Origin of the sequence: Pseudomonas sp. M30-35 (assembly GCF_002163625.1) — a bacterium.
Taxonomy (GTDB): domain Bacteria; phylum Pseudomonadota; class Gammaproteobacteria; order Pseudomonadales; family Pseudomonadaceae; genus Aquipseudomonas.
In genome coordinates, this window is sequence record NZ_CP020892.1 from 1 (window position 1) to 57,671 (window position 57,671).

Annotated in this window: 46 protein-coding genes (1 of these 46 running past the window's edge); 19 read left to right on the forward strand and 27 right to left on the reverse strand. The window is 54.4% G+C overall.

Going from position 1 to position 57,671, the window contains the following annotated elements:
- Positions 1-891, forward strand: a complete 891-nt coding sequence (locus tag B9K09_RS00005; protein WP_087514851.1) for a LysR family transcriptional regulator — start codon at positions 1-3, stop codon at positions 889-891.
- 20 nt (positions 892-911) lie between these two features.
- On the opposite strand, the gene mnmE is transcribed toward B9K09_RS00005, so the two are convergent.
- The 5 genes from mnmE to rpmH form a co-directional block, all read right to left on the reverse strand.
- Entirely contained in the window at positions 912-2,279 is a 1,368-nt protein-coding gene (mnmE, locus tag B9K09_RS00010) for a tRNA uridine-5-carboxymethylaminomethyl(34) synthesis GTPase MnmE (RefSeq protein ID WP_087514853.1), read from the reverse strand.
- Between the two features lie 89 nt (positions 2,280-2,368).
- On the reverse strand, positions 2,369-4,117 hold the full coding sequence (gene yidC, locus B9K09_RS00015; RefSeq protein ID WP_087514854.1) for a membrane protein insertase YidC: 1,749 nt from the start codon (positions 4,115-4,117) through the stop codon (positions 2,369-2,371).
- A 2-nt stretch (positions 4,118-4,119) separates the two neighbouring features.
- Positions 4,120-4,365 carry a membrane protein insertion efficiency factor YidD gene (gene yidD, locus B9K09_RS00020; RefSeq protein WP_087514855.1) on the reverse strand — a complete coding sequence of 82 codons (246 nt, stop codon included), beginning with the start codon at positions 4,363-4,365 and terminating at the stop codon, positions 4,120-4,122.
- Positions 4,358-4,759 carry a ribonuclease P protein component gene (rnpA, locus tag B9K09_RS00025; RefSeq protein WP_087518908.1) on the reverse strand — a complete coding sequence of 134 codons (402 nt, stop codon included), beginning with the start codon at positions 4,757-4,759 and terminating at the stop codon, positions 4,358-4,360. The genes yidD and rnpA overlap by 8 nt, the downstream gene beginning before the upstream one ends.
- 15 nt (positions 4,760-4,774) lie before the next feature.
- Positions 4,775-4,909 carry a 50S ribosomal protein L34 gene (gene rpmH, locus B9K09_RS00030; RefSeq protein WP_003213577.1) on the reverse strand — a complete coding sequence of 45 codons (135 nt, stop codon included), beginning with the start codon at positions 4,907-4,909 and terminating at the stop codon, positions 4,775-4,777.
- Positions 4,910-5,445: 536 nt separating this feature from the next.
- Here rpmH and dnaA point away from each other — a divergent pair.
- The 4 genes from dnaA to gyrB are packed head-to-tail and all read left to right on the forward strand — an operon-like array spanning position 5,446 to position 11,589.
- Positions 5,446-6,918 (forward strand): chromosomal replication initiator protein DnaA, encoded by a 1,473-nt coding sequence (dnaA, locus tag B9K09_RS00035; protein ID WP_087518909.1) that lies wholly within the window; start codon positions 5,446-5,448, stop codon positions 6,916-6,918.
- A gap of 31 nt (positions 6,919-6,949) precedes the next feature.
- Complete coding sequence (gene dnaN, locus B9K09_RS00040) at positions 6,950-8,053, forward strand: DNA polymerase III subunit beta (RefSeq protein ID WP_087514856.1); 1,104 nt, start codon at positions 6,950-6,952, stop codon at positions 8,051-8,053.
- Positions 8,054-8,060: 7 nt separating this feature from the next.
- Positions 8,061-9,164, forward strand: a complete 1,104-nt coding sequence (gene recF / locus B9K09_RS00045) for a DNA replication/repair protein RecF (protein WP_087514857.1) — start codon at positions 8,061-8,063, stop codon at positions 9,162-9,164.
- A gap of 7 nt (positions 9,165-9,171) precedes the next feature.
- Positions 9,172-11,589 carry a DNA topoisomerase (ATP-hydrolyzing) subunit B gene (gene gyrB / locus B9K09_RS00050; RefSeq protein WP_087514858.1) on the forward strand — a complete coding sequence of 806 codons (2,418 nt, stop codon included), beginning with the start codon at positions 9,172-9,174 and terminating at the stop codon, positions 11,587-11,589.
- A gap of 89 nt (positions 11,590-11,678) precedes the next feature.
- Here the strand turns inward: gyrB and B9K09_RS00055 are convergent, their stop codons facing one another.
- The 10 genes from B9K09_RS00055 to glyQ all read right to left on the reverse strand — a co-directional run bounded on the left by B9K09_RS00055 (position 11,679) and on the right by glyQ (position 29,997).
- On the reverse strand, positions 11,679-13,901 hold the full coding sequence (locus B9K09_RS00055; protein WP_177408614.1) for an RND family transporter: 2,223 nt from the start codon (positions 13,899-13,901) through the stop codon (positions 11,679-11,681).
- 202 nt (positions 13,902-14,103) lie between these two features.
- Positions 14,104-15,300 carry a hypothetical protein gene (locus tag B9K09_RS00060; protein WP_087514860.1) on the reverse strand — a complete coding sequence of 399 codons (1,197 nt, stop codon included), beginning with the start codon at positions 15,298-15,300 and terminating at the stop codon, positions 14,104-14,106.
- The gene (locus B9K09_RS00065) at positions 15,300-16,118 is read right to left on the reverse strand and encodes an outer membrane lipoprotein-sorting protein (protein WP_087514861.1); all 819 of its coding nucleotides are present in this window, start codon (positions 16,116-16,118) and stop codon (positions 15,300-15,302) included. The genes B9K09_RS00060 and B9K09_RS00065 overlap by 1 nt, the downstream gene beginning before the upstream one ends.
- 26 nt (positions 16,119-16,144) lie before the next feature.
- Positions 16,145-17,461 carry an aminotransferase class I/II-fold pyridoxal phosphate-dependent enzyme gene (locus tag B9K09_RS00070; protein ID WP_087514862.1) on the reverse strand — a complete coding sequence of 439 codons (1,317 nt, stop codon included), beginning with the start codon at positions 17,459-17,461 and terminating at the stop codon, positions 16,145-16,147.
- Between the two features lie 26 nt (positions 17,462-17,487).
- Positions 17,488-23,577 (reverse strand): type I polyketide synthase, encoded by a 6,090-nt coding sequence (locus tag B9K09_RS00075; RefSeq protein ID WP_087514863.1) that lies wholly within the window; start codon positions 23,575-23,577, stop codon positions 17,488-17,490.
- A 1,159-nt stretch (positions 23,578-24,736) separates the two neighbouring features.
- Complete coding sequence (locus B9K09_RS00085; protein ID WP_087514865.1) at positions 24,737-25,120, reverse strand: hypothetical protein; 384 nt, start codon at positions 25,118-25,120, stop codon at positions 24,737-24,739.
- A gap of 461 nt (positions 25,121-25,581) precedes the next feature.
- Positions 25,582-26,355 (reverse strand): 1-acyl-sn-glycerol-3-phosphate acyltransferase, encoded by a 774-nt coding sequence (locus tag B9K09_RS00090; protein ID WP_087514866.1) that lies wholly within the window; start codon positions 26,353-26,355, stop codon positions 25,582-25,584.
- A 32-nt stretch (positions 26,356-26,387) separates the two neighbouring features.
- Complete coding sequence (gene gmhB, locus B9K09_RS00095; protein WP_087514867.1) at positions 26,388-26,921, reverse strand: D-glycero-beta-D-manno-heptose 1,7-bisphosphate 7-phosphatase; 534 nt, start codon at positions 26,919-26,921, stop codon at positions 26,388-26,390.
- Between the two features lie 77 nt (positions 26,922-26,998).
- A complete protein-coding gene (gene glyS / locus B9K09_RS00100) occupies positions 26,999-29,053 on the reverse strand; it encodes a glycine--tRNA ligase subunit beta (protein WP_087514868.1) in 2,055 nt (684 codons plus the stop codon).
- Complete coding sequence (gene glyQ, locus B9K09_RS00105; RefSeq protein ID WP_087514869.1) at positions 29,050-29,997, reverse strand: glycine--tRNA ligase subunit alpha; 948 nt, start codon at positions 29,995-29,997, stop codon at positions 29,050-29,052. The genes glyS and glyQ overlap by 4 nt, the downstream gene beginning before the upstream one ends.
- Positions 29,998-30,081: 84 nt before the next feature.
- Between glyQ and B9K09_RS00110 the strand changes: the two genes are divergently transcribed.
- The 4 genes from B9K09_RS00110 (at position 30,082) to B9K09_RS00125 (ending at position 32,706) form a co-directional block, all read left to right on the forward strand.
- Entirely contained in the window at positions 30,082-30,636 is a 555-nt protein-coding gene (locus B9K09_RS00110) for a DNA-3-methyladenine glycosylase I (RefSeq protein ID WP_087514870.1), read from the forward strand.
- A 67-nt stretch (positions 30,637-30,703) separates the two neighbouring features.
- Positions 30,704-31,591 carry a lysophospholipid acyltransferase gene (locus B9K09_RS00115; RefSeq protein WP_087514871.1) on the forward strand — a complete coding sequence of 296 codons (888 nt, stop codon included), beginning with the start codon at positions 30,704-30,706 and terminating at the stop codon, positions 31,589-31,591.
- 71 nt (positions 31,592-31,662) lie between these two features.
- Positions 31,663-31,926 (forward strand): PilZ domain-containing protein, encoded by a 264-nt coding sequence (locus B9K09_RS00120; protein WP_087514872.1) that lies wholly within the window; start codon positions 31,663-31,665, stop codon positions 31,924-31,926.
- A gap of 126 nt (positions 31,927-32,052) precedes the next feature.
- Positions 32,053-32,706 carry a 7-cyano-7-deazaguanine/7-aminomethyl-7-deazaguanine transporter gene (locus B9K09_RS00125; protein WP_087514873.1) on the forward strand — a complete coding sequence of 218 codons (654 nt, stop codon included), beginning with the start codon at positions 32,053-32,055 and terminating at the stop codon, positions 32,704-32,706.
- 65 nt (positions 32,707-32,771) lie between these two features.
- Here the strand turns inward: B9K09_RS00125 and B9K09_RS00130 are convergent, their stop codons facing one another.
- From B9K09_RS00130 to def, 5 genes are all read right to left on the reverse strand, one after another.
- Positions 32,772-33,092, reverse strand: a complete 321-nt coding sequence (locus B9K09_RS00130) for a tetratricopeptide repeat protein (protein ID WP_087514874.1) — start codon at positions 33,090-33,092, stop codon at positions 32,772-32,774.
- Between the two features lie 20 nt (positions 33,093-33,112).
- Positions 33,113-34,486, reverse strand: coding sequence for a Trk system potassium transporter TrkA (trkA, locus tag B9K09_RS00135; RefSeq protein ID WP_087514875.1), 1,374 nt, complete (start codon positions 34,484-34,486; stop codon positions 33,113-33,115).
- Between the two features lie 12 nt (positions 34,487-34,498).
- Positions 34,499-35,812, reverse strand: coding sequence for a 16S rRNA (cytosine(967)-C(5))-methyltransferase RsmB (gene rsmB / locus B9K09_RS00140; protein WP_087514876.1), 1,314 nt, complete (start codon positions 35,810-35,812; stop codon positions 34,499-34,501).
- Positions 35,812-36,753, reverse strand: a complete 942-nt coding sequence (gene fmt, locus B9K09_RS00145) for a methionyl-tRNA formyltransferase (RefSeq protein ID WP_087514877.1) — start codon at positions 36,751-36,753, stop codon at positions 35,812-35,814. Before fmt ends, rsmB begins: the two co-directional genes overlap by 1 nt.
- A 91-nt stretch (positions 36,754-36,844) precedes the next feature.
- The gene (gene def / locus B9K09_RS00150; RefSeq protein WP_087518910.1) at positions 36,845-37,351 is read right to left on the reverse strand and encodes a peptide deformylase; all 507 of its coding nucleotides are present in this window, start codon (positions 37,349-37,351) and stop codon (positions 36,845-36,847) included.
- A gap of 153 nt (positions 37,352-37,504) precedes the next feature.
- On the opposite strand from def, the gene B9K09_RS00155 reads away from it, so the two are divergent.
- From B9K09_RS00155 to B9K09_RS00165, 3 genes are all read left to right on the forward strand, one after another.
- Positions 37,505-38,530 carry a LysM peptidoglycan-binding domain-containing protein gene (locus B9K09_RS00155; protein WP_087514878.1) on the forward strand — a complete coding sequence of 342 codons (1,026 nt, stop codon included), beginning with the start codon at positions 37,505-37,507 and terminating at the stop codon, positions 38,528-38,530.
- Positions 38,531-38,619: 89 nt separating this feature from the next.
- Positions 38,620-39,723: a DNA-processing protein DprA gene (dprA, locus tag B9K09_RS00160; RefSeq protein WP_087514879.1), complete on the forward strand. Its 1,104-nt coding sequence runs from the start codon at positions 38,620-38,622 to the stop codon at positions 39,721-39,723.
- A 57-nt stretch (positions 39,724-39,780) separates the two neighbouring features.
- Positions 39,781-40,338 (forward strand): L-threonylcarbamoyladenylate synthase, encoded by a 558-nt coding sequence (locus B9K09_RS00165; protein ID WP_087514880.1) that lies wholly within the window; start codon positions 39,781-39,783, stop codon positions 40,336-40,338.
- Between the two features lie 60 nt (positions 40,339-40,398).
- On the opposite strand, the gene B9K09_RS00170 is transcribed toward B9K09_RS00165, so the two are convergent.
- A complete protein-coding gene (locus tag B9K09_RS00170; protein ID WP_087514881.1) occupies positions 40,399-41,376 on the reverse strand; it encodes an NADPH:quinone reductase in 978 nt (325 codons plus the stop codon).
- 194 nt (positions 41,377-41,570) lie between these two features.
- Here B9K09_RS00170 and hemF point away from each other — a divergent pair, with 194 nt between their 5' ends.
- The 3 genes from hemF to aroE are packed head-to-tail and all read left to right on the forward strand — an operon-like array spanning position 41,571 to position 43,967.
- Positions 41,571-42,485, forward strand: a complete 915-nt coding sequence (hemF, locus tag B9K09_RS00175; protein ID WP_087514882.1) for an oxygen-dependent coproporphyrinogen oxidase — start codon at positions 41,571-41,573, stop codon at positions 42,483-42,485.
- The gene (locus tag B9K09_RS00180) at positions 42,482-43,093 is read left to right on the forward strand and encodes a hypothetical protein (RefSeq protein WP_087514883.1); all 612 of its coding nucleotides are present in this window, start codon (positions 42,482-42,484) and stop codon (positions 43,091-43,093) included. Before hemF ends, B9K09_RS00180 begins: the two co-directional genes overlap by 4 nt.
- 52 nt (positions 43,094-43,145) lie before the next feature.
- Positions 43,146-43,967, forward strand: coding sequence for a shikimate dehydrogenase (gene aroE / locus B9K09_RS00185; protein ID WP_087514884.1), 822 nt, complete (start codon positions 43,146-43,148; stop codon positions 43,965-43,967).
- Between the two features lie 8 nt (positions 43,968-43,975).
- On the opposite strand, the gene B9K09_RS00190 is transcribed toward aroE, so the two are convergent.
- The 3 genes from B9K09_RS00190 to betC all read right to left on the reverse strand — a co-directional run bounded on the left by B9K09_RS00190 (position 43,976) and on the right by betC (position 48,282).
- Complete coding sequence (locus tag B9K09_RS00190) at positions 43,976-45,544, reverse strand: SulP family inorganic anion transporter (protein ID WP_087514885.1); 1,569 nt, start codon at positions 45,542-45,544, stop codon at positions 43,976-43,978.
- A gap of 207 nt (positions 45,545-45,751) precedes the next feature.
- Positions 45,752-46,675: a choline ABC transporter substrate-binding protein gene (choX, locus tag B9K09_RS00195; protein WP_177408615.1), complete on the reverse strand. Its 924-nt coding sequence runs from the start codon at positions 46,673-46,675 to the stop codon at positions 45,752-45,754.
- Positions 46,676-46,767: 92 nt separating this feature from the next.
- Positions 46,768-48,282 carry a choline-sulfatase gene (gene betC, locus B9K09_RS00200; protein ID WP_087514886.1) on the reverse strand — a complete coding sequence of 505 codons (1,515 nt, stop codon included), beginning with the start codon at positions 48,280-48,282 and terminating at the stop codon, positions 46,768-46,770.
- Positions 48,283-48,395: 113 nt separating this feature from the next.
- On the opposite strand from betC, the gene B9K09_RS00205 reads away from it, so the two are divergent.
- The 3 genes from B9K09_RS00205 (at position 48,396) to B9K09_RS00215 (ending at position 51,817) form a co-directional block, all read left to right on the forward strand.
- Positions 48,396-49,319, forward strand: a complete 924-nt coding sequence (locus B9K09_RS00205) for a LysR family transcriptional regulator (protein ID WP_087514887.1) — start codon at positions 48,396-48,398, stop codon at positions 49,317-49,319.
- Between the two features lie 129 nt (positions 49,320-49,448).
- Positions 49,449-50,360: a D-alanyl-D-alanine endopeptidase gene (gene pbpG / locus B9K09_RS00210; RefSeq protein WP_087518912.1), complete on the forward strand. Its 912-nt coding sequence runs from the start codon at positions 49,449-49,451 to the stop codon at positions 50,358-50,360.
- A gap of 401 nt (positions 50,361-50,761) precedes the next feature.
- The gene (locus B9K09_RS00215) at positions 50,762-51,817 is read left to right on the forward strand and encodes a hypothetical protein (protein ID WP_087514888.1); all 1,056 of its coding nucleotides are present in this window, start codon (positions 50,762-50,764) and stop codon (positions 51,815-51,817) included.
- 73 nt (positions 51,818-51,890) lie between these two features.
- Here B9K09_RS00215 and B9K09_RS00220 read toward each other — a convergent pair whose 3' ends face one another.
- Entirely contained in the window at positions 51,891-54,461 is a 2,571-nt protein-coding gene (locus B9K09_RS00220; RefSeq protein WP_087514889.1) for a TRAP transporter permease, read from the reverse strand.
- A 146-nt stretch (positions 54,462-54,607) separates the two neighbouring features.
- Entirely contained in the window at positions 54,608-55,579 is a 972-nt protein-coding gene (locus B9K09_RS00225; RefSeq protein ID WP_087514890.1) for a TAXI family TRAP transporter solute-binding subunit, read from the reverse strand.
- Positions 55,580-55,796: 217 nt separating this feature from the next.
- Here B9K09_RS00225 and B9K09_RS00230 point away from each other — a divergent pair, with 217 nt between their 5' ends.
- A complete protein-coding gene (locus tag B9K09_RS00230; RefSeq protein ID WP_087518913.1) occupies positions 55,797-56,831 on the forward strand; it encodes an AraC family transcriptional regulator in 1,035 nt (344 codons plus the stop codon).
- Here B9K09_RS00230 and B9K09_RS00235 read toward each other — a convergent pair.
- On the reverse strand, positions 56,828-57,671 hold the 3' portion of the coding sequence (locus B9K09_RS00235; RefSeq protein ID WP_087514891.1) for an NAD-dependent epimerase/dehydratase family protein. Its footprint extends 122 nt past the window's final position; only the last 844 of its 966 coding nucleotides appear in the window; its start codon lies off the right edge, out of view — the gene reads right to left on this strand; its stop codon occupies positions 56,828-56,830. The two genes, B9K09_RS00230 and B9K09_RS00235, sit on opposite strands and share 4 nt — an antisense overlap.

Below are 57,671 nucleotides of genomic sequence, written 5' to 3' on the forward strand. Positions count from 1 at the left end.
ATGACCATAAGTTTAAGGCAACTAAAGATCTTTGAAGCCACTGCGCGTCTTGGCCGCCTGACAGCGGCTGCGGATGATCAAGCCATAAGTCAGTCGGCCGCGAGCCAAGCCCTGCGCGAGCTTGAGTCAGGGCTTGGTTACCCACTGTTTCATCGAGTTGGGCGTGATTTACAGATAACCGATGCGGGCCGTGCCGCCTTACCTAAGGTTGGGCTGATATTGCAGACCCTGGATAATCTTATCCACAACCCTGCCGACGCAATCAGCGGCACCTTGCGGGTAGCTGCCAGCCTGACCATCGCCAGTTATATACTGCCCAAGCTGCTCAGCAGCTTTATCCACAAGCATGATCAGGTCGATCCTGATATCCGCATCAGCAATACTGAGGATGTGATTAGTGCTGTTGAAAAAGGCCAGGTCCACCTTGGTTTGATCGAAGGACCCGCTTTACACAGCCAGCTGTGTATAACTCCATGGTGCGAAGATCAACTTCAAGTCTTTTGCCGGCCGGATCATCCACTGGCAGCGGCTGGCAAGCTCTCGGCAGAGCAAATATGCGAGCAGCGCTGGGTACTGCGTGAACCAGGTTCAGGCACCCGTGCAGTATTTGATGCTGCGGTGCAGCAAGTCTCCGGACAGGTAAAACTGGCGCTGGCACTGAATCGTCAGGAAGCTATCAAGCAATCGGTCAAGGCAGGGCTTGGCATTGGTTGTTTGTCGGGGTTATCGATTGCCGAACAGGTTGCTGCGGGCGAATTAGTGATCCTGCAAACACCACTCGAGTTGCGGCGGCGTTTCTCTTTGGTCACCCAACCGCTGCATGAGAGCAATGCCCTCGCGCAGGCATTCGTTGTGCATTTGCAGGAAAATCCCCCTGCTGTGGATAACTAAGCTTCAGTTTGATTGGCAAATTATTTGCCGATGCAGAAGCTCGAAAATATCCGCCCCAGCAGGTCATCAGAACTAAAGGCCCCGGTAATTTCGCCCAAGGCCTGCTGAGCGTGACGCAGGTCTTCTGCGAGTAGCTCACCTGCCCCTGCAAGAGTCAGCTGTGCATAACCGTGATCAAGATGCGTCTGGGCTTGATGGAGGGCGTCCAGGTGCCTGCGCCGAGCGCTAAAGCTGCTTTCGGAGGTCTGTTGATAACCCATGCAGGCTTTCAGGTGTTCACGCAGCAAATCCAGGCCTTCTGTTGATTTGGCAGATAAGCTGATAGTGACGTGACCATCGTTACTCACCTCAATCGATACAGGTTCATTGCTTAAGTCGGCTTTGTTGCGGATCAAGGTTACTTTTGCTGGGTCCGGGCGCATGGCGAGAAATTCCGGCCACAACATAAACGGGTCCGCCGCTTCTGGCGCAGTGGCATCCACCACCAGCAATATTCGATCAGCTTCAGAAATCGCTTTCAGCGCACGCTCAACTCCGATCTTTTCCACATGATCATCGGTATCGCGCAGGCCGGCGGTATCCACCACGTGCAGTGGCATGCCGTCGATGTGGATATGTTCACGCAGAACATCACGAGTGGTGCCGGCAATCTCTGTGACGATTGCAGCCTCACGCCCGGCCAGGGCATTGAGCAAACTCGACTTTCCGGCATTGGGTCGCCCGGCAATGACCACCGTCATCCCGTCGCGCAGCAATGCGCCCTGCCCAGCCTCGCGAACTACATTGAGCAATTCAGCGCGGACCTCCTCAAGCATGCGCAACACGTGGCCATCGGCAAGAAAGTCGATCTCTTCTTCCGGGAAGTCGATCGCCGCTTCAACATAAATGCGCAGGTTGATCAGGCGCTCGGTTAAACCATGCACGCGGCGAGAGAACTCGCCCTGCAACGAGCGCAGTGCATTGCGCGCGGCTTGCTCTGAGCTGGCTTCTATCAAGTCGGCAATCGCTTCAGCCTGAGCCAGGTCGAGTTTATCGTTGAGAAATGCACGCTCGCTGAACTCACCGGGTTTGGCCAGACGCGCACCGAGTTGTACACAGCGGCGCAGCAACAGATCGAGTACCACGGGGCCCCCATGTCCTTGCAGTTCCAGCACATCTTCGCCAGTGAACGAGTTGGGCCCCGGGAAGTACAGAGCCAAACCTTCATCGAGCACGGCATCGCCTTCGCTATAGAAAGGACCGTAGTGCGCATAGCGTGGTTTCAACTCACGCTGGCAAAACGCCTGTGCCATTGCTCCAGCCAATGGTCCGGACACCCGAACGATACCGACGCCGCCGCGACCTTGTGCGGTGGCGACTGCTGCGATGGTTTCACCGGCTACTTGCATGGTTCTCTCCGAAATCTTATCCACAGGCAACATAGCAAAACGCCCCTAAAGAGGGGCGTTTTGTTTACAGCTTAGCCAGTTGCGCTTAGCTATTTGGCTTCAGCTGCTTTGGTTGCGGCTTCAATCTTGCGCGTAATGTACCACTGCTGCGCGATCGACAAGCAGTTGTTCACAACCCAGTACATAACCAGACCAGCAGGGAACCAGAGGAAGAAGAAGGTGAAGATGATTGGCATCATTTTCATCACTTTCGCTTGCATCGGATCCGGCGGTGTCGGGTTCAGCTGCTGCTGAATGAACATCGAAGCGCCCATGATGATCGGCAGAATAAAGAACGGGTCTTTAATCGACAGGTCAGTGATCCAGAACATCCATGGGGCCTGGCGCATTTCAACGCTTTCCAGAAGTACCCAGTAGAGAGCAAGGAACACCGGCATCTGGACCAGAATCGGCAAGCAACCACCCAAGGGGTTGATCTTCTCTTTCTTGTACAGCTCCATCATGCCCTGAGACATTTTTTGACGATCATCGCCAAACTGTTCTTTCAGTGCAGCCATTTTTGGCGCGACTGCACGCATGCGTGCCATCGACTTGTAGCTGGCAGCCGACAGAGGGAAGAAAATCAGTTTGATGATGCAGGTCAGAACAATAATCGACCAACCCCAGTTACCCAGAATGCTGTGGATATGTTGCAGCAACCAGAAGATTGGTTGCGCGAGGAACCACAGAATGCCGTAGTCGACGGTCAGTTCCAGACCTGGCGAGAGGCTACCCAGGTACTTCTGGATTTTTGGACCGGCATACAGAGAGGCACCGATTTCACCTGTGCTACCCGCCGCAACGTTAAGGGCTGGGCTGGTGTAACCGACAATGTAATTACCCTGACTGTCCTTGCGCGTCTGAATAACGTTGTTTTCGCTCTGATCCGGCACCCAGGCAGTGACGAAGTAGTGCTGCAGCCAAGCAATCCAGCCACCGCTGACGGTTTCTTTGACTGGCTTTTTGTCGATGTCTTTCATCGACACTTTTTGATAAGTCGAATCAGGTGTCGACATTGCCGCGCCCAGATAGGTCGCAGTGCTGGTCGCTGTCGTCTTCGACGGATCATCGCTGTCGTCGCGCTTGAGCTGAGCAAACATGTTGCCGCTCCACGCCGCACCGCTCTGGTTGTCGATCAGGTATTTAACATCAACCTTATACGACGACGGATCGATACAACCTGGTTTCTTGAGCATTTGCTCTTTAGCCGAGCACTCAGGGTTCAAGCCACGCTTGAAGGTATAGCGCTTGATGTAATTGACGCCGCCCTCGCTGAGAGTCAGGTCAACCACCAACTGGTCCTGGCCATCGGCCAGTTCGTAGCTCTTCTGCGCACTGCTCCACAATGCACGACCACTGGATTTATCTGGAGCGTTGCTGCCAATCAGGCCACTTTGCGCCAAATAAATACGCTCGTTGCCGTTATCGAACAACTGGAAAGGTACGTCTGGACGATCTTGGCGACGTGGATACTGAGGCAACGTCAGTTGCACAACATCACCGCCACGTGGGTCGATCGCCAAGTTCAGCACATCAGTCTTCACCCGAATCAGATCATTGCCTTTGGCAATCTGAGTGGTGTCAGGCTTGAGTTGCTCGGTATTGGCGACAGCTGGGATATCACCAGCGCTGGTATTTTCAGCGACAGGCGTATCTGGCAGATCGGCGGAGGTGTTGGAAGTTACTGTCGTATTCTGAGTCGGGTAGTCAGCTTGACCGTAGTCCTGGTTCCACTGAAGAACCATCATATAGGACACGACTGCCAGGGCGACGATCAGGATCGAGCGTTTGATATCCATGATTATTCGGCCATCGAAGAGGTACGGGATTTATTCGCAAGGGGAACCGGATCGTAGCCGCCGGGATTCCATGGGTGGCAGCGACCTAACCGACGCAGGGTCAGCCAGCCGCCACGTATGACGCCATGTTGTTCAATGGCGTCATACGCGTAGCAAGAGCAGCTTGGATAAAAGCGACAATGACTCGCCATCAGTGGGCTGATGGCGTAACGGTAAAACTGGATTGGAGCTAGAGCCAGCTTACGCATTCGGTTTGTCACTCACCCCAGAAGGGACGGCTACTTCAGGGCTGGGTTTGCTGCGAGCAAGGCGTTTCCAGAGCTTGTTGAATTGCTGAGCAAGTTCAACATTCTCTAAATCGCCCAGGCCTTTACGCGCCACAATCACGATATCCCAACCGGTCAGGTTGTCCTGACTCTGGCGGAATGTTTCGCGAATCTGGCGTTTAAGGCGATTGCGCTCAACTGAGAGCTTTACGCTCTTTTTACCGATCACCAAGCCCAAACGGGGATGATCTAGGTCGTTGTTGCGCGCAAGCAGCAGGACATTTCTACCCGGAACTTTACCGCTAGGGGAGTCGAAGACTGCCTTGAATTGCCGGGGGGTTAGCAAACGCTTGTCCCGGCTGAAGCCTCGACTCACCACAAGACAGAAAAATTAAACGGCGAGACGAGCACGGCCCTTGGCGCGGCGACGCGACAGGACAGCACGGCCGTTCTTGGTAGCCATGCGAGCACGGAAGCCATGGGTGCGAGCGCGTTTGATGGTGCTTGGTTGGAAAGTGCGTTTCATGGTGTGTTACCTGGTTGATCGACAACGGGCCGGAATGGCCCCCGTTTTAAGAGACCGGCGATTGTAGAGAAACCCGAGGGATAGGTCAATTTCCAACCAGCATGTCTTGCATCTCTTTTTTGCTTAGATATAGATAAAGAGAAGAGATTATTTAAAGATCTTTAGATATGTATGTAATTACTATGCAAGCAAATATCTGTGCATAAGTGGCTACAGGCCTTTATGGCTGTGGATTATAGCGGATAGCAAGGCTGTCCAAAAACCGTGCTGCAACTGTGTGGATGCAGCGTATAAGCTGAGGATGAAATGCTAGTTTATCCACAGGCAGGGTTATCGATAGTTTATGCGCAGGCTTATCCCAAGAGCTGAAAGGCAGTTATCCACAGGGTTTTTGTCCTCCCGTCTGTCGGTTGAATTCTTCATTAAGATGTTGATTTTATATAGCCACTGGCATTTTTACGTGTGGATAACTCAGAGCTCGGAGGCTACAATAGCGACTGATTTTGCCTCACCGCCTTTCGATCTAGGGGATGTCAGTGTCTGTGGAACTTTGGCAGCAATGCGTAGAACTTCTACGTGATGAGCTGCCTGCTCAGCAATTCAACACTTGGATTCGTCCATTGCAGGTCGAAGCCGAAGGCGACGAACTCCGTGTGTACGCGCCTAACCGTTTTGTACTCGATTGGGTCAATGATAAGTACATCACTCGCCTGCTTGAATTGCTCACTGAGCGCTCCGAAGGGTTTGTGCCTGCGCTTTCCTTATTAATAGGAAGCAAGCGTAGCTCTAAGCCGCGTGCAGTCACTACACCGACTCCGCAACCAGTTGCAGCGCCTGCTCCAGTGCCTGCTCAGGTGAACTCTGCTCCCCAGGTAGAGCCTCAGGTGAATCCAGAGCGTTCGCGTTTCGATGGTTCAGCTAATACTGCGCCTGCTGCACAGCCACCGCGCACTGAGCGTGCTGTACAGGTTGAGGGTGCGCTTAAGCACACCAGTTATCTCAATCGCACATTTACCTTTGATAACTTCGTTGAAGGTAAATCGAACCAACTGGCGCGCGCTGCTGCCTGGCAAGTGGCAGATAACCCGAAGCACGGTTATAACCCACTGTTTTTGTATGGCGGTGTCGGTCTGGGTAAAACCCACCTTATGCACGCTGTGGGTAACCACCTGCTGCAGAAAAACCCGAATGCCAAGGTTGTGTACCTGCATTCCGAGCGGTTTGTCGCAGACATGGTTAAAGCCCTGCAGCTCAATGCAATCAACGAGTTCAAACGGTTTTACCGTTCTGTTGATGCATTACTGATTGATGATATTCAGTTTTTTGCCAAGAAAGAACGTTCTCAAGAAGAATTCTTCCATACTTTCAATGCCTTACTGGAGGGTGGCCAACAAGTCATTCTGACCAGCGACCGCTATCCGAAAGAAATTGAAGGCCTTGAAGAACGTTTAAAATCGCGTTTCGGTTGGGGGTTAACGGTTGCCGTTGAGCCGCCAGAGTTGGAAACCCGCGTTGCGATCTTGATGAAAAAGGCTGATCAAGCCAAAGTAGACTTGCCTCACGATGCCGCATTCTTCATTGCTCAGCGTATACGCTCCAACGTGCGCGAGCTTGAAGGCGCGCTCAAACGTGTCATTGCCCACTCGCACTTTATGGGGCGTGACATTACGATTGAGCTTATTCGTGAGTCGTTGAAGGATCTGCTTGCGCTGCAAGACAAGCTGGTAAGCATTGATAATATTCAGCGCACGGCAGCTGAGTACTACAAGATCAAGATTTCTGATCTGTTGTCCAAGCGTCGTTCGCGTTCCATTGCGCGCCCACGGCAGGTGGCTATGGCGCTGTCCAAGGAATTGACCAACCACAGCCTGCCTGAAATTGGTGATGCCTTTGGCGGTCGTGATCACACCACGGTGTTGCATGCATGCCGTAAGATTGCTGAACTTAGGGAATCCGACGCGGATATCCGCGAGGACTACAAAAACTTGTTGCGCACACTGACAACTTAATACGCAACTCCACAAGGCAAGGGACTAGACCATGCATTTCACAATTCAACGCGAAGCCCTGTTGAAACCTCTGCAACTGGTCGCAGGCGTCGTGGAACGCCGCCAGACCTTGCCGGTTCTCTCGAACGTGCTGTTAGTAGTTGAAGGCCAGCAGCTATCGCTGACCGGTACAGATCTCGAGGTAGAACTGGTTGGCCGAGTAACTTTGGAAGATGCTGCTGAGCCAGGTGAAATCACCGTACCGGCACGTAAGCTGATGGATATTTGCAAAAGCTTACCGAGCGATGCCTTGATCGACATTCGTGTCGATGAACAAAAGCTTCTGGTTAAAGCCGGGCGTAGCCGCTTTAGCCTCTCAACCCTTCCAGCCAACGACTTCCCAACAGTTGAAGAAGGACCAGGCTCACTGACTTTCGACCTGGTGCAGAGCAAGTTACGCCGTTTGATCGAGCGCACTAGCTTTGCCATGGCCCAACAGGATGTTCGTTACTACCTAAACGGTATGCTGCTTGAGGTGCAAACCGGCATCTTGCGCGCTGTTGCGACTGACGGCCACCGCTTGGCCATGTGCTCGATGCAGGCTGAAATCGACAACGTTGAGCGTCACCAAGTGATTGTTCCGCGTAAAGGTATCCTTGAGCTAGCGCGTCTACTGACTGAACAGGACGGCATTGTCAGCATCGTTCTGGGTCAACACCACATCCGTGCGACCACAGGTGAGTTCACCTTCACCTCGAAATTGGTTGACGGTAAGTTCCCAGACTACGAGCGTGTACTGCCGCGTGGCGGTGATAAGATCGTTATCGCTGATCGTCAGGGGCTGCGTGAAGCATTCAGCCGTACCGCGATTCTGTCGAACGAAAAGTACCGCGGTATTCGACTGCAACTGGAATCGGGTTTGCTGAAAATTCAAGCAAACAACCCCGAGCAGGAAGAAGCTGAAGAAGAAACCGCAGTTGAATACAACGGCAGCGCTTTGGAAATTGGCTTTAACGTTAGCTACCTGCTAGATGTATTGGGCGTGATGACAACGGATCAGGTTCGTTTGATCTTGTCTGACTCCAACAGCAGCGCACTGGTCCAAGAAGCTGACAACGACGACTCTGCTTACGTCGTTATGCCGATGCGTTTGTAACTCGTTAATGTCCCTAAGCCGCGTCAATGTCACCGCGGTGCGTAATCTGCACCCGGTGACAATCTCTCCCTCCCCGCGTATCAATATTCTCCACGGCGCAAATGGCAGCGGCAAAACTAGCCTGCTTGAAGCCATCCATTTGCTTGGCCTTGCTCGATCTTTTCGCAGCACACGCTTACTTCCGGTTATTCAATACGATCAACCCGCATGTACTGTTTTCGGACAAGTTCAGTTGGCTGACGGTCGACAAGCCAGCTTAGGTGTTTCGCGGCAACGGCAAGGCGATTTCAAAATTCGTATTGATGGTGAGAATGCACGCAGTGCCACGCAACTTGCTGAAACCTTGCCCCTGCAATTAATCAATCCAGACAGCTTCCGCTTGCTTGAAGGTGCTCCCAAAATCCGTAGGCAGTTTCTGGATTGGGGAGTGTTCCACGTGGAACCTCGTTTTTTACCGGCCTGGCAGCGCCTACAGAAGGCGTTAAGGCAGCGGAACTCATGGCTGCGACATGGTACACTTGATGCCGCGTCACAAGCGGCCTGGGACCGAGAGCTGTGTCTGGCGAGCGATGAGATTGATAGCTACAGACGAGCCTATATACAGGCCCTTAAGCCGGTGTTCGAACAGACCTTAAGCGAGCTGGTCGAACTAGAAGGCTTAAGCCTCAGTTATTACCGAGGCTGGGATAAGGATCGCCCACTTATAGAAGTTTTGGCCTCTACGCTGGCCCGTGACCAACAGATTGGGCACACCCAAGCTGGCCCGCAACGCGCTGATTTGCGTTTGCGTCTAAGCGGTCATAATGCGGCTGACATTCTTTCACGGGGTCAGCAGAAATTAGTTGTTTGTGCGCTGCGCATTGCGCAGGGCCATTTGGTTGATCAGGCAAAGCGAGGTCAGTGCATATATCTGGTGGATGACTTGCCGTCAGAACTGGATGAGCATCACCGACGTGCGCTTTGTAAGTTATTAGATGATTTGAACTGCCAAGTGTTCATCACTTGTGTAGACCATGAATTGTTGCGGGAAGGCTGGCGCACGGACACGCCAGTTGCCATGTTCCACGTGGAACATGGCAGTATCACCCAGACCCACGACCACCAGGAGTGATGAAGGCATGAGCGAAAATCAAACGTACGACTCCAATAACATTAAGGTCTTGAAAGGCCTGGATGCCGTGCGCAAAAGACCTGGTATGTACATCGGTGATACCGACGATGGCAGCGGCCTGCACCATATGGTGTTCGAGGTGGTTGATAACTCGATCGACGAAGCATTGGCCGGCCATTGCAGCGAAATCACCATCATTATTCACCCTGATGAATCGATCACCGTACGTGATAACGGCCGTGGTATTCCGGTCGATATTCACAAGGAAGAAGGTGTATCGGCTGCAGAGGTCATCATGACCGTATTGCACGCTGGCGGTAAGTTCGATGACAACAGCTACAAGGTTTCCGGTGGTTTGCACGGTGTGGGTGTTTCGGTTGTAAACGCACTGTCTAAAGAATTGGTGATGACCATTCGCCGTGCTGGCAAAGTCTGGGAACAGACCTATGTGCATGGCGTGCCACAGGCTCCGATTGCACCTGTAGGTGATACCGATACCAGCGGTACTCAGATCCACTTCAAACCGTCTGAAGATACCTTTGCCAATATCCATTTCAGCTGGGATATCTTGGCCAAGCGTTTGCGTGAGTTGTCCTTCCTTAACTCCGGTGTGGGTATCGTGCTCAAGGATGAACGCACCGCCAAGGAAGAGCTATTCAAGTACGAAGGTGGCTTGCGTGCCTTCGTTGAATACCTCAACCACAACAAGACAGCAGTCAATCAGGTCTTCCACTTCACCGTACAACGCGATGATGGTGTCGGTGTTGAAGTTGCCTTGCAGTGGAACGATAGCTTCAACGAGAACCTGTTGTGCTTCACCAACAACATTCCGCAGCGCGATGGTGGTACCCACCTTGCGGGCTTCCGCTCTGCCCTGACCCGTAACCTCAATGCTTACATTGAGCAGGAAGGTCTGGCCAAGAAGCACAAGATTTCAACCACGGGTGATGATGCCCGTGAAGGCTTGACTGCGATTATTTCGGTCAAGGTACCTGATCCAAAATTCAGTTCGCAGACCAAAGACAAACTGGTTTCATCTGAGGTTAAAACTGCAGTCGAGCAAGAGATGGGTAAATACTTCTCTGACTTCCTGCTGGAAAACCCAAATGAAGCTAAAGCTGTTGTCGGCAAAATGATCGATGCTGCCCGTGCTCGTGAAGCTGCACGAAAAGCCCGTGAAATGACTCGCCGCAAAGGTGCTTTGGATATCGCAGGTTTGCCGGGCAAACTGGCTGACTGCCAAGAGAAAGACCCAGCGCTTTCCGAACTGTACATAGTGGAAGGGGACTCCGCGGGCGGTTCTGCAAAGCAGGGCCGTAACCGCAAGACTCAGGCGATCCTGCCGCTTAAAGGTAAGATTCTTAACGTCGAAAAAGCACGTTTCGACAAGATGATTTCTTCCCAGGAAGTAGGCACGCTGATCACCGCTCTCGGCTGTGGTATTGGCCGCGATGAATACAACATCGACAAGCTGCGTTATCACAACATCATCATCATGACCGATGCTGACGTCGACGGTTCGCACATCCGTACCCTACTCCTGACGTTCTTCTTCCGTCAGTTGCCGGAGCTGGTCGAACGCGGTTACATCTACATTGCCCAGCCGCCGCTGTACAAGGTCAAGAAAGGTAAGCAAGAGCAGTACATCAAAGACGATGAGGCCATGGAAGAATACATGACCCAATCGGCCCTTGAAGATGCCAGCCTGCACGTTAACGAGAACGCACCAGGCCTCTCAGGAGCCTCGCTGGAGCGTTTGGTTAACGATTACCGATTGGTGATGAAGACCCTTAAGCGTTTGTCGCGCCTGTACCCTCAGGAGCTGACTGAGCACTTCGTGTATCTGCCAGGCGTGAGCCTTGAGCAGCTAGCAAACAAAGCCATGATGGAAAGCTGGTTGGCACAGTTTGAGACACGTTTGAAGACCACTGAAAAATCCGGTCTGGTTTACAAAACGCGTCTGCACGAAGACACCGAGCGTCATTTGTGGGTGCCTGAAGTTGAGCTGATCTCGCACGGTAACTCGAGCTATATCATCTTCAACCGCGACTTCTTCGGCAGTAACGATTACAAGACCGTTACCAGCTTGGGCGATCAGCTCAACAGCTTGTTGGAAGAAGGTGCCTACGTACAGCGTGGTGAGCGTAAGAAGCCTGTGGCGACCTTCAAGGAAGCGCTCAACTGGCTGATGACTGAAAGCACCAAGCGTCACAGCGTTCAGCGCTACAAAGGTCTCGGTGAAATGAACCCAGACCAACTCTGGGAAACCACCATGGACCCAGACGTGCGCCGTATGTTGAAAGTGCGTATCGAAGATGCCATCGCCGCAGATCAGATCTTCAACACCTTGATGGGTGACGAAGTAGAACCGCGCCGTGACTTCATCGAAACCAACGCCTTGGCAGTGTCAAACCTCGACGTGTAATTTGCCGACGGTTTAAAGCCAAACCAATAAAAACCCCAGCGTTGATGCTGGGGTTTTTTTATGCCTGCACGAAGTAAGGCCGCAGAGATTTACAGCGTTAGCTGAGCGGGCTGGTCTGGGCGAGGTTTGGGCGCAAAGACCAATAGAATTGCCGGGATAAAGAGCAGGTCGAAGAGCAAGGCAACGACGATGGTGATTGAAGCCATGAGCCCCATCCAGGCGTTAATCTGGAAGCCGGAAAATGCTAAGCAGGCAAAGCCCGCAGCCAGTGAAAAAGTCATGGTGATCATGCCGGTGCCAACCATATTGAAACTAAGCTCAACTGCTTCGTAGGTCGACTGCCCTGCCCTGCGTAAGCGTGAATAAGTGGTGAGCATATGAATGGTATCGTCGACCACGACGCCGAAGGTCACAGATGCCACAGTGGCGACAGCCATGCCGACCTCACCGTTTACCAATGCCCAAATCCCCAAGGTCACCAGTGCGGGGATGAGGTTTGCCACACTGCCGATCAGGCTCAAACCCAACGAGCGGAAGGCAACGATAAAGACTAACCACACCGCAAAAACCCCGATAAGCATGCCCTTGAGCATTTCGTGGATATTGCGGTTACCAATGTGGGCAAACAGCAATGAGGTTCCAGTTGCCCTCGCCGAGTCGGCAATGAGCGGTGTGTTCTGCTTTGCCCAGGTTTGCGCCTGAGCTTGCAGCTCAGCCATTCTGGCTGTTGAAACATCTGCCAGGCTTACCGTTAGACGAGCGCTACGTTTATCGGCGGTTAGTTGGTTTTTAAGATCGGTCCCAAAGGGTAATGACATCTCATACAGGGCGAGAAGTTGGCTGGATAGCGCCGCTGAAGTCGGTAGCCTGTACTGTTTGCCTGCACCCCCATTCATGGCTCGGTTCAGGGTTTTAACGATATCTGGCAAACCATTAACATGAGTGACGCCGGGTTGCTGGCGTAACCATTGGGCAAATTGCTCGGTTTGATTGAGGTAAGCGGGATTACTGATGCCGCCCTCTTCGCCTGAATCAAGTGAATACTCCATGGTGTAGAAACCACCGAGTTGTTGATTGAGTGAATCTGTTGCTTGGCGAAACTCAAAGCGTTGATCAAAGTAGCGTACGTAGCGATCATCAAGTGTATTAGTAAAGGCAAACCCACTCAGTACCAGCGATATTAAACTGACGCTCAGCAATATCTTTCGCGGGTGCTTTATCACGACGCCAGCAACAATCGAGCTCAAGCTCTGCGCGGGAATGACGTTCGCCGCCTTCCATGGCAGTACACAGAGTAATGCAGGCAGGAAGGTTAGGCTCAGTAGCCAGGCCATCAGTGAACCAAGCGCGACAATGATGCCCAAGTGGGCAAATGGCGGCACGGCACTAAACAACAACGATAGAAAACCAATTGCCGTGGTGATACTGGTTAATGTCACTGCCCACCAGCACTCTACCAACACTTCTTTGACTGATTCGGTCCGGCTCAGGCCTGTGCGCCTTAAGCGCATCATGCCCGAGCAGATATGAATACAGTCACAGCACGCTATGGTCAGAATAATATTGGGAGCAACTACGCTGGGTGACGACAAAGGCACGCCCAGTAACGCAGCAATACCCAGTGCACTTGTGGTGCCAAGGGCTATGACGGCGAAGGTTACGAAAGCGCAGGCAGCTGAACGTAACACTAGAAAAATAACTGCAAGCAGTACCAGAACCATGCTTGGCAGTAATACCGTGCTGTCGGAAATACTCGCCTCAACAAAGGCATTATCGAGCGCAATTGAACCGGATAAACCAAGGTTCAATTCTGGGTTACTTTGCTTGAAGTTTTCAGCCAGTTTCTGCGCCGCGTGCATGGATTTCGCGGTTTGCTGAGAGGCTGTGTTTGGCGCAAAACGGAAGTTAACGGCGACTAAAGCTAACCGACCGTCTTGCGAAACCAGGCGACCAATCAGCAGCGGTTCATGCTTCGATGCTTGCTTCAATTTGTGCGCATCCGCAGCGGATAATGGGTCTCCGGTGCGCAGTAGTTGATCGATATTAATATCATCACCAACGGCTTGAACACGTTGGAAATTGGTCAGTGAATCAACCCGCTTTACATTGGGTAGGTTCCACGCCTGATCGGTCAATCTACTGATCGCGTCTAACGTGGCAGGATTGAATAAGTCGCCTTGTTGCGCCGAGATGACGAACAGCAAAGTGTCGTCACGACCATAGACTTGCTCGAATTTATCCAGCGCGATCAGGTCGGGGTTGTTACCCGCGAAGAAGACCCGGTTGTCGCCTCGAAAGGTCAGTTGCGACATAGCAGCACTAAGCGCGAGGGCAACTAACAATGATGCGGTCAACACCTTCCAAGGGTTGGCAGTCACCCAACCAGCGTAAGTATTTAACCACCTCATCATGGTTGCGTGAGGGCTGTTGCGATGTGGATTTTTGTCCACAGAGTTTCCGGTTTTCATTGCACATTGCCGTCCGTGGAATATGAAACGTTATTTGTCAGCAGTTTTAGTAGTACCAGGCGTAGCCGATCTTAAAATAGCTGTCGTTACGAAAGCCTTGCAGCGCCGGGTCCTTCTTGGCGTTTGCAGCTTTTATCAACGAAATGGAAAGTACGCCGTCGTTGAACATCCGGCGTGAAGCGCGTAGATCAATAAGGTTGGATTGCCACTCAAGGTCGTGCGTATTACGCAGTTCGAGCATGTACCCATTGAGGTCGTTAAGGCTGTAACGTGCCCCGGTAAATATGTCGCGTTGGAACGGTGTGATTGGCGCTTGGTCGGAGCGGTCGTCGTGGTAGAACTCGGCATACAGGGTCAGATCACCCATGCCCCCGAGCCACGTAGCAAAGTTGGTTTCGGCGCCGACTCCACCACCGAAAAATGAATCTTCAGCACCGTCCTGATAGATCACCTCAGACTTGAAAATGCTGTCGCCGTAGACGTATTGCGCCTCAAGCCCGGTTTGCTCGATGGTCTGGTAGTCGGCGGTAAACGCATAAACTCCGTTGCGATCGGCAAGGGCTTGGAGTACCGGTTCGCGGTTGTGCCCCTTGAACTGAGACACGGCGATATCAATGCTGTCGCCGAGGCGAAATTGATAACGTGCAGCAAAGTCAGGCGCCCAGCGGCCTCGTTCATAATGCTCATCGGTTATGGGAGCTGGAAGTATTCGTAAACGGTCCCTGCCCTCGCCAAATCGACGTTCACGTGCGTAGGTGGTGCCGTACAGGGATAGCACTGAATCATCGAGCTTAAACGCTGCCACGGCACCAGGCTGGCCGAGCTTTACCTTGCCTTGAAAGTCTTCAGCCATGTCCCTTTGGTTGATGATATCCACAGGGCTCCACGCTTCAAGCATGCCCCAAGTTTGTTTGAGTACACCAAATTTGTAGTCCGCTAAGTCAGTGCTTATCCACACTGATGCTTGGCGAATATCACCGGTAACCTTGTGCTGACGGTCAGGCGAAATTCGAGAGAATAATGAAAGGTCGTAACGATCTCCCGATTCAGACTCAGCGGCCAAACTGAGGTCTGCGTAGCCTGAACCGAGCACATCGCGGCTGCTTTGATTTTGGTACAGCGGCTCGTCAGAGTAGAGGGTCGTATCAACCCCAACAGAGCCGCGCACGCTTGCGCCGTGCGCGGGCAGCAGGGTTGAGATCGCCAACACGCCAAGCCAGGTGGTGGGTATGCGCTTGTTCATCAGCGTGACCAGAACGCCATTCGACGTTCTGACATGTCAGACTCTTTAAGACCCGTTTTGAATGTGTAATCGACCCATTTGATTTCAGACACGGAGTTGTCGCGCAGATTGGTCATGACGATCCGGCCCGGGCGCCAGTATTTGCCCTGGTATTGCTGGTAGTCGTAAAAATCGAGGCGTTTTAGTTCGCGCCCGGCTTTATCGAAATAAACAACGTTCTGCGGTTTCCAAATACGTGGGTCAATGGTTTCTACTAGTTTCGAGTAGCCAGAGTATTGGTACTTGGGAATATTGGCGATGGTATGGCAAGTGGTTTTTGGCTCGCCACAAGGCTCATCCTGCAAAAATTTATAGGTGTAGCTGTTCAGCTCCCATGTGGCGATGTCCTCGTAGGAGAATTCAGAACCGCCAAAAGAGCCGGTCTTGTCGCGTGAGGCGAGGCGCTTCACTCGATTCAGTGCCGGTAAAAAAATCCACTGATCATCCGGCGCATCGGGGTTGTTGTAGGTCAGCGAGACAAAGCCTGCGAGGTCGCGTGGGGTTTGAAATACCACCAAGCGTTTGTCGCCTGCGTCAGCCGATTCGAGGGTGTACATTTGAAAACTACGCTCGGCAGCAGCGCCACCCGCGCGCTTAGTGGTCATGTACCCAGCGGCTTTGTAGTCGACAAAACCTGAATCATTGTCATGAATCTTATTGGCAATCTCGGTACCCCGTTCAAAGGCATCAGGGCTTGCTTCAGTTTGGCCAAGCGCCTGGCTGCTGGCTGCGAGGGATAGGCTTAGGGCGAGCAGGGTTTGCAACAGTCGATTGTTCATTTGCGGCTTCCTTGTCTGTGGATAACTTAGCGATTGTTAGGCGCTGTACAGGCGTCTTCGACCAACAGGTCGAGGGTGTGGGCGAACATCGTTTCGTCGTGGTCGTGGCTGATAAAACAGCGCAGACGTGCGGCTTCGCGGGGCACCACCGGGTGCATCACCGCATGGGCGATGATTCCGTTGTTGAGCAGTTTTGACATCAGCTCCAAGGCTCGCTCGTCCTTGATCATCAGCGGCACAATAGGCACACCGGCCAGCGAGGAGCGGCAATCAAGCCCGCGTTCCTCGGCCATTTCCTTGAAGCGTTGTGCGTTGTACTGCAGGCGCTTTACGCGCTCGGGCTCAGCTCTGGCCAGGCTTACAGCAGCCAGAGCCGCCGCGGTATTAGCTGGGCTAATACCCGTGCTGTAGAGCAACAGCCCTGGACAAAAGTAATGCAGCAATTCGATAAGCTGCTTTTTACCGGCGACAAAACCACCGCAACTGGCAAAGCTTTTTGACAGCGTGCCGATGATCAGGTCGACCTCTGCGGTGTCCATTGCAAAGTGCTCGCAAACGCCGCGCCCGGTTTTACCGACAGTGCCGATCGAGTGCGCTTCATCAATCATCAACCAGGCGCCATGCTTTTTCTTGAGCGCAACAACACCGGGTAAATCAACCAGATCACCGTCCATGCTGTAGGCGCCTTCAACCAAAATCAGCGCGCGACGATAGTGCTTACGGTTTTCGCTCAACAGACGATCAAGTGCGGCCATGTCATTGTGAGCAAAGGCTATACGCCGGGCACCGGACATGACCGAGCCCATGATTGCGCTGTTGTGCATGTACTCGTCATGGATGATCAGGTCCTGTTTATCGAGCAGGTAACCAATCACCGAAACGTTGGCACTGTAGCCGCCAACGCCGACACTGACGGCTTCGAAACCGGTGAACTCTGCTAGCTCATGTTCGAGTTGGGTGTGCAGTTCAATTTCGCCGCCGACCATCCTGGCCGCGCCGGCATGACAGCCGTATTGATCAATCGCGTCATGCGCAGCGGCCTTCACTCGTGGATCATGGGAAAGGCCGAGGTAGTTGTAGTTGGAGAAAGTGACGTAGTCGCTGCCTGCAATTTGCAGGTTGCTGGACACCTCTCCACTGCGTGCCAGGAAGTAAGGGTTGCTGATTGCGTTGTTGTCGCTGTAGAGCGATTTAATACCCTCCACTAATGCATATTCTGGGTACTTGCTTGCATCGGGTGCGTGCACGTCTTGGTCGACGACAGGCTCGGAAGCGTTGATACGGATACCTGAGCGAACCTTCGCCAGTAGAGACTCAATGTTTGTATTTACATTGTTGTTCATAATTTAATCCATTAAATATCAGGTGTTTATGCATTTTTATGGGTGGAGACGATGTGGGTTAGTGCGCGCTCAGCAAGTTTTGCAATGGTCGCGGCACCGAGCAGTTCAATGACTGAATAGCTGACACCGAGCTTTTGTTCGAGCTGTAGCTTGATGTCGCCTGAACTCAATGAATCAACACCGAAGAAGTCAAAAGTCAGATCGGGTTTAAGGCGTGCGACGTTGGTTTTGAGGGTCGCTGCCACGACTTCGCTAATAAGCGCTTGTAAAATCTCACTCGCCTGCTGCTGCTCCATCTCAGCCAATGCGTGATGCAGTTGCTCAACCAGTGAGTTATCGCCAGCACTGGCGGCGCCGCTTGCAGCAATCAACTCGAGATAACAAGGAGAGTTATTCGCCATCGCTTCATAGGCTGCCCACTTGTCAAAGCTCAGCAGTTCGCTGATAGCAACCTGTGGCAACTCTTTAGCCAGCGCCCGTGCAATGCCCTGTAGGGCAAGCGGGGGACTGATCATGCTGATGCCGATACGTATCAGGTGTTGGCTGGTGCGCTCGTCGATATTGAGCATGCCGGTACCGGCAATGCCACCGAGATGAACGCTCAACGCTTTCAGGCCTTGGCTATGGCGTAGCTTGGCCAACCCATCGAGAAAGCCATTGGCCGCGCAATAATTGGCTTGCCGACTGTTGCCGATAAGGTTGGCGATTGATGAAAACAGGACGAATTGCTCAAGTTCGATTCCTGCCTCAGTCGTCGCTTGGTGCAGTGCCCAAGCGCCGCCAGCTTTTGGCTGCATGACGCTGTGGATAACTTGCGGCTGCATCTGCTCGATCGATTCATCGGCCAGCACGCCTGCTGCGTGGTAAATACCGCGCAGTGGCTGTTGCTGACTGTTGATTGCACTGATCAGTGCTTTAACTTTGCCTGGGTCGGCGATATCCAGCGCATGGGCGCTGACTTGTGCGCCAAGAGCCTGCAAGCTTTCCAGCAGTTGTTTGGCGCCTGGGGAGTCACCACCGCTACGTCCAGCCAATGCAATATGCCCTGCCCCATTGTGTGCGAGCCAGTGCGCTACCTTGCTGCCAAAACCGCCAAAACCGCCAGTGACCAGATAAGTGCCGTTGGATTTCAACGCTGGCTGATCAGAAACCGCCGCATCGAATGTTTGTGCGTCTGTGGCCACAGCCAAGACCGACCAGTCTGCGGGCAGGTTGTGGATATCTTTTGTCTGCAACAGATCGCTAAAAACCAGGTCGCTATCAATGTCTTTGCTGTGTTCCTCGGCAATGGCTTGGCGCAATGCCGCACGATAGCCAGTATCGGCATGTAGCGCGCCAAGGTCATTGGACATGCGTAGCAGGCGGCCGCAGTGCGCCGGTAACGCAAATGGTGAGACATCGTGGTCAAGGTCAATCAGGAGGCCACCGCTGGCTAGGCAGAAGAACCCGATCTCATGACTCCAACTGGCCAAGGGAACCGCAAGTAAGTCATACCCTTGGCCGTCACGCGGTTGCGGCAAGTTGGCGAAATCTCTCGTCACCCGTGACACCTCAACGCCGGCGTTGATTAAACGCTGACTGAGTGCATCGCCGAGCGCGCCTTCAACCACCAGAGCGGTTTGTCCTGGACATAGTTCTGCTCGTTCGATTAACGCTATGGCGCGCGCATCGATGGGTGCCAGCAGAGGATTAACGGTTATGCTCGCATCAACACCTTCAAGCACGTCGTGCTGCTCATTCACCCGCAACAGATTGGCAAGTTTGTGAGCGACTAAACCGACAACTCGGTCACCTAGGCGAAAACGCGTGGCATGAGTGCCAACTTGAGTAATGGTACCGACCACTCCGACGGGGCAAGAGGTTGCCAGTTGCACGCCAAAATATTCGACGCGTAACTGATACTCGTGCGCGCCCAACGGATGCGTGGGTAATAGTGTGGCGTGATAACTGTTTGGCGTGAGAGATAGCTCGATCGGGTCGTCGGCGCTGGCACAGGTACTAACAATTTTTGCTGTGCGCAATTGGCCACTGAGAATCAATGACGCAGCGAAACGTTTGTTGTCGCGCAGTGCGAGCTCATCAATTTGCTGCACTGCTACCGCTTCGGCAACCACGCGGTTAGCCGTGTCAGTGGCGGCATCTGTGCTGATATCGATTGAGGCAACATCGAGGTTGTTCAGCTCGTTACGTGCCGCGCGCAGGAAGCCCGCAACTGAGGTTTGATCCGGCTGCACGGCGTCACTTGGCAGCACGCAATGCGCATCACGTGTAATAACCCGTACTGGCAACCGGCGTTGTTGGCGCGCCAGTGTTTTCAGAGTGGCGAGCAGGTGACAGATATTTTCCGTGCTTAAACCAACATCGGTTTCCGGGCTATATCCGGCAACGATAATGGCGCGTGTCACCTCGCCTAGATACTCGAAATCGTGCAGTTGCTGCCAGCTGCATTGGTGCACTTGCTTGACGTTTTGTTTGGCAACTTTTGCCAATGTTTGCGGCAGCGGATCATCAGATCCGCCGATGATCAACAGCGTGCAATTCACTTCGCTTTCAGCACTTAATTCAGCTTGTTCAAGCCAGGTGCGCTGATAATCGCCCTGTGGATAACCGTCACCGCTTTCACCGCCGCTGAGTGAGCGGCACAGCAAGCCTTCTATCCGCGCTAACAAATTTCCTTCGGTATCGCACAGCTCAAAATCACAGATCACTTGCGTGACATTCTTTTCAACAATCTGGGCCCGACAAATAATGCTTTCAGGAAGTGCTGCATAGACTTCCAGCGCACGCAAAGACACCGGTAAATATGCACCGTCACTCGTACTCATCAGACTCAGCGCTATCTGCAAGCAACCATCAAGGAGTGATGGATGGAGGACGTAGGCACTGGCTTTCTCGCCAGCAGATTCTGGGCGTTGCAGAGTGGCAACGGCGATGCCTGCGTCCAGGTTGCGCTGCAATGTTTGGATCGATTGAAATGCGTGGCCGTACTGCAATTTCAAGATGGCCAGGTGCGCGTATAACTGTTGTGGGTCGAGCTGTTCCATCAGCAGGTCTTGCGCTACGTTTATCTTTGAGGCCGCGGCTGCACCGTTGTAGGGATAGAGGTTCGCTTGTGCGTGGAGCAGGCCTGTCTCGCGGCTGCCGGCTTCTTTCGAGTGAAGTCGTGCGTGATGGGTGGTCGGGTCGACTTGCGTGTGCAGATGTAAGGCGCGGCTCTGATCAATCAACAACGCCTGATGAATATGCACATCGCGGATGATCAGCCCTTTGCTTTCAGGCCAGAGCTGGCGTGCTTTCTCACACAGTGCTTCGAGATACCCGGCTGCGGGCATGATGGCAGAGCCGTCAACTACGTGGTCGAGCAAGTAGTTGAGGCTGCGCAAGTTGAGATCTGCCCCGCCTTTTTCGGCACTTAGCGGAGCCTGTTGTGGTTCAAGACGGTCATTGATTTGATGGCTGGATTCATTCCACAAAATCTGGCGCTGCCAAGGATAGACCGGCAGGTTTACCAATGATCCAGGCCCGGTGCGAGCGGCCCAATCGATATCACCACCCTGCGCGAAGACTTCGGCTATGGCGCGGCGAACAGCTGTTTGCTCAGGCTTGTTTATCCACAGGGTTGAAGCAATGCGCGGCACGAGGTTGCGCGCAGTGCATATTTCTTCAAGAGAACGGCGCAGAACGGGATGCGGTCCAACTTCAACGAACAAGGTGTAGCCGTCATCAATCATCGAGTTGATTGCATCAGCGAAATAAACCGGATTGCGCACGTTGTCGCACCAGTATTCGGCGTCAAAACCTAAGTGATGGTTTGGGTCTTGATTGATCAGGTTAGCGGTGACGGTTGAGTACAGCGGAGTGATCGATGGCTGCGGTTCAAGGCTCGCCAAGGAACTGCGCAACTCAGGTTTGAGTGGCTCCATCAAGGGGCTGTGATAAGGCACTTCAACATCGAGCATGCGGGCGAATATCCCCTCGCCTTCACACTGCGTACAGATTTGTTCGAGCGCGGTTTTGTCGCCCGCGATGGTCAGGCTTTTGGGCGAGTTGATAGCCGCTAACGAGACAAGGTTGGCATAGGGTTCAAGTAATTTGCTGGCTTGTTCTTCGGACATGCCCAAGGCGAGCATGCCGCCGGTGTCAGCGGTTGTAGCCTGAATGCGGCTGCGGTGATAACTAACCGACAGTGCTTGCTCAAGGCTCAAAGCGCCTGCTGCCCAGCCTGAGGCGACCTCGCCAACTGAGTGGCCAACCACTGCATCGGCGCTGATACCTTCCGCTTTAAGCAGGGCGGTAAGGCCAATTTGAATCATCAGGTTGGCAGGTTGGGCAAACTCGGTTCGTTTTATTTGTGAATCGTCTTCATCGCGCAGCATTTCCTGCAGAATTGAAAAGCCAGAGATACCCACGAAAACATCATCGGCAGCCTCAAGTGTCGACCTGAATAAGGCACTGCTGTGTAACAGCTCTCGGCCCATACCCCACCATTGCGGGCCCATGCCGGTGTAGACGAAAGCAATGCGTGAGCTGGCATTGAATGGGCGAATACCTTCGACGGCCTGGCTTTCGTTGTCGGCTGCAAAAGCATGCAGTGCTTCAGCGATCTCTGCATGGGTTTCGCCCCATACAGCCACCCGGTTACTCATGTGTGAGCGGCGTAAGCTGGTGCTGTACAGCAAGTCGCCTAGCGCAGGTGAGTTGGGTTGATCCATCATTTCGGCGAGCTGCTTGGCGCGCTCGCGCAGGGCTTTTGGGTCCCGCGCGGAGAGTGGCAACAGTTTGAATGATGCAGTTGTCGGTGCCGCGTTTGGTACGGACACGGTCACCGGGTTAGCGCTGACAATCACGTGAGCATTGGTGCCGCCGTAGCCAAAGGAGTTAATCGCAATGCGTTGCGGCTTGCTTCGTAGGCTCAGGGGAGTCGGCTTGCGGGGTAGCAGCACTTCATTGGGGATCTTCGGGTTTATCGTTTGCAGATCTGCGACCGGAGGCACAATGTTATGGCGCAGCATTTCGACCGATTTAATAACGCTGGCGATACCCGCAGCTGCCTCAAGGTGGCCAATGTTGGCTTTGACTGAACCCACCACGCAGCCGCCATCACGCCCGTAAACGTGAGCAATTGCGCGTGTTTCGAGCGGGTCTCCAATCGGTGTTCCGGTGCCGTGGGCTTCGATGTAATCGATATCGCTAGCTCCTAACCCGCACGATGCGAGTACGCGTTGCATCAGCGCTTGTTGGGCTGCTGGATTGGGCACCGTAATTCCGCTGGTGCGCCCATCCTGATTAACCCCAACGCCGTCGATCAGCGCCAGGATGTGGTCGCCATCACGGATCGCATCGGCATAGTTCTTCAGTACGACTACACCACCACCCTCACCTCTGCCGTAACCATCGGCGCGTGAATCAAAGCTTTTTGAGCGCCCGTCTTTGGCCAGAAAACGGCCTTTGGACATGGCTATCGAGTACTCGGGACGCAAAATAAAGTTGGCACCACCGACGAGTGCGGTATCGCACTGATGGCTTTGAATCGCGTTAACCGCTTGAGCCAATGCAACCATCGAGGATGAACACGCTGTATCAATCGACAAGCTCGGGCCGCGGAAATCAAATGCGTAGGAGATCCGGTTCGAGAGCATGGTAAGTGTTGCGCCTGCTGCGCTATTGGCGCCGATGTTTTGCCGAGAGCTTGGGCTGAACTGATTCAGCAGATGGTCAACGGTAAAGCCACCCACAAACACACCGGTCTGCGAACCAGCCATGTTTTCAATATCCAATCCGGCGTTTTCCATGGCCTCCCAACTCAACTCGAGCAATAGGCGCTGCTGTGGGTCCAGGGCTTCAACTTCACGCGGTGAGAAATTGAAAAAATCAGCATCGAATGCACGAAAGTCATAGTCCTGTAGAAAGTGCCCTGAACACACATAGGCTTTCCCTGCGACATCCTTTTCATTGAGAAATTTGTCGACTGACCAACGATCTTTTGGCACTAGGCTGACGTAGTTTTGACCGGTTAGAAGGTTGTTAAAAAATACCTCGGGGGTATTCGAACCGCCCGGAAAACGACAAGCAGAGCCGATCAAGGCAACCTGGTTTGAGCCAGTATTAGTTGACATATGTTGTGCCCCTTAAATCCATTTAAATTGACAGCGTTCATTGCAAAGCGCTAGCAAGGCATAGTGCGATTATCTTAAGTTGCAGGCTGATTGGTTGATCGGTAGAGGATTACGAGTTGATATAAATTCCAATTTATAGCAATACGTAGTCCTGCCAAATAATAGCAATGGCATATCAATATCATTTATGCATTAAGTTTCAGTAGCGGCTTAACAGTGCTCCTGTAATAGGCTCCTGTGGAACATTAAACGCCTATGCCTTCTAACGCGCATAGATAGAAACGCGATTGTATGACTGTATATTAATGTGCCTGTACTGGCTCTTTGTATAATTAATACAAACGACAGTGACAGACAGGTCTTGCGATGTTTAGGTCGTGGTTATAAGTAACTTTAGTATATTAAACTCATTCTCCATGAAAATGATATGCAGGCAATGTGCAGCTAAATGGATATCAATTTAGCTATAGGTATGGGAGTACCTGTATAAACAACGGAACTATTCTTTTTTAGACCAATCATTAGAGTGGTTGATGTTATATGGCCGTCACTAAATGCGATTGTTTAATGCTTTATGGAGGGTGTCTGCTGGGAGGGAAGTATATTCAATACAAACTTTGGAATAGTGAGCAAGTACTTAAGCAAACTCTCAATGAGCATGCCTAATAAGACTAAGACATAGATCAGAGCGGTCTGGTAACAGCTATTTGCAGCACACTATATTGTGGCAACAGGATGATTTGCGGGCACTCAAACCATACTGCCCAGTAGCCAGTCCCTTAGCTTCTGGTGGAGATGCTGGGTTAACCGACGTGCTAAACGTTCTGAAAATGCAATTGTGGCTGCGCAGGACTGCTCAGTCTCAATTGATTGCGGTTGAGATAGGTATCAGCGCCTACGGTTTGCTCTGGCGCCAGCAGGCTACCCGACAGGGGATAGGATTGACCCAGGATGCTCAGCCTCCGGCGCTTGCTGACAAACACAGCCTAACTAAACGTATTCTGACCAACATGACCTGGCCAACATGCTCTGACAAACATAGTCTGGCGGACGGATCCGGTTGGTTCGCTATGGTTATGTGGGGGGCGGCCTAATACTGCACTCAAGGCACTGGCTGAGCAGTGCCCTCGCCTCGGTAACAGCACGCTGAGTCGGTGTTTCACGGGTAATTGATAGTCACCACATACGAACCGGTTCGAATCGTCTCACCCGCAGCATCGATCAGTACGTACTCCTGGCCATGTTCAGTGTCGGGCGGCTCTTTGTTGGTGATGAGCTTGGCTTCGACGCTGGAATCATTTGCCGTTGCAACACGGGTCACTGTGGCGACGCGTTTCACCTCGAGCATGTTGCCTGCGGAGATGACTAACGGACAGCCTTGAAGCTTCAGCGTGAGATCCGCTGAAACCTTCGCGCTGCATGGAGGCTCAACAATCATTCCTCGTATATTGATACTTCCGGTCATCGGGGCAGCAGCCACCGAGTACGGCCCAACCAAAATAATGTACAGAAATTGGCAAAGCAGTAATCGCGTTCTGTTCATCTAAGCTATTCCTATGTGTATTAGGAAGTGCTTCGTCAGCGTAGACGATTACTTTAGAGAAATGAGGAAATGGTATTCCAGTTGTTGGCCACATCCAGAGGACGCATGTCTTCGAGTTAGCGGCGAGGATAAGCTTCGCCGCTAGGCTGCGTACCGTTCTGCAGCCCTTGTGCGTGGCGCTTCAGCCCTTGTTAGCGGAAACGGCTGGCAGCGCTAAGAATATGAAGAAACGGCAGATTTGAGCGGGTTTTGAGTGGCGCCGGTTATCAGCAGCGGCCATGAAGAACTAGTCTAACGATGTGGGCTTAAGTCAGGGCTATTTCTACGTTTAGCCAAAAACTCGAGTCAGCTATTACCAACGCTCAAGGGTGGTTTGAGACGGTGGTCTGAAGTCATTGGCTAAATCATTAAAGTAAAAAATGCAGTCTGACTCGCTGCATTCACCGCGTTTTTTACCCTGTCTAAAGTGGCTGATCTACCGGGTTGGCAGCTGCTTCATCGCGCAAGCAGCCAATATCACGCTGCGCCTGGCTTACCCATGCGAAGGCCCGGTCGTTCAGTTCGGCGATGGCGCGGGGGCCAGTGCCTTCTGCGTACATTGGCCCGCCAATGATTACCTGAATAGTGCCCGGCTTTTTAGCCCAACCCTCTTTGGGCCAGTACTTGCCAGCGTCGTGCGCGATTGGCAGAACCGGCAAGTTGGCATTCACCGCAAGCGATGCGCCGCCGCGTGAGAATTTGCCAATCTGTCCGGTTGGGATGCGCGTGCCTTCAGGGAATACCAGCACCCAGCAGCCGAGCTTTAGTCGTTCATGGCCCTGTTTTGCAAGCTGCTTGAGTGCGGCCTTAGGGTTACTGCGGTCAATTGCGATGGGCTTGAGCATGGCCATTGCCCAGCCGAAGAACGGCACATACAACAGCTCACGCTTGAGCACTTGGCTGAGTGGCTCAAACAAGGCCGAAAGAAAGAAGGTTTCCCAGGTGCTTTGGTGCTTGGAGAGAATCACGCAAGGCGTCTCCGGGATATTCTCGAGGCCTTTGACTTCGTATTTGATACCAACCATGGCGCCGGTTAGCCAAACTGCAAAACGGCACCAGTTCTGGTTCACGAAGCGGTAGCGTGCGCGAAATGACAGGAACGGCACGATGAAAAAACTCAGGGTGCACCAGAGAAATGAACTGGTCGCCAGCAGGATGTAGAAGAATAAAATGTTGATAGCCCGCAGTGTCGACATAAGTGCATTTACCGTCGCGGACAACCCGCGCTTTATTGATTAAGTAATTGTCTGGCAACTGCTGCCAGATCATCGAATATCAAGGTATTGGCTGGCAATCCTTTGGCCAGTGTGCGCTCGCCTTTGCCGGTTTTTACTAAAACTGGCTGACAATCGACGGTTGTGGCCGCTTGCAGGTCACCACTGCTGTCACCCACAAACCATACGCCCTTCAGTTCTACCGCATAATGCGCGGCGATGCTGTGGAGCATGCCTGGTTTCGGCTTGCGGCAAGCGCAACCTTCATCCGGCCCGTGTGGACAATACAGGATCAAGCCAATTTCACCGCCCTGCTCTGCAACCAGTTGGCGCATGCGCTGGTGCATGGCATCAAGTTCAGCTACGCCGTAGTAGCCGCGTCCGATGCCTGATTGATTGGTGGCAATCGCGATGGTCCAGCCAGCTTTGGATAAGTCGGCAATCGCGGTGATCGAACTGGGGATGGGAATCCATTCTTCAACGGATTTGATGTACGCGTCGGAGTCGTGATTGATCACGCCGTCGCGGTCGAGAATGAGTAGCTTCATGGTGCATCTCTCTAGTGTTTAAAGCTTAACCGCGCGGCGCTGCTGTCTAGGCAGGCATGCCGCGCGGTTAACCTGCGTCAGCTCAGGACCGAGATGTCCGCAACACCGAGGAACAAACCCCGTAGCTTAGCCAGCAAGGCGTAGCGGTTGGCGCGCACATTGGCGTCTTCAGCGTTGACCAGTACGGTCTCGAAGAAGCTGTCTACCGGTGTGCGCAGCGTCGCCAGCTTGGCCAGTGCTTCGTTGTACATGCGCGCTTGCGCCAACGGCTGTACTGCCTGCTCTGCCTGCTGAATTGCAGCGTTGAGGGCGAACTCGCTTGGGCTGTCGAAGTAATGCGCGGCAATGCTCTTGGCAATGTTGCCTTCAGCTTTGCTGAGCAAGTTCGAAACGCGCTTATTGGCCGCAGCCAGCGCTTCAGCTTCAGGCAGTTTGCGGAACGCTTGTACCGCTTGCACACGCTGATCAAAGTCGAGTGGCGAGACCGGGGTTACCGCGCGAACAGCCTGGTAAACCGCAACGTCAACACCTTGGTCCTCATAGCGCGCGCGCAGGCGGTCAAAGATGAACTCCTGCACTTGTGCGGTGAGGCCAGCCGTCTTGATTTTGTTACCGAACTGCTTGATCGCGAATTCAACGGCGTCTGTCACATCCAGCTCAAGCTCTTTCTCGATCAGGATACGCAGCACGCCCAGCGCAGCACGACGCAGTGCGTAGGGATCTTTGCTGCCGGTTGGCAGCATGCCGATACCAAAGATACCGACCAGCGTATCGAGCTTGTCAGCCAGCGCTACGGCTGCACCGGTCAGCGTGCTTGGCAGTTCAGCGCCAGCGCCGCGCGGCATGTATTGTTCGTTCAATGCCAGTGCAACGTCTTGCGCTTCACCGTCATGCTTGGCGTAGTAGTAGCCAGCGATGCCCTGCATTTCAGGGAACTCGCCGACCATTTCACTGGCCAGATCACATTTCGACAGCAAGCCAGCGCGGCCTGCACGCTTGGAGTCACCGCCAATCTTCTCGGCGATGTAAGCCGCCAGCGCCGACACACGCTGGGCTTTGTCGTAGACCGAGCCCAACTGCGCCTGGAACACCACGTTAGCCAGACGCTGGTTGAAGGTTTCGAGCTTCTGCTTTTTGTCTTGCTTGAAGAAGAACTCGGCATCAGTCAGGCGCGGACGTACAACCTTCTCGTTACCCGAGATGATTTGCGCAGGGTCTTTGCTTTCAACGTTAGCCACGGTGATAAAGCGTGGCAGCAACTTGCCTTCAGCATCGAGCAGGCAGAAGTACTTCTGATTGTCCTGCATGGTGGTGATCAGGGCTTCTTGCGGCACGTCGAGGAAGCGCTCCTCAAACGAGCACACCAGCGGCACAGGCCACTCAACCAGCGCACTGACTTCATCAAGCAGCGCTGGAGGCACGATCGCCGTGCCGTTTTGCTCGGCAGCCAGTTGCTCAACGCGCTTGCTGATTTGCTCACGGCGCTCAGCAAAGTCTGCAATTACATAGGCTTTGCGCAGGTCTTCGGCATAGTTAGCGGGTGCGCTGATGGCAACTTCAGTGTTGTGATGGAAGCGATGGCCACGGGATACCCGACCGGCAGTTTGCGCCAGAATCTCGCAATCAAGCACGGTGTCGCCAAACAGCATCACCAGCCATTGGCTTGGACGTACAAACTCGGTACGTCGTGCACCCCAGCGCATGCGCTTGGGAATTGGCAGGTCGTTGAGCGAGGTTTCGACAATCTCGGGCAAGAGTTGCGCAGCTTGTTTACCGGCAATGGTCTGGCTGAAACGCAGCTTTGGACCGCTGGCGTCGATCTCGGACAGGTCAACGCAGCACTTGTTGGCGAAGCCCAGCGCGGCTTGAGTCGGATTACCCTCGGCGTCGAACGCCGCTTTAACTGGCGGGCCGTCAAGGTTCATCACGCGATCAGGCTGCTCGGTGTCGAGCTGCTCAACCAGCACCGCCAAACGGCGTGGCGCGGCGTAGTAACGGGCTTTGGCGTAATTCAGGCCAGCCGCTTTCAGGCCTTTTTCAACTCCGGACAAAAATGACTCGCCTAAAGTTTTCAGGGCTTTTGGCGGCAACTCTTCAGTGCCAAGTTCTACCAGAAAGTCTTGTGCACTCATTCTGCAGCCTCCAGCTTAGCCAGTACTTCATCACGCAATTCAGGGGTGGCGAGCGGGAAGCCGAGCTTGGCCCGAGCTTGCAGGTAGCTTTGGGCAACGGCGCGAGCCAGTGTACGTACACGCAGAATGTATTGCTGGCGCGCAGTTACCGAGATCGCCCGGCGCGCATCCAGCAAGTTGAAGGTGTGCGAAGCCTTGAGCACCATTTCATAGGTCGGCAGCGGCAACTCAAGCTCGATCAAACGGTTGGCTTCGGACTCATAGAAGTCAAACAGCTCAAACAGTTTCTCAACGTTGGCGTGCTCGAAGTTGTAGGTCGATTGCTCGACTTCGTTCTGGTGGAAGACATCGCCATAGGTGACTTTGCCGAACGGGCCATCAGCCCACACCAGGTCATACACCGAGTCTACGCCCTGAATGTACATGGCCAGACGCTCAAGACCGTAGGTGATCTCGCCTGTGACCGGGTAGCACTCAATGCCACCGACTTGCTGGAAGTAGGTGAATTGGGTGACTTCCATGCCGTTGAGCCAGATTTCCCAGCCCAGACCCCAGGCGCCGAGTGTTGGCGATTCCCAGTTGTCTTCAACGAAACGAATATCGTGCACCAGCGGGTCGATACCGATGGCTTGCAGCGAACCCAGATACAACTCCTGGAAGTTTTCCGGGTTAGGTTTCAAGACCACCTGAAACTGGTAGTAATGCTGCAGACGGTTGGGGTTCTCACCATAACGGCCATCAGCCGGGCGACGGCTTGGCTGTACGTAGGCGGCGTTCCAGGTCTCAGGACCAATCGAACGCAAGAATGTAGCGGTGTGGAAAGTGCCAGCACCGACTTCCATATCGTATGGCTGCAACACAACGCAGCCCTGCTCAGCCCAGTATTTCTGCAGGGCGAGAATCAAATCTTGGAAGGTGCGCACGGCAGGCGTAGTCTGGCTCACGAAAAATTCACCTGTTTTGGCTGCGACAGAAAGAGCAGGAGTATACCGCAAACCACGTGGCCTAGACCTGCTAGGGATTGTCTTATGACTCGTTGTTTCTGGTGTTCTGAAGATCCGCTGTACATGGCTTACCACGATGAAGAATGGGGTGTGCCCCTTACTGACCCCGATAAGCTCTTCGAGTTGCTGATGCTTGAGGGTTTTCAGGCCGGTTTGTCGTGGATCACGGTGCTGAAAAAGCGTGAGCGTTACCGCGAGGTTCTGCATGGCTTTGATGTTAAGCGTCTGGCCAAACTGAGCGATGATGAAATCGAAGGATTAATGCAAGATCCTGGCATTGTGCGTAATCGCCTCAAGCTCAAGGCTGTTCGGCAAAATGCCTTGGCGTGGCTAAAGCTTGAGGACCCAGCCAAGTACTTGTGGTCGTTTGTTGATGGCAAGCCACTGATCAACCATTTCAGCGAGCGCGCCGAAGTCCCAGCCATCACGCCGCAAGCCGAGGCCATGAGCAAAGCCCTGAAAAAGGCCGGGTTTAACTTTGTCGGGCCAACCATTTGCTACGCCTTCATGCAGGCCAGCGGCATGGTGATGGACCACACCACAGACTGCTTTCGTTACCCACAGCTGGTTAAAGCGTGAGCCGCAAATAAGCGTGCGCGGGCGTAGAACGGTACAATAGGCTTTTTGATCTCGGGGGGAGTGGCCTGTGGAGAAGTTCAAAGGTGCGCTGGTCGTAGGTTTTTTGCGCCTGTTTGCCCTGCTGCCATGGCGCGCAGTGCAAGCAACGGGTGCTGCAATCGGCTGGTTGATGTACAAGCTGCCTAATGGCTCGCGTGAAGTCGCCAGCACCAATCTGAAGAAGTGCTTCCCGGAGCTTAACGAGGCTGAGCATCAGAAATTACTTGGCGAAACCTTGCGGGGCATCAGTCAAACCTTGACCGAAAGCGCCTGTGCATGGATCTGGCCAGCGCAAAAGTCGCTTGGTCTGATTCGTGAGGTTGAAGGTCTTGAGGTGCTTGAACAGGCCCTCGCCTCAGGGAAAGGCGTGGTGGGTATCACCAGCCATTTGGGCAATTGGGAGGTGCTCAATCACTTCTACTGCTCGCAGTGCAAACCGATCATCTTCTATCGTCCACCGAAGCTCAAAGCGGTGGACGACTTGCTACAGAAGCAACGCGTGCAGATGGGGAATCGGGTAGCTGCCTCGACCAAGGAAGGCATCCTCAGCGTCATCAAAGAAGTTCGCAAAGGCGGTTCAGTGGGGATTCCAGCAGACCCTGAACCGAGTCTTTCCAGCGGTGTATTCGTACCCTTTTTGGGCACCGTGGCACTGACCAGCAAGTTTGTGCCAAGCATGCTTACCGGCGGCAAAGCCGTTGGTGTTTTCCTGCATGCGCTGCGCCTTGAAGACGGCAGCGGCTATAAAGTCATTCTAGAAGCCGCGCCAGAAGCCATGTACAGCGACGATATCGCGGTTGGCGTTGCCGCCATGAGCGAAGTGATTGGTCGTTATGTACGGGCTTATCCAAGCCAGTATATGTGGACCATGAAGCGCTTCAAGAAGCGCCCAGAGGGTGAGGCTAAGTGGTACTGATGTAGTTACGCCTAAGGTCGGTCTTGGCGACTTTAGGCTATCAAGCCATTAATCAGAGGATCGCCAGAGTCATGTCGAACAACCGCCAGCATCCGCGTACCGCGATGAAGTGCATGATCAAAATCAGTCACCCAGGTTTTGGTGACGTTGTCGCGCAGACTCGAGACCTGTCTGATGGTGGCGTCTATGTGAAGCACGATGACTTGCACGTGCTTAAGCTGGGCGATGTAGTCACCGGTCAGGTACAGGGCATGCCGATTGAAGCGCCTGTTTTGCAGATGATGGTGACCCGGGTTGACGCCGAAGGCGTGGGGCTTTGCTTCGTCACCGAGTGACCAATTGTCCGTAAATCGCTTAAAACCTATCTTGTGAGTCAAGTATTCGCTAGAATGCCGCGCGCTGCCTAGGCGTAGCATTATCGAAATGGGTTCCCTCACCCCATAAAACTTAAAAAGGCTTACATGCAGACGACTCTGACTTCGATCCGCCGACCTGCGCTGGTGGCGCTGATCGCGTTTCACATCTTGATTATCATCGCCAGTAACTACTTGGTGCAGTTGCCGATAACCCTTTTCGGCTGGCACACCACGTGGGGCGCGTTTAGCTTCCCGTTTATCTTTCTCGCCACCGACCTGACCGTGCGCTTATTGGGCAAAGCCCCGGCGCGCAAAGTGATTGCGCGGGTGATGTTGCCTGCGCTGGTGGCCTCATACGTGGTGTCGGTGCTGTTTAAAGACGGCGCGTTCTCGGGCTTCGCTACGCTGCAAGAGTTCAACGTATTCGTTGGCCGTATCGCGCTGGCGAGTTTCTGCGCTTATGTGCTGGGTCAGTTGCTGGATATTCAGGTGTTTGACCGTATGCGCCGCCTGCGTCAGTGGTGGGTTGCCCCGACTGCCTCGACGGTTCTGGGTAACTTGCTCGACACCTTTGTGTTCTTCTCTATCGCCTTCTGGCAAAGCAGTGACCCGTTTATGGCTGAGCATTGGGTCGAGATTGCCAGCGTCGACTACGCGATCAAACTGGCCGTGAGCTTGGTGCTGTTCGTGCCGCTCTACGGAGTATTACTCGGGGCGATTGCCCGTCTACTCGAAGGGCGTACAGCGCCAGCGCGCTGAGCCAATCAATAAAAAGCCCGGCTTGAGTTAATCATCGCCGGGCTTTTTTATTGGCTAAATATGGGTCAAGACGGGCTGTTGAGCTTATCCAGCTTGCGCAAAAAAACGCTCATTTCCTTCTCCGCTTGCTTGTCTCCATGTGCTTGCGCAGCGGCTATGCCCTGCTCCCATGCTTTGCGTGCGGCGTCTGGCTGGTCGTTGTTGAGCAGTGCTTTGCCAAGCAACTTCCAGGCGGCGGAATACTTGGGATCAAGCTCAACACAGCGCTGCAAATGCTCAGCCGCCCGCGCGGCATTGTCGGCATCGAGATAACCCTTGCCGAGGCCGAAGCGCAGCAATGAGTTATCCACACCCTTGGCGAGCATTTTTTCCAGTGATTCAAGCATTAGGCTTCCCGTCTGGTTCCTTAGAAGAAGGTCAAGCCGACCTGAAACAAGCTCTCGGCATCGCGGATGTACTTCTTGTCGACGAGGAACAGAATCACGTGGTCGCCGCTCTGGATCATGGTGTTGTCGTGGGCGATCAGGACTTCTTCATCGCGAATAACCGCACCGATGGTGGTGCCGGGTGGCAGGTTGATGTTGCCGATCTCGCGCCCAACCACTTTGCTTGACTTGGCATCGCCGTGGGCAATCATCTCGATTGCCTCGGCAGCACCACGGCGCAGGGAATGCACGCTTTCGATATCGCCACGGCGTACGTGGGTGAGCAAGGTGCCGATGGTTGCCAGTTGCGGACTGATGGCGATATCAATATCCCCGCCTTGCACCAAATCGACGTAGGCCGGGTTGTTGATGATGGTCATCACCTTGCGCGCGCCCATGCGCTTGGCCAAGAGCGACGACATGATGTTGGCTTCGTCGTCGTTGGTCAGTGCGAGGAAGATATCTGCATCGTTGATGTTTTCTTCAACCAGCAAATCACGATCCGAGGCGCTGCCCTGCAGCACGATGGTGCTGTCCAAAGTCTCCGAGAGGTAGCGGCAACGCGCTGGGTTCATCTCGATGATCTTCACTTGGTAGCGGCTTTCGATGGCTTCTGCCAAGCGCTCACCAATATGGCCACCACCGGCAATGACGATCTTTTTGTAGCTGTCTTCAAGGCGGCGCATCTCGCTCATTACAGCGCGGATGTGTGCTTTGGCGGCGATGAAGAACACCTCATCATCGGCCTCGATCACGGTGTCGCCCTTGGGCATGATTGGCCGGTTGCGTCGGAAAATCGCGGCAACTCGGGTGTCGACGTTGGGCATGTGCTCGCGCAGTTGGCGCAACTGTTGGCCTACCAGCGGGCCGCCGTAATAGGCTTTGACCGCGACCAACTGGGCTTTGCCGCCAGCGAAGTCAATAACCTGCAGCGCACCCGGGTATTCGATCAGGCGCTTGATGTAGTTGGTGACAACTTGCTCGGGGCTGATCAGCACGTCGACTGGAATGGCTTCATTGTCGAACAGACCGCTGCGGGTCAGGTAGGCCGCCTCGCGCACACGAGCGATTTTGGTCGGGGTGTGGAACAAGGTGTAGGCGACCTGACAGGCGATCATGTTGATCTCGTCACTGTTGGTCACGGCGACCAGCATGTCAGCATCGTCGGCACCCGCTTGGCGCAAGACAGTTGGGAACGAGCCGCGACCTTGTACGGTGCGAATATCCAGACGATCACCGAGATCACGCAAGCGGTCGCCGTCGGTGTCGACCACTGTAATGTCATTGGCTTCGCTGGCCAGGTGTTCTGCCAGCGTGCCGCCTACTTGCCCGGCACCAAGAATGATGATTTTCATCCGATTCCTTCCTCAGCCGCGGGGTGTCGCGGCGATCTTGATCAGCTTGGCATAGTAAAAACCGTCATGCCCATCTTCTTGTGCAAGCAATTGACGGCCATGGGGCTGTGGCAGGCCAAAAGGCCCGGCAATATCGAGTTCGCGAGCGCCCGGCGTCCGCGCCAGGAAGGCTTCAATCACTTGCGTGTTTTCTGTCGGTAAGGTCGAGCACGTGGCGTAAAGCATGATGCCGCCAACGGCCAGTGTTGGCCAAAGCGCATCAAGCAACTCGCCCTGTAGCTCTGCCAGCGCTGGAATATCTTCCGGCTGGCGGGCGATTTTAATATCAGGGTGACGACGGATAACCCCGGTTGCAGAACAAGGTGCGTCGAGCAGGATGCGCTGAAATTGCTGGCCATCCCACCACTTATCCACAGCCCGACCGTCGGCGGCAATCAGTTCGGCATCTAACTTTAGGCGCGCCAGGTTTTCGCGTACCCGCACCAGTCGCTTGGGTTCTAGATCAAGCGCGACCACACCGGCCAGTTTGGGCTCAGCTTCGAGGATGTGGCAGGTTTTGCCGCCAGGTGCACAGCAGGCATCGAGAACCCGCTGGCCCGGTGCGAGCTCGAGCAGGTCAGCGGCCAGTTGTGCGGCTTCATCTTGCACGCTCACTCGGCCTTCAGCGAAACCGGGCAGTGTGGTGACGTCGCAAGCCTGGATCAGCCGAATGCCATCACGGCTGAACGTGCAGGCAGCGGCTTCTATACCGGCTGTTTGTAGTTCTTGCAGGTAGGAATCGCGGCTGCCATGGCGACGATTGACGCGCAATATCAACGGCGGATGGGCGTTGTTGGCTGCGCAGATGGCTTCCCAGTGTTCGGGCCAGAATGCTTTCAGCGATTTTTGCAGCCAGCGTGGGTGTGCAGTGCGCACCATTGGGTCGTTTTGCATCTCGGCCAGCAGCGGTTCGGCTTCACGCTGGGCGCGGCGCAATACGGCGTTGAGCAGGCCCTTGGCCCACGGCTTTTTCAGCTTGTCGGCGCAGCCTACGGTTTCACCCAAAGCGGCATGTGCCGGCACACGGGTATAGAGCAGCTGATACAGGCCGACCAGCAGCAGGGCTTCAACATCTTTGTCGGCTGCCTTGAACGGCTTTTGCAAAAGTTTCTCGGCCAGCGCTGACAGCCGTGGCTGCCAACGCGCGGCGCCAAAGGCCAGCTCTTGGGTGAGGCCGCGATCACGTGGCTCAACTTTATCCAGTTGCGGCGGCAGGCTGCTGCCCAATGAAGCTTTACCGGACAGCACTGCGCTAAGTGCTTTGGCGGCGGCGAGACGTGGGTTCATCAAACCAATACCACGCCGACGGTGAAGTGCTCACGACGGCTGTTGTAGAGGTCGGCGAAATTGAGTGCTTTGCCACCCGGCAACTGCAGGCGAGTGAGTAACAGTGCACCGCTGCCGCATGCGACGGTCAGGCCGTGTTTGCTCGCGTCGAGAATAACCCCCGGCGCGCCTTCACCGGCGCAACACTCGGCGCTGAGCACCTTTATTGGCGCCTCATTGAGCGTGCTGTGGCAGATCGGCGTCGGGTTAAATGCGCGAATCAGGCGTTGCAGCTCATCAGCCGGGCGCGTCCAGTCGATACGTGCCTGTTCTTTGTTGAGCTTGTGCGCGTAGGTTGCCAGGCTGTCATCCTGAATCTCGCCAACCAGCGAACCCGCGGCCAAACCCTTGACCGCTTCAATGACCGCATCGGGCCCGAGACGAGCTAAGCGATCATGCAGGCTGCCGCCGGTGTCTTCGGCGGTAATGGGTGTGCTGACCTTGAGCAGCATCGGGCCGGTATCGAGGCCAGCCTCCATCTGCATCACGGTGACGCCGGATTCAGCATCGCCCGCCTCAATCGCCCGCTGGATCGGAGCCGCGCCACGCCAGCGCGGCAGCAAGGAGGCGTGGCTGTTGATGCAACCCAGACGCGGGGTATCAAGCACTACTTGCGGCAAGATCAAGCCGTAGGCCACCACCACCATCAAGTCGGCGTTAAGTGCTGCCAGCTGTGCCTGGGCGTCGCTGTCGCGCAGTGTTTGTGGCTGATACACCGGTATTTCATGTTGTAGGGCGAGTTGCTTGACCGGGCTCGGCATCAGCTTTTGCCCGCGACCGGATGGCCGATCAGGCTGGGTGTACACCGCGATGATCTTGTGGTCAGTGCCAAGCAGGGCTTTGAGGTGCTCTGCAGCAAATTCCGGGGTGCCAGCAAAAATGATGCGTAAAGGGTCAGTCATGGGTTCTCGCTAAACTCAGGCGCGGGGGTTAACCGCCCTTACCTGCTGCAAATAAAAAGGCTTGCCGCAGCAAGCCTTTGAAAGTCATCGATCAAGCCTGCTGACGGTGCTGCTTTTCCAGCTTCTTTTTAATCCGGTCACGCTTGAGCGTAGACAGGTAATCGACAAACAGCTTGCCATTGAGGTGGTCGCACTCGTGCTGAATGCACACGGCGAGCAAACCTTCGGCAATTAGCTCATAGGGTTGGCCGTCGCGATCGAGCGCTTTGATCTTAACTTTCTGCGGACGGTCAACATTTTCGTAAAAACCGGGAACCGAGAGACAACCTTCCTGATATTGGTCCATTTCTTCGGTCAGTGACTCGAACTCCGGGTTGATAAAAACCCGTGGTTCGGAGCGATCTTCAGACAGGTCCATAACCACCAAACGCTTATGAACATTGACTTGCGTGGCAGCAAGACCGATGCCCGGCGCTTCATACATGGTTTCAAACATGTCGTCGATTAGCTGGCGCAAATCGTCATCGACTACGTCCACTGGCTTAGCAATGGTACGTAAACGTGGATCGGGAAATTCGAGGATGTTTAAAATCGCCATATGCGTTGTGTGATGCACTTGTGGAATAAAGTCAAAATCCGCTGCTAAGATGTTGCGCAGCATTGAAAAGCGGCTTAACGCCGCATTTCTATTGGGGTTACGTTGCAGCGCTAGGGCGCTCCACAGAAGACACATAATAAAGGGATTCACCGCATGAGGAAATCACTACTCGCTTTGCTGCTCCTTGCAGCTAGCGGTTTGGCCCAGGCAGATGTGCAACTTAAGGACGGCCATCCGGACCGTTACACAGTGGTCAAGGGCGATACTCTATGGGATATCTCCGGTAGATTCCTGCGTGAACCCTGGAAGTGGCCTGAGATTTGGCACGCTAACCCACAGGTTGAAAACCCGCACCTTATCTATCCTGGCGATACGCTGAGCCTGGTGTATGTCGACGGTCAGCCACGTTTGATGCTTAATCGCGGCGCTTCACGTGGCACCATCAAACTGTCGCCAAAAGTGCGCAGCACGCCGATGGCTGAAGCTATTCCAGCTATTCCGCTGGAAGCCATCAACAGTTTCTTGCTGTACAACCGCATTATTGATGACCCAAAAGACTTCGAACGCGCACCTTATATTGTTGCGGGTGACGCCGAGCGCGTTGTCAGTGGCGCGGGCGACCGTATATATGCACGTGGCAAGTTCAGCACGACTACACCGAACTACGGGATTTTCCGTAAGGGCAAGAGCTACTTCGATCCAGAAACCAAAGAGTTCCTCGGTATCAATGCCGATGACATCGGCGGCGGTGAGATTGTTGCTGAAGAAGGCGACATAGGCACCATGGAGTTGCGTCGCAGTACGCAGGAAGTGCGCAATGGCGACCGCTTGTTTGTGAACGAAGAGCGTGCGATCGACTCGACATTCATGCCGAGCGAGCCTGCTGGCGAAGTCAAAGGCTTGATTATCGATGTACCTCGCGGCGTCAATCAGATTGGTCAGTTTGATGTAGTGACCATCAACAAGGGTTCGCGTGAAGGTCTGGTTGTGGGCAACGTGTTGGCCGTCTACAAGACCGGTGAGACCGTACGGGATCGCGTGACCGGTGACTCAATCAAGATTCCAGACGAAAGAGCGGGTTTGATGATGGTGTTCCGCACCTATAACAAGCTCAGCTATGGTTTGATTCTGCATGCCAACCGCAACTTGGCTGTGCTCGACAAGGTGCGTAACCCGTAACTCTCGAAAGCCCAGCAACAGCTGGGCTTTTAAGTCATACGCCGGCGCATTCCAGCGGCGTATGACGCGACCGATCAAGGATGATCAGTATGTCGCAACATCTCAGCAAAACCGCTGCACCTTCCCCTGCCGAGACTGAAGCTCGGATCCGCTTGCATTGCTTGCCTGAACTCGGCCCCAAGCGTTTCAAAAAACTCCTCAGCGCCTTCGACTCGGCCTCTTCTGCGCTAAGTGCGCCCGCCTCTGCCTGGAGAACACTTGGGTTGCCCGCTGCTTGTAGCGATGCTCGGCGCAGCAGCGAGGTACGCGAGCAGGCCAATACGACCTTGCAATGGCTGGAGGACCCGGACAACCAGTTGTTGATGTGGGATTCAGACCGCTATCCGGCGCTGTTGGCTGAGCTTAGCGATGCACCACCGCTGTTGTTTATTCGCGGTGATGCCAGCTTGCTTGAGTTGCCACAACTGGCCATGGTTGGTAGCCGCCGCGCTTCAGCTCCCGGTTTAGATACCGCGCACAGCTTTGCCAAGAGCCTGGCGGCTGGCGGTTTTGTGATCACCAGTGGCTTGGCTTTGGGTATTGATGGCGCCGCGCATCAGGGCGCCTTGGATGCTCAGGGTAAAACGGTTGCGGTGCTCGGAACCGGTTTGCAGCACATGTACCCTGCCCGCCACCGCAGATTAGCAGCCGATATTGTTACCAACGGCGGCGCGCTGGTGTCTGAGCTACCGCTGAACAGCCCGGCGCATGCGAGTAATTTCCCCAGGCGAAATCGCATAATCAGTGGCTTATCCTTGGGTGTGCTGGTGGTCGAGGCCAGTCCGTCGAGCGGTTCGTTGATCACTGCGCGCCTGGCCGCCGAGCAAGGCCGTGAGGTGTATGCGATTCCGGGTTCAATTCATCATCCGGGTGCACGGGGCTGTCATCAGTTGATTCGCGATGGCGCCTCTTTGGTCGAGAGCATCGAGCATATTCTTGAAGCTCTACGCGGTTGGCAGCAAATCTCTTCAAGTGCTGAGTGCCCTGCTCCAGCCAGGCACCCGTTGCTTGATCTGTTATTCGCAGCGCCGCAAAGCACTGAAGTTTTGGTGCTTTCCAGCGGGTGGCCTTTATCTGATGTGCTGGCGGCGTTAACTGAGTTTGAGCTCGAAGGCCGTGTGAGTTGTGAGGCGGGCCGTTGGTATGCGCGCTAGTCAATTGTTCCGGGGCTTAGATACACTGCGTTGCATGGGTTCAATGGAGCACGATTGATGGTCAATAGCTGGCAAGTACAACAAGCCGCGCGGGTGGTGATGCAAGGGGGGGTAATTGCCTATCCGACTGAGGCAGTCTGGGGGCTGGGCTGCGATCCGTGGGATGAACTGGCAGTTGAGCGTTTGCTGGCGCTAAAAAATCGGCCGATGCACAAAGGCCTGATTTTGGTTGCGGACAATATTCACCAGTTTGACTTTCTTATCGAAGACTTGCCGGACATCTGGCAAGACCGCTTGGCCAGTATGTGGCCGGGACCTACTACGTGGCTGGTGCCGCATCAGGATCGTTTGCCTGAATGGATTACCGGCCAGCACAACAGCGTTGCCTTGCGCGTCAGTGATCATCCATTAGTGCGTGAGTTATGCGCCCTCACCGGCCCGCTGGTTTCGACCTCCGCCAATCCTGCGGGTCGTCCTGCGGCGCGCAGTCGTTTGCGTATCGAGCAGTACTTTCCACGCCAGCTCGACAAGGTCTTGAATGGTGTTTTGGGTGGACGCAAGAACCCGAGCCTGATTCGCGACTTGATCAGTGGCGACGTAGTGCGGCCCTCCTAAGCAGCGCTGCTTACGCTCACACCAGTCACTCACCTGTGTGAGCGACTGGTGTTTGGCACATTACGGCAACAGAATCGTCGAGCCTGTGGTCTGGCGTGCGCTGAGGGCAATTTGCGCCTGCGCGGCTTCAGCCAGAGGATACCGCTGACTGATCTCAACATGCAGCTTGCCACTGCTGATCATGCCGAATAGCTCGTCAGCCATTGCTTGCAGGCGTTCAGGGGTGTCGGCGTAGCTGGCCAGGGTTGGTCGAGTGACGTACAGCGCGCCTTTCTGCGCCAGAATCCCCAAGTTAACCCCGCTCACCGCACCAGAGGCATTGCCAAAGCTGACCAGCAAGCCGCGCGGGGCTACGCAATCCAGTGATGTTGACCAGGTGTCTTTGCCGACGCCGTCATAAACCACCGGGCATTTCTTGCCATCAGTCAGTTCAAGCACGCGCTCAGCGACATTTTCATGGCTGTAGTCAATGGTCGCCCAAGCGCCCTGCTGCATCGCCCGCTCGGCTTTTTCAGCGGTGCTGACCGTGCCAATAAGCTTGACGTCGAGCGCTTTGGCCCACTGGCAAGCGAATGAGCCAACGCCGCCGGCAGCGGCATGAAAGAGTACGGTTTCGCCGCCTTGCAATTCAAAGGTCTGACGCAGCAGGTATTGCACGGTGAGGCCTTTGAGCATGACGGCTGCAGCTTGTTCAAAGCTGATCGCGTCTGGCAGTTTCACCAGTTTGCTGGCTGGCAACACATGCAATTGACTGTATGCACCCAGTGGTCCGGTCGCGTATGCGACGCGGTCGCCGACTTGAAATTGGCTGACGCCCGCGCCGACAGCCTCAACAATCCCAGCACCTTCAGTGCCCAGGCCCGATGGCAGACCGGGTGGCTGATAAAGGCCGCTACGGAAGTAAGTGTCGATGAAGTTAAGACCAATGGCTTGGTTCTGCACACGAACTTCACCGGCGCCAGGCGCTGCTGGTTGGTGGTCAACGAACTCAAGTACTTCAGGGCCACCGTGGCTGCTAAATTGAATGCGCTTGGTCATTGCAGGCTCCGTAATCAGGGTCATTAGTGACCTAATGATGCACCTGACAAATTTTTTTGGCACCCATTGCCGGACATCTATCGTCGAATTGACTCGAGTCAACTGCGATCACCGGGGTGCAAATGGTATGCTGAGCGCCGATTTCGTCGCACAACTAAAGCCGTGCGGCTTAACCTGCTTCCCAAGGTGGCACCGTGAGTGATCGTACAGAGGCCGTAAAAGCCTATTTGCTAGACCTGCAAGACCGTATTTGCACAGCGTTGCAGGCCGAAGATGGCAGCAGCCAATTCATCGAAGACGCCTGGCAGCGTCCGGCGGGTGGCGGTGGACGCACGCGCGTGATCGAGAACGGTGGCCTGATTGAAAAAGGTGGGGTCAACTTCTCTCATGTGTTCGGCACCGGTTTGCCTCCCTCAGCCAGTGCTCACCGTCCTGAACTGGCTGGTCGCGGGTTTGAAGCAATGGGCGTGTCGTTGGTAATTCACCCAACCAACCCTCACGTGCCGACCTCACACGCAAACGTGCGGTTCTTTATCGCCGAGAAAGAAGGCGAAGAAGCGGTCTGGTGGTTTGGTGGCGGCTTTGATTTGACGCCTTATTACGCCAACGAAGAAGACTGTGTGCATTGGCATCGCGTTGCGCAAAAAGCCTGCGAGCCATTCGGCGCCGACGTCTACCCGCGCTACAAGGAGTGGTGTGATCGCTACTTCCACATTAAGCATCGCAACGAGCCCCGCGGCATTGGCGGCCTGTTTTTTGATGACTTGAACGAGTGGGACTTCGACACCAGCTTTGCCTTCTTGCGCGCCATTGGTGATGCCTACCTTGAGGCCTACTTGCCGATTGTGCAGCGCCGCAAAGCGACTGCCTACACCGAGCAGCAGCGCGAGTTCCAAGCGTTCCGCCGCGGGCGCTATGTGGAGTTCAACCTGGTTTATGACCGTGGCACCTTGTTCGGTTTGCAGTCGGGTGGGCGTACTGAGTCGATCCTGATGTCGTTGCCGCCGCACGTGCGTTGGGGCTACGACTGGAAAGCTGAGCCGGGCACCGAAGAGGCACGTCTCACCGACTATTACCTGACCGATCGAGACTGGCTGGCCAAACTTTGAACAGGGTTATCCAGGGGCGCGTAGCAGGTTTACTGGTTGCGTTAGCGCTGCTGGCGGGTTGTTCGACGGCGCCGCCGAAAGATCAAAACAACCTGTGCAATATCTACCGAGAATACCCGGACTGGTACGAAGACTCGCTGGATATGCAGGACGCCTACGGCACGCCGATGAATGTGGCGATGGCGATCATCAAGCAAGAAAGCAGCTTTGTTGAAGACGCCTTGCCGCCACGGGATTATTTGTTGTGGGTCATTCCGTGGGGACGGGTCAGTTCGGCGTACGGTTATGCACAGGCTCAGGACCCGGTTTGGGGCGAGTACAAAGACCAGACAGGCAACGGCGGTTCGCGTGATGATTTTGAAGATGCGATCATGTTTGTCGGTTGGTATACCCACGTCACGCAGCGCACCTTGGGCGTGTCCAAGTGGGATGCTTACAATCAGTACCTGGCTTATCACGAAGGTCGCGGAGGCTATAGTCGCGGCACCTATCGCAGTAAAGCCTGGCTGATGCAGGTTGCGCGCAAGGTCGAGCAGCAAGCAAAGAATTATGGCTGGCAACTGAAGCAATGCCGGAGCGAGTTGGAGAGCAACCGCAGTTGGTGGTAAAGCCACTGCGTGATTGCGGGACGTTAACAGCGGTAGAAGTAAGGATTCCAACATGGACCGTTACGGCGTATTTGGTAACCCAATCGGCCACAGCAAGTCGCCGTTGATCCACAAATTGTTTGCTGAGCAAACCAATCAACAACTGAGCTACGAAGCCCTGCTGGCACCGCTGGATGGCTTCAGTGATTTTGCCCAAGGGTTTTTCAGTGAAGGCAAGGGTGCCAACGTTACTGTGCCATTCAAAGAGCAGGCCTTTGCTCTGGCAGACACCTTGTCTGCGCGTGCACAGCGTGCTGGTGCGGTTAATACCTTAAAAAAACTGTTAGACGGCACGCTGGTAGGTGACAACACCGATGGTGCTGGGCTGGTGCGTGACCTACAGATCAATGCCAGTTTTTTTCTGCGCGGCAAACGCATTCTGGTGCTGGGTGCAGGTGGCGCTGTAAGAGGCATTATTGAGCCCTTTATGGCTGAGCAGCCGAGCAGTGTGGTGATCGCCAATCGTACCGTTGAGAAGGCCGAACAATTGGCCCAGCAGTTTGCCGATTTAGGTCCGGTAGTGGCCAGCGGCTTTGACTGGATTGACGCCCCGGTAGACCTGATAGTCAATGGCACTTCAGCAAGCCTGGCGGGTGATGTCCCGGCGATTGCGGGTAGCTTGATCAAGCCTGGGCACACTGTGTGCTACGACATGATGTACGGCAAGGAACCCACTGCATTTAATCGTTGGGCCGCTGAGCAAGGCGCTGCGCGGACCATTGATGGCCTTGGGATGTTGGTCGAGCAAGCCGCTGAAGCCTTCTTTATCTGGCGCGGTGTACGCCCGGCAACAGGGCCGGTGCTGGCTGAGCTGCGGCGCTTACTGGCTGAGTAAGCGTCCTGCTAATCCTCGAAAACAATAGGACACTGCTCCGCGCCTTCTAGCTTTTGGATTTCTTCGAGCACCTGTGGCCGGGCTCGGCGAATGATCAAGTTGCGCTTTTGTCCGCGCAGGCGTCGGGCTTCTTGGTGAAGCATCTCAACCCCGGCGTAATCAATGAAGTTGACGTGGTGCGCATCGATAATCACCCGCTCGCCACGGCTGCGTTGAATGATCTGTTGCAGGTAGTGGCAAGCGCCAAAGAAGATCGAGCCTTCGACGCGCAACAACTCTTCGTTGCCGTCCTGCCAGAACTTCACGCGCGGCTGTGAGGTGCGTTTCAGGTAGAAAAACAGCGAAGCCAGCACCCCGGCATAGATTGCCGTTTGCAACTCCATTAACAGCGTTGCGGACAGGGTTAACAGCATCACCAGGAACTCTGAGCGGCTGACCCGGTAGAGCGCCTTAACTCCGCCAATATCCAGCAAACCCCAGCAGATCAGCAGGATTCCCGCCGCCATACAGGGCAGCGGAATGTGCTCGATCAACTTCGCGCCAAACAAGGCAAACAGCGCCACCAGAATTGCTGAGAACACCCCTGCCAGCGGCGAGCGTGCACCGGCCTGCAGGTTCAGCGCCGAGCGGGTAAACGAGCCCGCCGACAGTGAGCCGGAGAACCATGGGCCGATGATGTTGGATAAGCCTTGTGCGCGCACCTCTTGGTTGGCATCAAGGAATTGTTGCGATTTACTCGCCAGCGAGCGGGCAATCGATAAGCTGGTGACCAGCCCGAGCATGCCGCAGGCGATGGCTGCCGGGAGCAATTGCAGGATGCTCTCGAGATCAAAATCGAGCAACACCAGGGGCGGCAGTTTGCCCTCGAATGGGCTGACCAATGTGACATGTCCGAGTTGTTGCGGCAGGGCGAGCACCGCGAGACTGCCCACCACAAGGCTGACCAGCAACGCCGGTCCGCGCGGCCAGAATTGCTTGCACAATACGCTGACCGCCAGGGTAAATGCCGCCAGCGCGACCGAGCGCCAGTCGATTTCGTCGAGATGCTGGCCGATATTGACCAATGAGATGAGTGCGGTTTTTTGGCTTGGAATGTCGATGCCGAGCAAGTTTGGCAGTTGTCCCAGCGCGATCACCACTGCCGCTCCAAGGGTGAAACCGAGCACCACGGAGTGTGAGACGAAGTTGACCAAGGCGCCAAAGCGCATCAGCCCGAGCAGCCACTGGAATAACCCGGCAATAAAACTGAGTAGCAGGATCAGCGCGACAAAGTCATCACTGCCAGGCTTGGCCAGAGGGCTGACGCTGGTGAACAAGACAATCGAGATGGCCGCTGTTGGCCCGCAGATCAGGTGCCAGGATGAGCCCCAGAGTGAGGCAATAATCACCGGCACAATCGCTGCGTAAAGGCCGTACTCGGGTGGCAGCCCGGCAATCAGTGCGTAAGCAATGGATTGCGGCAATGCCAGAATCGCTCCGGTCAAACCGACCAGTGCGTCGTTACCCAGGGTTTTCCGGGGGGTAGTCGGCAGCCAGCGCAGAAACGGCAGCAGGCTTTGCAGGCTAGGTCGTCGCATCAGCGAGCTTGAACGTCTAAGTTGCTGTGCATGGCAAACCTGACCTTAAACAACTTAATAGTTCGCATCAGTATGGCGTATTCCGCAGCGGCTATTCCAGGCAGTGTTGAGTCGCGAGGTTGGTTTTGGTTCTTGCGCTTGGGTTTGTTCGGCCAAGCTCGACGGACTTAAGTCGAAAGCGCTTAAGCCCGCCCGTTCAGCACACCATTATAGCTTGGCTTGAACTGCTTTGAGACCGTCGCCACCGTCGAGGGTTTTAACCCCATCGAGCCAGCCTTTGACAACTTCCGGATTGGCCGCCATCCAGGCTTTGACTGCTTCGCTGTTGCTCGCTTGCTTGCTCAGGACTTTGTCCATCACCGTGTTTTCCATTTCCTGGGTGAAACTGAGGTTGCTCAACAGTTTGCCAACATTCGGGCACTGCTCTGCGTAACCTTTACGAGCGAGGGTGTTAACACTGCCGGTTTCGCCAAAATAGGCTTCGCCGCCCTTGAGGTATTTCATGTCGTACTTAACGTTCATTGGGTGTGGCGTCCAGCCGAGGAATACCACGAATTGCTCGCGTTTTACCGCGCGCCCGACCTGAACCAGCATGGCTTGCTCGCTGGATTCAATCAGCTTCCAGTCTTTGAGGTCGAAGTCGTTGGTCTCAATCATTTTGCGGATCGACTCATTACCGGGTGAGCCGGAGGCAATACCGTAGACTTTATGGTCGAACTTATCCGCGAACTTGTTCAGGTCAGCGAAAGTTTTAACCCCAGCCTCATACGCGTAACTCGGTACAGCGAGGGTGTATTCAGTGCCGGTCAGGTTCTGTTTCAGGTTGTCGACTTTGCCGTTGGCGACAAACTTGTCGTAGTTGCTTTGCTGGGCCGGCATCCAGTTACCCATAAATACATCGACCTGACCTTTTTGCAGGCCAGCAAAGATGATTGGCACGGCCAGCGTCTGGGTTTTGGCTTGGTAGCCGAGGCTATCGAGAATGAAGCTGGTGACGCCATTGGTCACGGCAATATCACTCCAGCCCGGATCCCCCAGTTTCACCGTAGTGCAGCTTGCGTCTTCTGCTTGGGCACCGATACTGGCGGCCAGTAACAGGCTGCCTGCGAAAATAGGTGTGAGAGTTTTCATGCCTTCTCCTTTTTTATGTTTTTTCCTGTGCCAGCTTTTGCTGACGACAGGCAGTGATGGCAGTTCAATTTGATTTATCTTAGTAGACGGTTTCAAGCATCGACCTGAGGAAAGCGTGCGCGCCGTTCTAGGTCGTCAAGGTCGATATGGTTACGCATGTACTGCTGGCTGGCGTCGACCATCGGCTGGTGGTCCCAGCTCTTCAGTGTGCCTTGGCTAAGTGCGCCTGCAACCAGACGGCGGCGGCGTTGGCTGGCCAACGTGGCTTCGTGAATGGCGGCAATATCCCACTGTTCCTTAGCTTCTTGAACCAAGCTTGCGAGCACTGTTTGATGATCATCTGAGTTGGCAAGGTTCTCACGTTCTTGAGGATCATTGCTTATATCGAACAGCATCAGCGGGTCGACTTCCGAGAAGATCAACTTGTAGTCACCACGCCGAATCATCATCAGCGGGCTGTTGCTGCCCTCGGCCATGTATTCGCCGAGTACGTGATCGTGACCCGTGCCGGTTTCCAGGTGCGTGAGCAGTGAGCGGCCATCGAGCGCTAAGTCAGGGTTAACGTTACCGCCTGCCAGTTCAACGAAGGTGGGCAGTAAGTCCATGGTTGATACCGATTGGCTGACCCGCCGCGCTGCGAAGCGCTTGGGTGCATGCACCAGCATTGGCACGCGGGCAGACATTTCATACCACTGCATCTTGTACCAGAGGCCGCGCTCGCCGAGCATGTCGCCATGATCGCCCGAGAATACGATGATGGTGTCATCGTCCAAGCCGCATTCCTTTAGGGTTTTCAGCAGCTTGCCAATGTTGCTGTCGATATAGCTGCACGCGCCGTAATAGGCGCGGCGTGCATCCTTGATCTTGTCATCAGCCATTGGCTTGTCCCACAGGTCGATGACCTTCATCACCCGTTTGGCATGCGGGTCTTGCTGATCTTGCTCGATAAACTGTTTTGGCAGGTCGATATCGACGCCTTGGTACATATCCCAAAATTCGCGGGTGATGGTGTACGGATCGTGTGGGTGGGTCATCGACACGGTCAGGCAAAAAGGTTGGTCGCTGGCGCTGCGCACATGGTCGTACAAATACTGCTGCGCCTTGAACACGACCTCTTCATCGAAATCCAGTTGGTTGCTGCGCACACAAGGCCCAGCTTGCAGCACCGAGGACATGTTGTGGTACCAACTCAGGCGCTCTTCGGGGGCATCCCAATTGACTGACCAACCGTAATCCGCAGGGTAAATATCGCTGGTCAGACGCTCCTCAAAGCCATGCAACTGGTCCGGGCCACAGAAGTGCATCTTGCCCGACAAGGCGGTGCGATAACCGAGCAAACGCAAATAGTGTGCATAAGTTGGCACGTCGGCGGGCAAGTCCGCGGCGTTATCGTAGGCGCCGATTTTGCTCGGCAGTTGACCGCTGACCAAGGTGAAGCGCGAGGGTGCACACAATGGGCTGTTGCAATAGGCTGAGTCGAATACCACGGCTGATTCTGCCAGTCGCATCAGGTTTGGCATCTTAATTTGCGAGTTGGCATCGTGCAGCGGCAGGATCGGTGCGGCCATCTGGTCGGCCATGATGAAGAGGATGTTGGGTCGTGTCATGGCCAGTCTGTATCCCATATAAAAAATTTATGCGAAAGTGCGGTATCTATAATCAAGCCAACAAAAACTGGGGTAAACCCGCATCAAACACATAGCTTGGATAACTTCAGCTTATGTATGATCGCTTCAACGACCTGTCACTCGATGTGCTGCGAGTCTTTGAATCTGCTGCGCGACAGTTGAGCTTTACTGCGGCGGCCTCTGAGTTGGGCACCAGTCAGCCAGCCATAAGCCAACAGATAAAACGCCTTGAGCAACGGTTGCATACCCGGCTCTTTGACCGGGTTTATCGCGGTATTGTCCTCACCGAGGCCGGTGAGCATTTATTGCATTATGTTCAGGACGGCCTGAGTACGCTCGATGCTGGACTGCAAGCGGTTACCTCGCAGCAACAACATGAGGTGCTTCAGGTTGCGACTGATTTTGCCTTTGCCGCGTATTGGTTGATGCCTCGCCTTAAACGTTTCAACCAGTTGTATCCGGAGGTCGATGTCAGCCTGCTCACCGGCGAGCGTGATCTGGGTGCCCTGTCAGCTGAAATTGATGTGGCGATAGCGTTTGGCGATGGTCGAGTCAAGAACGGTCAGTCGCGGTTGTTGTTTGCCGAAGAGGTGTATCCGGTGTGCAGTGCGCAACTGCTCAAAGGTTATGCTCAACCGTTAACGCCAGCGATGCTGGCACAGCTGCCGTTGTTGCATTTGCGCCCTGAAAGCCGCGCCAGTTGGTTGGACTGGCAAGGGTTGTTTACCGCGCTGGGGATTTCTGAGGCGCCGAGCCCCGGCAGTTTACGTTTCGATAACTACACTTTGTTGATCCAGGCGGCGATTGCCGGGCAGGGCGTGGCGATTGGCTGGCGCTACCTAATCGATGAGTTGCTGGAGCAAGGTTTGTTGTGCCGAGCCTGTGAGGGCGGAGCCTGCACCGAGCTGGGTTACTATCTGGTACTGCCCGAACGTAAACGCCGACAACGTATTACCCAGCTGTTTGTTGATTGGCTGCAAGATGAGCTGGCCGGCACCCGCGCAGGCATCGCCTAGTCTGTTTGCAGACGAAAGGTAGGAACGTCATCGACCCAGGGGGTTCAAAGAACCCTGAATGAATTCCGTATAATTATCGTGCTTGAATATGCTGTTCAGGCTCATCCAACTTTGCTCAGTGAACTTCCCTTGAAAATTCGTCATTCGATAGTCAGTCTGTTGCTGGTTTGCAGCAGCGTTTTAGTTACATCGAACGTGCTGGCCGCCAGCAAAAAGCCTGTGCATCAAGAACTGGCGGCGGGTAGTGCGCTGTTGGTCGACTTGAATACCAACAAGGTGCTCTATTCGAGCAATCCAAACGTGGTTTTGCCCATCGCCTCGGTGACCAAGCTGATGACCGCCGTCGTCACCCTGGACGCCAAGTTGCCGATGGAGCAGATGCTCGACATCAACATTGCCGACACCCAGGAAATGCGCGGGGTTTTCTCCCGTGTGCGGATTGGCAGCGAGCTGAGTCGCCGGGACATGCTGTTGCTGGCGCTGATGTCATCAGAAAACCGTGCGGCGGCGAGTCTTGCCCATCACTATCCGGGCGGCCAGACTGCATTTATCGCGGCGATGAACGCCAAGGCCCGCGCGCTGGGCATGCGCAATACCCATTACGTCGAGCCAACAGGCCTGTCGCCGCTCAACGTTTCGACTGCAACCGATCTGGTATTGCTGCTCAAGGCCACGCGTAGTTATCCACTGCTCAGTAAGCTAAGCACCGCTGACGATAAAACCGTGGCCTTCCGTAAACCCAACTACAGCTTGGGCTTTCGCAACACCAACGGTTTGGTGCGCAAGGCGAACTGGAATATTCAATTGACTAAAACCGGGTATACCGATGAAGCGGGCCATTGCCTGGTTATGCGCACGGAGATGAACAAGCGCCCGGTGGCTTTTGTCGTGCTGGATGCGTTCGGCAAGTACACCCACATGGCCGACGCCAATCGCTTGAAAAAGTGGATGGAAACTGGCGCTATTACCCCGGTGCCACCCGCTGCTATCGCGTATCGCCAGCAAAAGCAGGCGCAGCGTCAGATGCAAGCGCAGCGCTGATGGTCGTCGTTGTTGCTGGCTAAAAGCCGCAGCATGCCCTGTCAACCTGGCAGGGTTGTGCTTCCCCTGTCAGGCGACCTCGCCCAAGATCCCAACCAGACTTCTTCATCCACCCATTCGTGGGTGCTATGCAGCGCAACAACTGCCCCCCTCGCTTAAATTACCGACTTAAGAGCAATAACCCATGCAGGGTTAATGTGTATATATGTCGGGTGCTTATTTGTGGGCGAGATACGTTGTTATGCAAATTAAATTAAATGTTTTATGACTTAAATCAATAGTGTGTTGATTACGCGAACCGTACTTTCAAAGTGCTATATAGTTTTCGAGTAGTCAGAAGACTGTTAGTGCTTCTTGTAGTTCTGCCTGACAGTAGATTCGTTTAAAAGGGAGTGTTTACAATGAATCTGCCGACCCGCTTAACCTTAGTATGTGGCATTGCAAGTTTGCTTCCAGGCGCCCTTATGGCGCAATCCGTAACCGCCGATAAGAACGCCTCAGTGATCCAATCGGTTAATAATCAATTACCGGGTGGTGGATCAGAACATAGCGACGCAACTAAATTGCAGAGCCATTCCAAAGACACTGCAGGGCCGGACGCTGCAGAATTGGAAAAGCTCGCCAAGGCAACAGCCAACCCGTTAGGCGCCGCCTGGATGTTATGGTTTCAGAATGACTATACCCATTTTGATGGCGACAACGACGCATTGCCCAGTAATGGGCGCTGGTCTAACTCGACAAAATTTCAGCCGGTTATGTCCTTTCCATATGATGTGGGTGACGACGAGTGGAACTTGATCGTACGTCCAGTGCTGCAATACCAATCATCGCCCTTCGATGATAGCTTTGGAGACGCTTTGCAAGGGCGTGCCGGAGATATTCCAACGGATAAGCTGCTAAGCCATAACTATCCCTATAACGGGCGTACAACTGGCTTTGGCGATACGGGCTTGCTGACCCTGACAGGGCCTGCCCGCGACGATGGTTTGGTGTGGGGCGCAGGTATTACCCAGTTATTCCCGACTGCTGAAGAGGATGTTCTGGGGCAAGGTAAATATCAGGCGGGGCCGGCGGTGTTACTTGCCACGCTGGCGCCAGATCCGGGGGGCTGGAACGTTGGTGTATTGGCCCAGCATTGGTGGTCCTACGCCGGTGATGAGGATCGAGATGATACCAGCCAGTCGGATATTCAATATTTTTTAAACTACCGGCTCAGTGCTACAGAGTTGGTGGGTATGACGCCGAACGTCAGAGTTGATTGGAAAGCGGACAGCGGTGAAAAAGTTAACTTCCCAATAGGCCTAGGTTATTCCAATGTAATTAAAATTAATAAGCTACCTGTGCGTTTTGCTGTTGAGATGCAGTACAGCGTGGTTAAGGGTGACGAGTACGATGCGGACTGGAACTTGAGGTTTATGTTTATTCCAGTTATTGCCAATCCATTCAAAAGTTATTGATAAGTAAATTGAATAACAAAAAGGCCAGCCCGTATTACCGGGCTGGCCTTTTTGTTTGCTGACCGAAGGCGCGTTACACCAGAGCGGGTTGTGGCTCTGGCTCACGGCGACGACGTTGCAGCCAGACCACCAAGGCAAACAGCAATAGCCCAGGTATCCACATGAACTCTTTCTGCCAACGCTCGGTCGGGGCACGCACTAGCAATATCTGCTGGTCGAACTCTAGACCTGCCTCAGCAGCAGGGCTGCCGAAGGTGACGTTGTCGATGAGTACCTTGTCGCCATCCACATAGGTTTGCAGGCCCAGTTTGGCCAGGCGCTCCTCGCCGGTTGCACCTTCAGGTACTGGCAGCAGGATGGAGAACTCGCGTGGATCACCCACCGCATCTTCACCGCGAATGCGCATGCGCAGCTTACTGCCTTCGTCAACATTGCCCAGCGCCTGTGAGAACTCGGCCGGGGCGATGGTGCGATACGGATCGTGCACGATGTCCATCCAGAAGCCAGGACGGAACAGGGTGAATGCGATCAGCAGCAACAGAATGCTTTCGTACCAGCGGCTTTTAACCAGGAAGTAACCCTGGGTGCCCGCCGCAAATATCAACATGGCTCCCGTTGCGACAATAAAGATCAGCACGCCGTGCCAGAAGTCGACATTGATCAACAACAGGTCAGTATTGAAGATGAACAGGAACGGCAACGCCGCCGTTCTGAGGCTGTAATAGAACGCGGTGATACCGGTCTTGATCGGGTCGCCCTTGGACACGGCAGCCGCCGCGAACGAAGCCAGGCCGACTGGCGGTGTCACGTCAGCCATGATGCCGAAGTAGAAGACGAACAAGTGCACCGCAATCAGCGGCACGATCAAACCGTTCTGTTGGCCGAGTGTAACCACCACGGGTGCGAGCAGGCTTGAAACTACAATGTAGTTGGCGGTAGTCGGCAAACCCATGCCGAGGATCAAGCTGAAGAAGGCGGTGAGCACCAGCATCAGCAGCAAGTTACCCATCGACAGCAACTCAACCAGATCCGCTAGAACCAGACCGACGCCGGTTTGCGAAACGGCACCGACGATAATGCCCGCCGCAGCGGTGGCAATACCGATACCAATCATGTTGCGTGCACCGGCAATCAGGCCTTCGCGCAGGTCAATAACGCCATCTTTGAAAGTGCCATGCTCATGCGTGCCATCGGTGCGCAACCAGCTCAGCAGCGGGCGTTGCGTCAGCAGGATGATGGTCAGCATTACGCTGCCCCAAAATGCCGACAAACCGGGTGATAGGCGTTCGATCATCAAACACCAGACCAGCACCACTACCGGCAGCAGGAAGTGCAAGCCACTGAGCAATACCGCACGGGTTTTAGGCAGTGTTTCCAGCGGTGCATCAGGGTCTTCAGGTGGCAGCGGCGGAACGCTCGAAGCAATCTTCAGCAGGCCCAGATAGACCACCGCCAACAGCACGCTAATGCCGGGCAGGGCGTATTCACCCAGCGCAGGTTTGAGCCAGCCCAAACCGTAGTAGACCACCAGTGAAATACCGGAAATCAGGGCAACACCGAATGCAAAACCGGTAATACGGCGCAACCAAGGCTTAGGCACATGCCCACCAATCGGCTGCAGGCCAAGCTTGAGTGACTCAAGATGGACGATATAGAGCAGGGCAATATAGGAAATCGCTGCAGGCAGGAAGGCGTGCTTGATGATCTCGACATAAGACATGCCGATGTATTCAACCATCAGAAACGCTGCTGCACCCATCACCGGCGGCATGATCTGGCCATTAACCGAGGAGGCCACTTCGACTGCGCCGGCTTTCTCTGCGGAAAAACCGGTGCGTTTCATCATCGGAATGGTGAAGGTGCCAGTAGTGACTACGTTGGCGATCGAGGAGCCGGAAATCATCCCGGTCAGTCCCGACGCTACAACCGCTGCTTTCGCCGGGCCGCCACGTAGATGTCCAAGCATGCTGAACGCCAATTGGATGAAGTAATGACCAGCGCCAGCGCGCTCAAGCAAGGCACCGAACAGCACAAACAGGAATACGAAACTGGTGGACACTCCCAGGGCGATGCCAAATACACCTTCGGTGGTTATCCACTGATGGTTGGCCATTGCGGTGAAACTGACCCCGCGATGCGCCAGTAAGCCCGGCATATAAGGCCCGGCCAGACTGTAGATGAGAAACAGCAAAGCGATAATTGCCAGCGGCGGGCCAAGGGCTCGACGTGTGGCTTCGAGCAGCAGTGGAATACCAATGCACGCCGTTACCAGGTCGGCGGTGGTTAAACTTCCGGGGCGTTGTGCCAACTGCTGATAGAAAATAAACAGGTAGGCCGCACTGGCCGCCGCTATCAGCCCCAAAGCAATATCCATTGCCGGGACATAATCACGCGGTGACTTTTTAAAGGCCGGATACGCAAGAAACGCCAACAGCAAGGCAAATGCCAAGTGAATGGCTCGGGTTTCAGTATCGTTAAGCACCCCAAAACCGAAAATGAACGGTAGCGGCGATGCAATCCAGAGCTGAAACAGTGACCACAACAGCGCTAAGCCGGTGATTACTGTCGCCATCGCTCCAATTGGCAAGCGCGCGCCAACATCCTGGGCAATCAGTTCTTCAGTGGATAGTTGTTTTTCATCCATGGAGTGGAACCTGCATTCAAGAGTTCATCAAACAGCAAAGCCCGCAGCCATTAGCTAGCGGGCTTGCTTCACGTAAGGCTAGTGAGAAAGAGCCCTAACCAAAGGCGGTTTGCGCGCTCTTGGTGAGTGCGCAAACAACCGGCCGATTACATCCAGCCGCGTTCTTTGTAGTAACGGATCGCGCCTTCGTGCAGTGGAGCGGTGAGGCCAACTTTGATCATGTCTTGTTCTTTCAGGTCGGCAAATGCAGGGTGCAGACGCTTGAAGCGATCAATGTTGTCGAATACCGACTTAACCAGTTGGTAAACCACTTCTGGATCAGCTTTAGCTGTGGTCGAAAGAACTGCTTTACCACCGATCGACTGAGTTGGGGCATCGCTGCCTTTGTACATCCCGCCTGGGATTTCAGCTTTGGTGTAGTAAGTCTTCTCAGCCAACAGCTTGTCGATGTCCGGGCCAGAAACTGGAACCAGTACCGCGTCAGTTGTGGTGGTGGCTTCTTGAATTGCACCGTTTGGATGACCCACAAAGTAGGTCATTGCATCAATGTTGTTGTCACCCAAAGCAGAAGCTTGCTCAGCAGGTTTCAGCTCAGCAGCCAGCGAGAACGCCGACTTGTCCCAGCCTTTAACGCGCATGATTTCTTCAAGGGTGTCACGCTGACCGGAACCTGGGTTACCGATATTGACGCGCTTACCTTTGAGGTCATCAACGGTTTTGATATTGGCGTCACGGCGGGCGAGGATGGTGAAAACTTCGCTTTGCAGGGAGAACACTGCACGGATGTCTTCCATCGCGCCTTCGGCTTCAAATGGCGGCAAACCTTTGAGTGCTTTGAACTGGTGGTCAGACTGCATAATGCCGAAGCTGAACTCACCGCTGCGCAGGCCGTTGACGTTTGCTACGCCACCGCCGCTGGCAGGTGCATTGCACTTGATACCGTGATCAGCATTGCCACGGTTTACAAAGCGGCAAATTGACTGACCAGCGACGTAATAAACGCCTGTCTGGCCACCCGTGCCGATGGTGATGAATTTATCTTCGGCCTGGGCCGCGCCACTCAGAGTAATGCCTGCGAGTGCTGCCGACAGAACCCATGCTAAGGATTTGCCTTTCATGGGGAGTTCTCCTTTCTTGGTTATTGTGATCCCTCTATGCCTTTTGAGCGTAGCGGAAGGATGAAAGTTTAACCGTTCTCGAGCCCTATGCACGGGACAATTCGTTTCTGCGCTTTTTTGGAGCGAACGTCCAGCATAATAGCTGGATAAGCAGAGCTGAATATGTCGTGGTTATTTGGGCTATCGCAAAGCTGTTGCATTGGGCAAAATCCCTAGCATGCAAACACCTTCAGTTTCCCATGATCATGCCTCCGTCAGTGCCAGCATCACCTTGGCCGTGTTGCATGCTGCTGTCCGCCTTGGTCTGGAGCGTGAAGCTCTATTGGTGAGTTGCGGCCTGACAGAGGAGCAACTTGTAGACCCGGATGCCCGCGTGCCTTTCACCATTCAGGAGCATCTCTGGCAGTTACTTGGTAGCAGCTTGCCTTTGGCTGAGCCCGGGCTTGCGATTGGGGTCAACCTGGCGCCAGGGCCGTTCAGCGTGCTCGGTTACCTGCTGCAAAGCAGCCAAACCTTGAATGATGCGCTTAACGTCGGTATGCGTTATCAACGCCTTGTGGGTGAGGGCGGTGAGATGCATATGCAGGAATTGGCAGAAGGCCTGCAGATACAGTACCGGCCCTTGCATCCGAGTTTGCCCGCCACGCGTACCCGAGTGCTGGCACTGATGGCCTGCTGGGTGCAGATGTTTAATCCGTTAATTGAGGATTTTCATCTGCTCAGCGCGCAGTTTGCCCATGAGCAACCCGAAGACCTCAGCCCTTACCAGCAGATATTTGCCTGTGACTTGCAGTTTAATTGCGCTGAGTATGCGGTTGTCTTGCCCCACGATTTACGCAGCGCCAATCTGATCCAGGCCAACCAGCCGCTAGAGGGTTTACTCCGCCAGCACGCTGAAGCCTTGCTTGCGCGCTTGCCCAGCCAAGGCTTAAGTACTCGGGTGGTGGCGCTGTTGGGTGAGCAATTGGCCCACGGTGAGCCGCATCGTGGTGAGCTGGCCCGCGCTTTGAATCTCAGCGAGCGCACGCTGCAGCGGCGTTTAACCGATGAAGGTTGCAGCTATCAGCAACTCCTCAATGACACCCGCAGACAGCTTGCCGAACGCCATCTGAGCAGCGGCAAGCTACCGGCTGCCGAGATCGCACTGCTGCTGGGGTATTCTGAGCCCAGTGTGTTTTTCCGAGCGTTCCGCCAGTGGACAGGTTTGACCCCCGGCGAATATAGAGCACGGCACAACAGCCCTGGCCGCTAAGCCGCAGGCTGGCCGATACCGCGAGCTTTGATAAAGGCCAGAAACGCTTCACGGCTGGTGTAGCGCGGGGTATAGCCGAATATATTTTTCAGTCGGGCATTTGCCAACACTGGGCGATAACGTAGAAAGTCAATTTGCTCAGGGCCATATTGGCTGAGCCCCAAAGGCTTGAGAATGCCCAGTACGCTTTTAATCAGCAGCGCTGGTAAAGGTCGATAGGGTTTGCCAAGCAAGACGGCGATTTCGCGCAGGGTTAAAGCGCCATCACCGGCCAGGTTAAAGATACCTTCAGCTTGTTTTTCCAGGCCTTGGCAGATGATGTTGATAACGTCCTGGTCCCAGATGAACACGAAGCGGCTGTCGCTACCCTTAACGCCAAGGACTGTGGGTTTATTGAACAGGTCGGTGATCTGATTGTTCATCTGTTTGCCAAGTATGGTTCCCGCCCTCAGCACAAGCTGCTTGAGTTGCGGGTTTTTCTCACGAGCCTGGGCCAGCATCACTTCTACTTCACGCTTATGTTTGGCGTAGGCAAAATGGTCATGTCCGCGTAGCGGCTGGTCTTCGTCTATCCATTCGGCGTTGTTGCAGGAGTAGCCATAGGCTGCACCTGAACTGGTAATGATCAACTGTTCGACCGCCTCGCTGACGGCGGCATCAATTATTGTGCGTGTGCCGCCCACATCAATGGCTTTTAACTGTTGGTCGGTCATGCCGCGGGGCGGCGTCACCACTGAGGCGAGGTGCACAATCGCCTGGGGTTTCCAGGTGGAGATACAAACTTTGACCTCTCGCGACTTACTGATGTCCAACTGCAGTAGCTCGACATTCATGCCCAGC

Excerpts from the sequence above, each read along its gene's own strand:
- B9K09_RS00005 (WP_087514851.1), top strand. The coding sequence starts at position 1 with ATGACCATAAGTTTAAGGCAACTAAAGATCTTTGAAGCCACTGCGCGT.
- mnmE (WP_087514853.1), bottom strand. The coding sequence starts at position 2,279 with ATGCAAGTAGCCGGTGAAACCATCGCAGCAGTCGCCACCGCACAAGGT.
- yidC (WP_087514854.1), bottom strand. The coding sequence starts at position 4,117 with ATGGATATCAAACGCTCGATCCTGATCGTCGCCCTGGCAGTCGTGTCC.
- yidD (WP_087514855.1), bottom strand. The coding sequence starts at position 4,365 with ATGCGTAAGCTGGCTCTAGCTCCAATCCAGTTTTACCGTTACGCCATC.
- rpmH (WP_003213577.1), bottom strand. The coding sequence starts at position 4,909 with ATGAAACGCACTTTCCAACCAAGCACCATCAAACGCGCTCGCACCCAT.
- dnaN (WP_087514856.1), top strand. The coding sequence starts at position 6,950 with ATGCATTTCACAATTCAACGCGAAGCCCTGTTGAAACCTCTGCAACTG.
- recF (WP_087514857.1), top strand. The coding sequence starts at position 8,061 with ATGTCCCTAAGCCGCGTCAATGTCACCGCGGTGCGTAATCTGCACCCG.
- gyrB (WP_087514858.1), top strand. The coding sequence starts at position 9,172 with ATGAGCGAAAATCAAACGTACGACTCCAATAACATTAAGGTCTTGAAA.
- B9K09_RS00055 (WP_177408614.1), bottom strand. The coding sequence starts at position 13,901 with ATGTCGCAACTGACCTTTCGAGGCGACAACCGGGTCTTCTTCGCGGGT.
- B9K09_RS00060 (WP_087514860.1), bottom strand. The coding sequence starts at position 15,300 with ATGAACAAGCGCATACCCACCACCTGGCTTGGCGTGTTGGCGATCTCA.
- B9K09_RS00065 (WP_087514861.1), bottom strand. The coding sequence starts at position 16,118 with ATGAACAATCGACTGTTGCAAACCCTGCTCGCCCTAAGCCTATCCCTC.
- B9K09_RS00070 (WP_087514862.1), bottom strand. The coding sequence starts at position 17,461 with ATGAACAACAATGTAAATACAAACATTGAGTCTCTACTGGCGAAGGTT.
- B9K09_RS00075 (WP_087514863.1), bottom strand. The coding sequence starts at position 23,577 with ATGTCAACTAATACTGGCTCAAACCAGGTTGCCTTGATCGGCTCTGCT.
- B9K09_RS00085 (WP_087514865.1), bottom strand. The coding sequence starts at position 25,120 with ATGAACAGAACGCGATTACTGCTTTGCCAATTTCTGTACATTATTTTG.
- B9K09_RS00090 (WP_087514866.1), bottom strand. The coding sequence starts at position 26,355 with ATGTCGACACTGCGGGCTATCAACATTTTATTCTTCTACATCCTGCTG.
- gmhB (WP_087514867.1), bottom strand. The coding sequence starts at position 26,921 with ATGAAGCTACTCATTCTCGACCGCGACGGCGTGATCAATCACGACTCC.
- glyS (WP_087514868.1), bottom strand. The coding sequence starts at position 29,053 with ATGAGTGCACAAGACTTTCTGGTAGAACTTGGCACTGAAGAGTTGCCG.
- B9K09_RS00110 (WP_087514870.1), top strand. The coding sequence starts at position 30,082 with ATGACTCGTTGTTTCTGGTGTTCTGAAGATCCGCTGTACATGGCTTAC.
- B9K09_RS00120 (WP_087514872.1), top strand. The coding sequence starts at position 31,663 with ATGTCGAACAACCGCCAGCATCCGCGTACCGCGATGAAGTGCATGATC.
- B9K09_RS00125 (WP_087514873.1), top strand. The coding sequence starts at position 32,053 with ATGCAGACGACTCTGACTTCGATCCGCCGACCTGCGCTGGTGGCGCTG.
- B9K09_RS00130 (WP_087514874.1), bottom strand. The coding sequence starts at position 33,092 with ATGCTTGAATCACTGGAAAAAATGCTCGCCAAGGGTGTGGATAACTCA.
- trkA (WP_087514875.1), bottom strand. The coding sequence starts at position 34,486 with ATGAAAATCATCATTCTTGGTGCCGGGCAAGTAGGCGGCACGCTGGCA.
- rsmB (WP_087514876.1), bottom strand. The coding sequence starts at position 35,812 with ATGAACCCACGTCTCGCCGCCGCCAAAGCACTTAGCGCAGTGCTGTCC.
- fmt (WP_087514877.1), bottom strand. The coding sequence starts at position 36,753 with ATGACTGACCCTTTACGCATCATTTTTGCTGGCACCCCGGAATTTGCT.
- def (WP_087518910.1), bottom strand. The coding sequence starts at position 37,351 with ATGGCGATTTTAAACATCCTCGAATTTCCCGATCCACGTTTACGTACC.
- B9K09_RS00155 (WP_087514878.1), top strand. The coding sequence starts at position 37,505 with ATGAGGAAATCACTACTCGCTTTGCTGCTCCTTGCAGCTAGCGGTTTG.
- dprA (WP_087514879.1), top strand. The coding sequence starts at position 38,620 with ATGTCGCAACATCTCAGCAAAACCGCTGCACCTTCCCCTGCCGAGACT.
- B9K09_RS00165 (WP_087514880.1), top strand. The coding sequence starts at position 39,781 with ATGGTCAATAGCTGGCAAGTACAACAAGCCGCGCGGGTGGTGATGCAA.
- B9K09_RS00170 (WP_087514881.1), bottom strand. The coding sequence starts at position 41,376 with ATGACCAAGCGCATTCAATTTAGCAGCCACGGTGGCCCTGAAGTACTT.
- aroE (WP_087514884.1), top strand. The coding sequence starts at position 43,146 with ATGGACCGTTACGGCGTATTTGGTAACCCAATCGGCCACAGCAAGTCG.
- B9K09_RS00190 (WP_087514885.1), bottom strand. The coding sequence starts at position 45,544 with ATGCGACGACCTAGCCTGCAAAGCCTGCTGCCGTTTCTGCGCTGGCTG.
- choX (WP_177408615.1), bottom strand. The coding sequence starts at position 46,675 with ATGAAAACTCTCACACCTATTTTCGCAGGCAGCCTGTTACTGGCCGCC.
- betC (WP_087514886.1), bottom strand. The coding sequence starts at position 48,282 with ATGACACGACCCAACATCCTCTTCATCATGGCCGACCAGATGGCCGCA.
- B9K09_RS00205 (WP_087514887.1), top strand. The coding sequence starts at position 48,396 with ATGTATGATCGCTTCAACGACCTGTCACTCGATGTGCTGCGAGTCTTT.
- B9K09_RS00215 (WP_087514888.1), top strand. The coding sequence starts at position 50,762 with ATGAATCTGCCGACCCGCTTAACCTTAGTATGTGGCATTGCAAGTTTG.
- B9K09_RS00220 (WP_087514889.1), bottom strand. The coding sequence starts at position 54,461 with ATGGATGAAAAACAACTATCCACTGAAGAACTGATTGCCCAGGATGTT.
- B9K09_RS00225 (WP_087514890.1), bottom strand. The coding sequence starts at position 55,579 with ATGAAAGGCAAATCCTTAGCATGGGTTCTGTCGGCAGCACTCGCAGGC.
- B9K09_RS00230 (WP_087518913.1), top strand. The coding sequence starts at position 55,797 with ATGCAAACACCTTCAGTTTCCCATGATCATGCCTCCGTCAGTGCCAGC.